Annotated in this window: 48 protein-coding genes and 1 pseudogene (2 of these 49 cut by a window edge); 30 read left to right on the top strand and 19 right to left on the bottom strand. The window is 72.2% G+C overall.

Going from position 1 to position 57671, the window contains the following annotated elements:
• Positions 1–239, bottom strand: partial view of a M1 family metallopeptidase gene (locus ACZ6X9_RS03280; protein ID WP_469776187.1) — the beginning only. It extends 1165 nt beyond the left edge of the window; the window shows 239 of its 1404 coding nt (coding positions 1–239); the start codon lies at positions 237–239; its stop codon lies off the left edge, out of view.
• Between the two features lie 273 nt (positions 240–512).
• On the opposite strand from ACZ6X9_RS03280, the gene ACZ6X9_RS03275 reads away from it, so the two are divergent.
• The 5 genes from ACZ6X9_RS03275 (at position 513) to ACZ6X9_RS03255 (ending at position 7031) form a co-directional block, all read left to right on the top strand.
• The gene (locus tag ACZ6X9_RS03275) at positions 513–1265 is read left to right on the top strand and encodes a GntR family transcriptional regulator (RefSeq protein ID WP_469776186.1); all 753 of its coding nucleotides are present in this window, start codon (positions 513–515) and stop codon (positions 1263–1265) included.
• Between the two features lie 392 nt (positions 1266–1657).
• The gene (locus tag ACZ6X9_RS03270) at positions 1658–3310 is read left to right on the top strand and encodes an APC family permease (RefSeq protein ID WP_469776185.1); all 1653 of its coding nucleotides are present in this window, start codon (positions 1658–1660) and stop codon (positions 3308–3310) included.
• Positions 3311–3470: 160 nt separating this feature from the next.
• On the top strand, positions 3471–3671 hold the full coding sequence (locus ACZ6X9_RS03265) for an SPOR domain-containing protein (RefSeq protein WP_469776184.1): 201 nt from the start codon (positions 3471–3473) through the stop codon (positions 3669–3671).
• Between the two features lie 232 nt (positions 3672–3903).
• Complete coding sequence (locus tag ACZ6X9_RS03260; protein ID WP_436780411.1) at positions 3904–4317, top strand: ATP-binding protein; 414 nt, start codon at positions 3904–3906, stop codon at positions 4315–4317.
• A gap of 191 nt (positions 4318–4508) precedes the next feature.
• Positions 4509–7031: a SpoIIE family protein phosphatase gene (locus ACZ6X9_RS03255; RefSeq protein ID WP_469776183.1), complete on the top strand. Its 2523-nt coding sequence runs from the start codon at positions 4509–4511 to the stop codon at positions 7029–7031.
• 252 nt (positions 7032–7283) lie between these two features.
• Here the strand turns inward: ACZ6X9_RS03255 and ACZ6X9_RS03250 are convergent, their stop codons facing one another.
• The 5 genes from ACZ6X9_RS03250 to ACZ6X9_RS03230 form a co-directional block, all read right to left on the bottom strand.
• Positions 7284–9254, bottom strand: a complete 1971-nt coding sequence (locus tag ACZ6X9_RS03250; protein ID WP_469776182.1) for a TPM domain-containing protein — start codon at positions 9252–9254, stop codon at positions 7284–7286.
• Positions 9255–9308: 54 nt separating this feature from the next.
• Positions 9309–10088 carry a succinate dehydrogenase/fumarate reductase iron-sulfur subunit gene (locus ACZ6X9_RS03245; protein ID WP_469776181.1) on the bottom strand — a complete coding sequence of 260 codons (780 nt, stop codon included), beginning with the start codon at positions 10086–10088 and terminating at the stop codon, positions 9309–9311.
• On the bottom strand, positions 10085–12034 hold the full coding sequence (locus tag ACZ6X9_RS03240; protein ID WP_469776180.1) for a fumarate reductase/succinate dehydrogenase flavoprotein subunit: 1950 nt from the start codon (positions 12032–12034) through the stop codon (positions 10085–10087). Before ACZ6X9_RS03240 ends, ACZ6X9_RS03245 begins: the two co-directional genes overlap by 4 nt.
• Positions 12035–12047: 13 nt before the next feature.
• A complete protein-coding gene (locus tag ACZ6X9_RS03235) occupies positions 12048–12890 on the bottom strand; it encodes a hypothetical protein (RefSeq protein ID WP_469776179.1) in 843 nt (280 codons plus the stop codon).
• A 120-nt stretch (positions 12891–13010) separates the two neighbouring features.
• Positions 13011–13286 carry a hypothetical protein gene (locus tag ACZ6X9_RS03230; RefSeq protein ID WP_469776178.1) on the bottom strand — a complete coding sequence of 92 codons (276 nt, stop codon included), beginning with the start codon at positions 13284–13286 and terminating at the stop codon, positions 13011–13013.
• Between the two features lie 327 nt (positions 13287–13613).
• Here ACZ6X9_RS03230 and ACZ6X9_RS03225 point away from each other — a divergent pair, with 327 nt between their 5' ends.
• The 8 genes from ACZ6X9_RS03225 (at position 13614) to ACZ6X9_RS03190 (ending at position 24875) form a co-directional block, all read left to right on the top strand.
• The gene (locus tag ACZ6X9_RS03225; RefSeq protein ID WP_469776177.1) at positions 13614–15713 is read left to right on the top strand and encodes an ABC transporter family substrate-binding protein; all 2100 of its coding nucleotides are present in this window, start codon (positions 13614–13616) and stop codon (positions 15711–15713) included.
• Between the two features lie 273 nt (positions 15714–15986).
• The gene (gene typA / locus ACZ6X9_RS03220) at positions 15987–17891 is read left to right on the top strand and encodes a translational GTPase TypA (RefSeq protein WP_469776176.1); all 1905 of its coding nucleotides are present in this window, start codon (positions 15987–15989) and stop codon (positions 17889–17891) included.
• Positions 17892–18374: 483 nt separating this feature from the next.
• Complete coding sequence (locus ACZ6X9_RS03215; RefSeq protein WP_469776175.1) at positions 18375–20012, top strand: peptide ABC transporter substrate-binding protein; 1638 nt, start codon at positions 18375–18377, stop codon at positions 20010–20012.
• 126 nt (positions 20013–20138) lie between these two features.
• A complete protein-coding gene (locus ACZ6X9_RS03210; protein ID WP_469776174.1) occupies positions 20139–21065 on the top strand; it encodes an ABC transporter permease in 927 nt (308 codons plus the stop codon).
• The gene (locus ACZ6X9_RS03205) at positions 21058–22035 is read left to right on the top strand and encodes an ABC transporter permease (RefSeq protein ID WP_469776173.1); all 978 of its coding nucleotides are present in this window, start codon (positions 21058–21060) and stop codon (positions 22033–22035) included. Before ACZ6X9_RS03210 ends, ACZ6X9_RS03205 begins: the two co-directional genes overlap by 8 nt.
• A gap of 11 nt (positions 22036–22046) precedes the next feature.
• Positions 22047–23108, top strand: a complete 1062-nt coding sequence (locus tag ACZ6X9_RS03200; RefSeq protein ID WP_469776172.1) for an ABC transporter ATP-binding protein — start codon at positions 22047–22049, stop codon at positions 23106–23108.
• Positions 23101–24273 (top strand): ABC transporter ATP-binding protein, encoded by a 1173-nt coding sequence (locus ACZ6X9_RS03195; RefSeq protein ID WP_469776171.1) that lies wholly within the window; start codon positions 23101–23103, stop codon positions 24271–24273. The genes ACZ6X9_RS03200 and ACZ6X9_RS03195 overlap by 8 nt, the downstream gene beginning before the upstream one ends.
• A gap of 329 nt (positions 24274–24602) precedes the next feature.
• Entirely contained in the window at positions 24603–24875 is a 273-nt protein-coding gene (locus ACZ6X9_RS03190; protein ID WP_436782614.1) for a hypothetical protein, read from the top strand.
• 55 nt (positions 24876–24930) lie between these two features.
• Here the strand turns inward: ACZ6X9_RS03190 and ACZ6X9_RS03185 are convergent, their stop codons facing one another.
• From ACZ6X9_RS03185 to ACZ6X9_RS03170, 4 genes are all read right to left on the bottom strand, one after another.
• A complete protein-coding gene (locus ACZ6X9_RS03185; RefSeq protein ID WP_469776170.1) occupies positions 24931–25716 on the bottom strand; it encodes an AraC family transcriptional regulator in 786 nt (261 codons plus the stop codon).
• A 161-nt stretch (positions 25717–25877) separates the two neighbouring features.
• On the bottom strand, positions 25878–26948 hold the full coding sequence (locus tag ACZ6X9_RS03180) for a cytochrome P450 (RefSeq protein WP_469776169.1): 1071 nt from the start codon (positions 26946–26948) through the stop codon (positions 25878–25880).
• Between the two features lie 396 nt (positions 26949–27344).
• On the bottom strand, positions 27345–28667 hold the full coding sequence (locus ACZ6X9_RS03175; protein ID WP_469776168.1) for a lanthionine synthetase C family protein: 1323 nt from the start codon (positions 28665–28667) through the stop codon (positions 27345–27347).
• Positions 28648–28785 carry a hypothetical protein gene (locus ACZ6X9_RS03170; protein ID WP_469776167.1) on the bottom strand — a complete coding sequence of 46 codons (138 nt, stop codon included), beginning with the start codon at positions 28783–28785 and terminating at the stop codon, positions 28648–28650. Before ACZ6X9_RS03170 ends, ACZ6X9_RS03175 begins: the two co-directional genes overlap by 20 nt.
• Positions 28786–29163: 378 nt before the next feature.
• Here ACZ6X9_RS03170 and ACZ6X9_RS03165 point away from each other — a divergent pair, with 378 nt between their 5' ends.
• The 7 genes from ACZ6X9_RS03165 (at position 29164) to ACZ6X9_RS03135 (ending at position 36724) form a co-directional block, all read left to right on the top strand.
• The gene (locus ACZ6X9_RS03165) at positions 29164–30792 is read left to right on the top strand and encodes a peptide ABC transporter substrate-binding protein (protein ID WP_469776166.1); all 1629 of its coding nucleotides are present in this window, start codon (positions 29164–29166) and stop codon (positions 30790–30792) included.
• A gap of 93 nt (positions 30793–30885) precedes the next feature.
• Positions 30886–31809 carry an ABC transporter permease gene (locus ACZ6X9_RS03160; RefSeq protein ID WP_469776165.1) on the top strand — a complete coding sequence of 308 codons (924 nt, stop codon included), beginning with the start codon at positions 30886–30888 and terminating at the stop codon, positions 31807–31809.
• Positions 31802–32812: an ABC transporter permease gene (locus ACZ6X9_RS03155; protein WP_469776164.1), complete on the top strand. Its 1011-nt coding sequence runs from the start codon at positions 31802–31804 to the stop codon at positions 32810–32812. Before ACZ6X9_RS03160 ends, ACZ6X9_RS03155 begins: the two co-directional genes overlap by 8 nt.
• A gap of 10 nt (positions 32813–32822) precedes the next feature.
• The gene (locus ACZ6X9_RS03150) at positions 32823–33833 is read left to right on the top strand and encodes an ABC transporter ATP-binding protein (RefSeq protein ID WP_469776163.1); all 1011 of its coding nucleotides are present in this window, start codon (positions 32823–32825) and stop codon (positions 33831–33833) included.
• Complete coding sequence (locus tag ACZ6X9_RS03145; RefSeq protein WP_469776162.1) at positions 33823–34872, top strand: ABC transporter ATP-binding protein; 1050 nt, start codon at positions 33823–33825, stop codon at positions 34870–34872. Before ACZ6X9_RS03150 ends, ACZ6X9_RS03145 begins: the two co-directional genes overlap by 11 nt.
• 146 nt (positions 34873–35018) lie before the next feature.
• On the top strand, positions 35019–35576 hold the full coding sequence (locus ACZ6X9_RS03140; protein ID WP_469776161.1) for an RNA polymerase sigma factor: 558 nt from the start codon (positions 35019–35021) through the stop codon (positions 35574–35576).
• Positions 35573–36724, top strand: coding sequence for a hypothetical protein (locus ACZ6X9_RS03135; RefSeq protein ID WP_469776160.1), 1152 nt, complete (start codon positions 35573–35575; stop codon positions 36722–36724). The genes ACZ6X9_RS03140 and ACZ6X9_RS03135 overlap by 4 nt, the downstream gene beginning before the upstream one ends.
• Before the next feature lie 11 nt (positions 36725–36735).
• Here the strand turns inward: ACZ6X9_RS03135 and ACZ6X9_RS03130 are convergent, their stop codons facing one another.
• From ACZ6X9_RS03130 to ACZ6X9_RS03105, 6 genes are all read right to left on the bottom strand, one after another.
• Complete coding sequence (locus ACZ6X9_RS03130; RefSeq protein ID WP_469776159.1) at positions 36736–37794, bottom strand: ABC transporter ATP-binding protein; 1059 nt, start codon at positions 37792–37794, stop codon at positions 36736–36738.
• Positions 37791–38873: an ABC transporter ATP-binding protein gene (locus tag ACZ6X9_RS03125; RefSeq protein ID WP_469776158.1), complete on the bottom strand. Its 1083-nt coding sequence runs from the start codon at positions 38871–38873 to the stop codon at positions 37791–37793. The genes ACZ6X9_RS03130 and ACZ6X9_RS03125 overlap by 4 nt, the downstream gene beginning before the upstream one ends.
• 113 nt (positions 38874–38986) lie before the next feature.
• Positions 38987–39964, bottom strand: coding sequence for an ABC transporter permease (locus ACZ6X9_RS03120; RefSeq protein ID WP_469776157.1), 978 nt, complete (start codon positions 39962–39964; stop codon positions 38987–38989).
• Positions 39965–40069: 105 nt separating this feature from the next.
• A complete protein-coding gene (locus ACZ6X9_RS03115; RefSeq protein ID WP_469776156.1) occupies positions 40070–41860 on the bottom strand; it encodes an ABC transporter substrate-binding protein in 1791 nt (596 codons plus the stop codon).
• A 92-nt stretch (positions 41861–41952) separates the two neighbouring features.
• Positions 41953–42936 carry an ABC transporter permease gene (locus ACZ6X9_RS03110; RefSeq protein WP_469776155.1) on the bottom strand — a complete coding sequence of 328 codons (984 nt, stop codon included), beginning with the start codon at positions 42934–42936 and terminating at the stop codon, positions 41953–41955.
• A gap of 332 nt (positions 42937–43268) precedes the next feature.
• Positions 43269–45389, bottom strand: coding sequence for a S9 family peptidase (locus ACZ6X9_RS03105; RefSeq protein WP_469776154.1), 2121 nt, complete (start codon positions 45387–45389; stop codon positions 43269–43271).
• Between the two features lie 238 nt (positions 45390–45627).
• Between ACZ6X9_RS03105 and ACZ6X9_RS03100 the strand changes: the two genes are divergently transcribed.
• The 7 genes and pseudogenes from ACZ6X9_RS03100 (at position 45628) to ACZ6X9_RS03070 (ending at position 53456) form a co-directional block, all read left to right on the top strand.
• Positions 45628–45822: a hypothetical protein gene (locus ACZ6X9_RS03100; RefSeq protein WP_004954526.1), complete on the top strand. Its 195-nt coding sequence runs from the start codon at positions 45628–45630 to the stop codon at positions 45820–45822.
• 106 nt (positions 45823–45928) lie between these two features.
• Complete coding sequence (gene mshB / locus ACZ6X9_RS03095; RefSeq protein WP_469776153.1) at positions 45929–46864, top strand: N-acetyl-1-D-myo-inositol-2-amino-2-deoxy-alpha-D-glucopyranoside deacetylase; 936 nt, start codon at positions 45929–45931, stop codon at positions 46862–46864.
• Complete coding sequence (locus ACZ6X9_RS03090) at positions 46858–47241, top strand: DUF6113 family protein (protein WP_469776152.1); 384 nt, start codon at positions 46858–46860, stop codon at positions 47239–47241. The genes mshB and ACZ6X9_RS03090 overlap by 7 nt, the downstream gene beginning before the upstream one ends.
• 228 nt (positions 47242–47469) lie before the next feature.
• Positions 47470–47697: pseudogene (locus ACZ6X9_RS03085) on the top strand (hypothetical protein); the annotation flags it as partial.
• 2831 nt (positions 47698–50528) lie between these two features.
• Complete coding sequence (locus ACZ6X9_RS03080) at positions 50529–51488, top strand: ABC transporter ATP-binding protein (protein ID WP_469776151.1); 960 nt, start codon at positions 50529–50531, stop codon at positions 51486–51488.
• Positions 51485–52225: an ABC transporter permease gene (locus ACZ6X9_RS03075; RefSeq protein ID WP_469776150.1), complete on the top strand. Its 741-nt coding sequence runs from the start codon at positions 51485–51487 to the stop codon at positions 52223–52225. The genes ACZ6X9_RS03080 and ACZ6X9_RS03075 overlap by 4 nt, the downstream gene beginning before the upstream one ends.
• A gap of 43 nt (positions 52226–52268) precedes the next feature.
• Positions 52269–53456, top strand: a complete 1188-nt coding sequence (locus ACZ6X9_RS03070) for a sensor histidine kinase (RefSeq protein WP_469776149.1) — start codon at positions 52269–52271, stop codon at positions 53454–53456.
• A gap of 48 nt (positions 53457–53504) precedes the next feature.
• On the opposite strand, the gene ACZ6X9_RS03065 is transcribed toward ACZ6X9_RS03070, so the two are convergent.
• Positions 53505–54101 carry a hypothetical protein gene (locus tag ACZ6X9_RS03065; RefSeq protein ID WP_469776148.1) on the bottom strand — a complete coding sequence of 199 codons (597 nt, stop codon included), beginning with the start codon at positions 54099–54101 and terminating at the stop codon, positions 53505–53507.
• 241 nt (positions 54102–54342) lie between these two features.
• Here ACZ6X9_RS03065 and ACZ6X9_RS03060 point away from each other — a divergent pair, with 241 nt between their 5' ends.
• Complete coding sequence (locus ACZ6X9_RS03060) at positions 54343–54984, top strand: response regulator (protein WP_469776147.1); 642 nt, start codon at positions 54343–54345, stop codon at positions 54982–54984.
• An 18-nt stretch (positions 54985–55002) separates the two neighbouring features.
• Here the strand turns inward: ACZ6X9_RS03060 and ACZ6X9_RS03055 are convergent, their stop codons facing one another.
• Together ACZ6X9_RS03055 and ACZ6X9_RS03050 are read right to left on the bottom strand one after the other, a co-directional pair.
• Complete coding sequence (locus ACZ6X9_RS03055; RefSeq protein WP_469776146.1) at positions 55003–55836, bottom strand: transglutaminase-like and tetratricopeptide repeat-containing protein; 834 nt, start codon at positions 55834–55836, stop codon at positions 55003–55005.
• 123 nt (positions 55837–55959) lie between these two features.
• Positions 55960–56943 carry a GNAT family N-acetyltransferase gene (locus ACZ6X9_RS03050; protein WP_469776145.1) on the bottom strand — a complete coding sequence of 328 codons (984 nt, stop codon included), beginning with the start codon at positions 56941–56943 and terminating at the stop codon, positions 55960–55962.
• Between the two features lie 114 nt (positions 56944–57057).
• Here ACZ6X9_RS03050 and fdxA point away from each other — a divergent pair, with 114 nt between their 5' ends.
• Complete coding sequence (gene fdxA, locus ACZ6X9_RS03045; protein WP_436779551.1) at positions 57058–57378, top strand: ferredoxin; 321 nt, start codon at positions 57058–57060, stop codon at positions 57376–57378.
• 110 nt (positions 57379–57488) lie between these two features.
• Positions 57489–57671, top strand: the beginning of a protein-coding gene (gene dapC, locus ACZ6X9_RS03040) for a succinyldiaminopimelate transaminase (RefSeq protein ID WP_469776144.1). 939 nt of this gene lie beyond the right edge of the window; the window shows 183 of its 1122 coding nt (coding positions 1–183); the start codon lies at positions 57489–57491; its stop codon lies beyond the right edge, outside the window.

The following is a 57671-nucleotide window of genomic DNA, read 5'->3' as shown; positions in this document are numbered from 1 at the left end:
CTGATCTCCGCGGTGGCGGTGATGCTGCCGTCCTTCGGCTCGTACGTCAGGGACAGGTCGTAGTGCTCCACCTCGTAGCCCCCGTTGCCCATCGTGGGGAACAGGGGGTCGCCGACGCCCTTGGCGCCGGCGGTCGCGGGGTCGGCGGGGCGGACGGCCGTGCCGGCGGGCGCGCAGCCCGTGCCGGATGTCAGCAGCAGGGCGCACAGCAGGACGGCGGGCGGAGGGCGGCGACGCACGGGGGCTCCTTAGGATCACCGGTTTCCCTGGATCTCCCGAAGCTCCCGAAGTCCACCGGATGTCCCGGTCCTCCCGGAGATCACTGAGATCCCTGCGATCGTCCGCATCGTCGCAGATGTGCCGCCGGAGAATGCGTATTGCACGTGCGCCAGGGCGGCGCTCACACCCTTCTGAGCTGCAATTCACCACATCTAGTGATTCCTTGGCCCTCAGTTGCGGATCGCAACCGTCAGTTGCCAAGCTGTTGCGGACCGTCAACCTTGGGAGTGGACGTGGCATTCGGTGACCAGCCCGCATATCTCCGCGTCGCCGGCGATCTCCGTCAGAAGATCGTCGCAGGCGAGCTGCCGCCGCACACCCGCCTCCCCTCGCAGGCCCGCATCCGCGAGCAGTACGGCGTCTCGGACACGGTCGCCCTGGAGGCGCGCAAGGTGCTGATGGCCGAGGGGCTGGTGGAGGGCCGCTCCGGGTCGGGCACCTATGTACGGGAGCGGCCCGAGCGGCGCGCCGTGGTGCGTACGGGGTACCGGGCGGTGGGGGAGTCCTCGTCGTTCCGCCAGGAGCAGGCCGATCCCCGGGTCAAGGGCACCTGGGAGGCCCGCAGCGAGCAACTGCCCGCGTCGGCCGGGGTCGCCGAGCGGTTGCGGATCGCGCCGGGTGACCGGGTGATGCGCACCGACTATCTGTTCCGCTGCGCCGGCGAGCCGACGATGCTCTCCACCTCCTGGGAGCCCCTCGCCGTCACCGGCCGGACGCCGGTGATGCTCCCCGAGGAGGGGCCGCTGGCGGGTCGCGGGGTGGTCGAGCGGATGGCCGCCATCGATCTCGTCGTGGACAACGTCACCGAGGAGATCAGCGCCCGGCCGGGCCTGGCGCAGGAGACGCTGGCGCTGGGCGGGGTGCCGGGCCACTGTGTGCTGGTGGTCTCGCGGACGTATTTCGCGGGCGGCCGCGCGGTGGAGACGGCGGACGTGGTGATGCTGGCCGAGCGGCACCGGGTCGCGTACCACCTCCCCGTGAAGTGACCCGTCCCGGACGGGGTGGCGGCCCGTCCCCCGCGGGGCGGTAATCCGTCTCACAGGGAGCGGTGGGAACCGACCGCTCCGCGTTTGGCGTACCAGTTCACGGTGAAGGCGACATGTCGTCTTCGTGAACGTTGCCGATGTCCGGCGCGTCTGTCGCGCCGGTCAGGAGCGTGGCCGGAAAGGGCTCCTTACCGGCGCTCCTTACCCGAGGGTAGGAAGTGCGCGGTATGCACCGCTATGCCCGCATATAAAGACCCGGTTCCCGATGTTGCAAACCTCACATAGCCCCAGCTCAGGGCCTTTTGGCAGAACCAACTCGGCCAAATCGCTCGTACGATGGCGCGGTTTGTGTCCTGCTGTGGGGGAGTAAGAAAGAAAAGGAGAGCCGGGGCTTGAGTACCGAACAGGGTTCCCACTCCAATTACCGCCGGACCCTCGGTCCGGTGGCCCTGACGGCCGTCGGCCTCGGGTCGATCATCGGCTCCGGCTGGCTCTTCGGTGCCCAGCGGGCCGCCGGTATCGCCGGCCCGGCCGCGATCCTCGCCTGGGTCATCGGCGCCGTCGTGGCGCTGACCATCGCCCTGACCTACAGCGAGCTGGGTGCGATGTTCCCCAAGGCCGGCGGCATGGTCCGCTACGGCCAGTACTCGCACGGCTCGCTGGCCGGCTACCTCGCCGCCTGGGCCAACTGGATCGCGATCGTCTCCGTCATTCCCGGCGAGGCGACCGCCTCCGTCCAGTACATGAGCTCCTGGAAGTGGAGCTGGGCCAAGGAGCTGTACGACGGCAAGGAGCTCACCGGCAGCGGTGTGGCCCTCGCCAGCGTCCTGCTGGTCTTCTACTTCTTCCTCAACTGGTTCGCGATCACCCTGTTCGCGAAGACCAACAACGCGATCACCGTCTTCAAGGTCGTCGTCCCGGTCCTGACCGCCGGCGCCCTGATGTGGTCGCACTTCGACACCCACAACATCAAGGTGGCGGGCGGCTTCACGCCCAACGGCTGGAGCGCGGTCTTCACCGCCGTGGCCACCTCCGGCATCGTCTGGGCCTACAACGGCTTCCAGTCCCCGCTGAACATGGCAGGCGAGGCCCGCAACCCGGGCAAGTCGCTGCCGAAGGCCGTCATCGGCTCCATCCTGATCGCGCTGGTCATCTACATCGCGCTGCAGGTCGCCTTCCTGATGGCCGTCCCCTCCGGCGACCTCGCCGACGGCTGGAGCGCCCTCACCTACAAGTCCCCGCTGGCCGACCTGGCCATCGCCTGGGGCCTGAACTGGCTGGCGATCGTCCTCTACGCGGACGCCTTCATCTCCCCGTCCGGCACCGGCATGATCTACGCCGCCACCACCTCGCGCATGATCCACGGTGTGCAGGAGAACGGCCACCTGCCGGGCATCTTCGGCAAGGTCGACCCGAAGACCGGCGTGCCGCGTCCGGCCCTGCTGCTCAACCTGGTCATCGCCTTCCTCTTCCTCGCCGTCTTCCGCGGCTGGGGTTCGCTGGCCGAGATCGTCTCCATCGCGACCGTCATCTCCTACATCACCGGCCCCGTCGCCGTGATGTCGCTGCGCCGCATCGCCCCGGGCATCACGCGTCCGGTGAAGCTGCGCGCCATGCCCGTCATCGCGCCCGTCGCGATGGTCTTCGGCTCGCTCGTCCTCTACTGGGGCAAGTGGCCGCTCACCGGCAAGGTCATTCTGATCATGGCGGTCGGTCTGCCGATCTGGGCCTGGTACGAGCTGCGCAAGCCGTGGGCCGAGCTCAAGCCGCACCTGAAGGCCGGCGCCTGGATGGTGACGTACCTGCTGGTCATGGCCTTCGTCTCGTGGGCCGGCGGCACGGACTACGGCGGCAAGGGCTACCTCAACCAGGGCTGGGACCTGCTGGTCGTCGCGCTGATCGCCCTGGCCTTCTACGTGTGGGGCGTGCGGAGCGCCTGGCGCAACCCCACGCTGGTCGCCGCCGAGAAGGAGATCGCCGAGATGGAGGACCTGGACGCGGCGTTCGAGTCCGAGGACGCGGTCGAGGAGAAGGCCAAGGCGTAGCCGCCGCGCCCCGGTCATGGCGCCCCGGCCACGTACGCGTGGCCGAATGCGCACCTCTTCGTGAAAACACGTATCCGCTGCGTAAAGGTCGGGCGTACGCTCGGGCATATGCGGACTGCGGTTTCTTCCCGAAGGGTGCGACGGCGGAGGGGCAGGGGCGATGAGTGAGAGCGAACCGGTCCTGCCCTGGCTGGTGATCCGCCAGGACGACAACGGCAATCGCTACCGCGTCGGGCGGTACGCCACCAGGACCGAGGCCGAGCGGGTCGCCGACCGCCTGGACGAGAATCTGGACGCGATCCCCGGCAAGCGGGGCCGCCGCCAGCTCTACATAGTCGAACGCGTACGGGTGGCCCCTTGACCGGGGGGCCACCCGCGGCCGTACCGGGGCCCGGGCGCGCCGGCGCGTTCCGGTGCGCCGCCCGCCGGCGGCCCGCCCCGGCGATGCGCCGCCCTCCCGCCGACGCGCCGCTCCCCCGATCCGCCGTAGCCCGACTGCGGGCGGGAGCGATACACCGGCCCCCATACCGGGTATGTGCTGATTATTAGCCCCAAGCCGGGCATTCCGGCTGGGCCGCGTCAGCGTCTGGGAAGTGGTCGGCGTGAGCGACAGCGCACTGGCATCGACGCCGGGATTCGCCGAATGGAGCTTCCCCGCCGAGGCCGGCGCGGTGCGCACCGCCCGTACGCTCGTCCGCGACACCCTGCTCTCCTGGGGCCTGGCGGACGTCAGTGACGTCACCGTCCTGCTCGTGAGCGAGCTCGTCACCAACTCCCTGCGGCACGCCACCGGCCCGATCGGCGTCCGGATGTACTCCCGCGCCGGCCGCGTGCTCCAGGTCGAGGTCTCCGATCCGCTGCCCGATCCGCCACGCGAACGCGTGGCCGAAGCCGACGACGAAGGCGGCCGCGGACTGCAACTCGTCGCACTGGCGTCCCGTCGTTGGGGTACCCGCCGGGGTGACAACGGCAAGACCGTGTGGTTCGAACTGAGCTTGCCAGGTTAGGAACCCGGGGAAGACCCATTGCGGGTCGAGACCGTGCTGTGATCGTGAAGTCCGTGTTCCGAGGGCCGCTCGTGCTGGATACTCGGCCTTCTGATGCCGGTGCGAGCACATGAGCCGGAGGGGACGGGCACGTGAGCGAAAAGCCAGCGGGCGCTGAGGCGGGCAGCCCAGAGGGTAAGGACACCACCTCGATGTGGCAGAACAGCCCGCCCGGATCCCTCTACGACTACATTCGCGTGGCGTCGTTCTCGCTGGGACCCGACGGCCGGATCGAGCAGTGGAGCGAGCGGGCCACCGAGCTCTTCGGAATAACTCCGGGTCAGGCGGTCGGCCGCGATCCCCAGGACGTGTTCTCCGCCGCGCAGCAGGGGGTCCTCTTTTCGGGGGACCTGCCTCCCGGCGACGGCTTCGACGGCCGGGCCCGGACCGGCCTGGTCCCGTACCAGCGCGACGGGCGGCAGCAGGGCCTCGCCGAGGTCTACGTGATGCCCAGCCGGAACGAGCGCGGCGAACGCGCCGCCCTCTGCGTGGCCGTCGACGTCCGGGCGCTCCAGGGAATAGAGACCGACATCGCGGCGTCCGAAGCCGTTTTCGGCCAATCTCCCCTGGGGTTCTTCTTCTTCGGGACGGACCTGCGGCTGCTTCGCGTCAACGAGAGCTTCGCCCAGGCGCTCGGCCGTCCCGTGGCCTGGCACCGGGGGCGCAGGCCGCACGAGTTCCTGCCCCGCACCGAGGCCGAACGGCTGACGCTCGCCCTCCGCCAGGTCCTGGACACGGGCCGGCCGGTGGCCGATCTCCAACTGGTCGGGCCGGTTCCCGGCAAGACCGAGCGACGCCGCTGGTCGGTCTCGCTCTACCGGCTGCACGGCGGCAGCGGACGGCCCATCGGCGTGGCCGCCATCGCCACCGACGTCACCGGCCGCCGCCGGGCCGAACGGGAGGCCGCGGGCGTCCGGCGCAACCTGGCGCTGCTCAACGAGGCGAGCGCCCGCATCGGCACCTCACTCGACCTGGAGACCACCGCCCGCGAACTGCTGGACGTCGCCGTGCCGCAGTTCTGCGACCTCGCCTCCGTCGACCTCTACCAGGGGCTGCTGGCCGGCGACGAGGCGCCGCCCGGCCTGGCCGACGGCAGTGCCGAGCTGCGCCGCGTCGCCTTCGCCAGCGCCGTCTCGGGCGCGCCGGTGACCTCCGACGAGGCCGACGAGAAGGCGATCCAGGTCGGCGAGGTGCACCGGTACCCGTTCCACTCGCCGTGCGCCGGCGCCCTGCGCACCGCCCAGGTGCAGGCCGTCCCGGGCGGCGGCCGCGAGGGCGGGGACGTACCCGAGCCGGGGATGTCGGCGCAGTGCACGCTGGCCGTGCCGATGGTCGCCCGGGACACGGTGATGGGCCTGGTCCAGTTCACCCGCACCAAGGGCAGCGAGCCCTTCGGCGAGCGGGAGACGGCCGTCGCCGTGGAGCTGGCCTCGCGGGCGGCGGTCTGCATCGACAACGCCCGCCTGTACCGCCGCGAGCACGAGCGGGCCCTGATCCTCCAGCGCAGCCTGCTGCCCCCGGTCGATCCGGAGGCCGCCGGCCTGGAGATCGCCTGTCGCTACCTGCCCGGCAACGCGGCGACCGAGGTGGGCGGCGACTGGTTCGACGTCATCGAACTGCCCGGCCACCGGACGGCCCTGGTCGTCGGCGACGTCATGGGCCGCGGGCTGCGGGCCGCCGTCGCCATGGGCGAACTCCGTACGGCCGTACGGACCCTCGCCATGCTGGACATGGAGCCCGCCGAGGTGCTGTCCGCCCTCGACGAGATCGCCCACGGCCTCGGCCGGCCCGGAGGCAAGCAGTCCGCTTCCCGCGGGGTACGGGGGAGCGTGCGGCCCGCCGACCTGTCCGAGGTCTACCTGGCGACGTGCGTCTACGCGGTGTACGACCCGGTCACCCGGCGCTGCACGGTCGCCAACGCCGGGCACCTGCCGCCCGTCCTGGTCGAGGAGGGCAAGCCGGCGCGGCTGCTGGAGGTGCAGCCGGGGATGCCGCTCGGGGTCGGCGGCGAACTGTTCGAGGAGACCGTCCTCGAACTGCCCGACGGGGCGTTGCTCGCCTTGTACACCGACGGTCTGGTCGAGTCCCGCGACCATCCGCTGGACGAGGGGCTCCAGGCGTTCCAGGACGCCCTGACGGATCCGGCCCGGCCGCTGGAGGACGTCTGCGATCACGTGCTCTCCGCTCTGGACACCCATCACGGCGAGGACGACATCGCCCTGCTGATGGCCCGGCTGCGGGGGCTGCCGCCCGGGCACGTCGGCGACTGGACGCTGCCCCCCGAGCCGCGATCCGTCGCCCGGGCACGGGAGCTGGCCCGGGAGATGCTGCCGCAGTGGGGGCTGGAGAGTCTGGTCGACACCACGGAGCTGCTGGTGAGCGAGCTGGTCACCAATGCGCTGCGGTACGGGGAGGGCGATATCCGGCTGCGGCTGCTGCTGGACCGGACGCTGGTGTGCGAGGTGTGGGACGCGGGGTCGGTGCAGCCTCGGCGGCGGCGGGCCCGGGATACGGATGAAGGTGGGCGGGGCCTGCAGCTTGTGGGGTTGCTGAGTGCGGCGTGGGGGAGTCGGCGGATTCCTCCGCAAGGGAAGACGGTGTGGTTTGAGCTGGCGTTGCCGGATGGGGAGGCGGGGGCGCCCGATGCTGTCGAGGCTCTGATGAGCCTCTATTGAGGCTCGGGGTGGGTTGCCCCAGTCCCTCCCCCAGAGGGGGCACCCCCATTCGCCGTTTCCTGGGGCTGCGCCCCAGACCCCGCTTGTCGCGGCTTCGCCGCTCGTCCTCAAACGCCGGACGGGCTGGATAGTGCTGCCCTGGGCGCGCACTTCAGCCTGTCCGGCGTTTGAGGACGACCGCGCGGAGCGCGGTTTCGGGGGGCGGGGGCCGGTCCCCGTAAGAAACGGTGAAAGGGCGGGTCCGGGGCACCCTCACCGCTCCGGCGCCGCCAGGCGCCCCCTCGTCGCGCCGCCGCCGAACGTCGCCGGGAGCAGGCCCGCGAGCACGATGCCGCCGAGCAGCGCGCCCCCCAGCGCCCGGGCCGGCCGTGTCGTGTCGGGTGCGGAGTGGGCGATGCCGTAGACGCCTACGTCCCGCTCGGCGGCCGTGCGGGCCTGGAGGGCGAGGGCCTCGGCGCGGGGGGCTTCGGAAGGGTCCCGGCGGGCCAGGGCCAGGTACCGCTCCGCCTCGGCGAGCCGCGTGCGGGCGCGGGCGCCGACCGCGCCCCGGTGCGTGGCGATGAAGTCGCGGGCGCAGGCGACCCGGGCGCGGGCGGCGAGCAGGGCGCGGCCGGTGCGGGCGCGGGTGCGGGCGGCGCGGCCGGGGTCGTCGGCGGGGAGGAGGTCGTCGAAGGCGGCGGCGGCCTCGTCGATGCGGCGGAGGACGGCGCGCGGGTCGGTCCGTTCGCAGGCGGCCTCGCGGCGGACGGCGGTGAGCAGGTCGGAGGCGGCGCCCTCCGTGCGGCCCGCAGCGGCGGCCTCCGCGTCCGCCAGGGCGGCGGCCAGCCGCCGGGTGGCGCCGTCGAGTTCGTGGGCGTGGCGCAGGGCGGCGGCGGCCAGGGTGCGGGCCTGGGAGAGGGCCGCTTCGGCGGCGCGTACCGAGACGGCGGCCCGGTCGCGGTCGTCCTCGGCGAGGCCGGTGTGGGCGTCCTCCAGGGCGGCGACGGCGAAGGCGAGCCGGTCGCGGGCCTCGGCCGGGTACCGCCAGGCGGGGGCCAGCGCGTCCTCGGTGCACCGGCGGCGGAGGGCGAACAGGGCGTTCTCGGCCGCGTCGACGCGCGGCTCGAGCTCCCTGGCGACGGCCTCGGCGCGGCCGAGGACGGCCGCCGCGTTGGCCCGCAGCCCGCGCAGCCGGTCGAAGGCCGCCGCCTCGGCGTCCAGCCGCCGGTTGGCGCTGGTGCAGCGGGAACAGATCTCGTCGAGGGCGTGCCGGCGGAAGTCGTCGTCCACCGGCGCCTCGTCGAGCCGCTGCCGCAGCCGGAACGCCGCCGTGAGTTCGCCCCGCGCGTAGCCGACGGCCTCGGCGAACGGCAGCGTCGCCGCCTCGCCGAGCTGGGCGAGGGCGAAGGACAGCTCCTCGGCGCTGGTGCGGACCGCGTCGTCGGTCGCGACGAGGTTGAGTGACGCCTCCGTCTCCAGGTCGGGCAGCGGGGTCAGCGGCTGGGCCATCCGGGCGAGGCCCGGCTCGGTGGAGGCGGAGACGGTGACGGGCGCGCGGAACGGGACGACCGTGACGTGCCGCCGGGCCCGGCGGCGCCGGTGCCGGCGCAGCAGCAGCCAGGCCAGGCAGAGCAGCGCCCCGGCGGTGACCGGCAGCCGGAACCGCCGGTCGCCGGGGAGCAGCCCGCTGCTCCCCGGGTCGCTCGGGCCGGGGACGATGACGGGCGGCCGGACGGCCTGGCCGGCCAGGACGGACCGGTAGCCGTCGGCGGCCCCGATCGCCGCCCCGGCCCAGTCGTGTTCCTTCAGGGCGGGGGCGATGGCGACGGTGGCGACCTGCCGGAGCTGGTCGGCGCGGAAGCCGGAGTCCTGGGCGGCGGAGACGGCGAACTGCCGGGGCGAGGTGGCGACGGCGAGCAGGACGTCCTGGGGGCCCAGGCCGTTGCGGTCGGCGGTGGCGTCGGCCCACTCGCGGCCGGTGCGGCCGGAGAAGTCGTGCACGTAGGTGACGTAGAGCTGGACGTGGCGGCCCGCCAGCCGGGCGAGGGCCGCCTCGACCTGGGGCCGGCGGCGGCCGAGCGCCCCGACCGTGTCGGTGACGCGGCCGGTGGCGTCCAGGTCGAGGGGGGTTTCGGCACGGGCGACGGACGGCGCCGGGAGGAAGAGGACGCACAGCGCGAACAAGGCGCCGACGATGGCCGGGCCCGGCGCCCCGGGCCCGTACCGCCTCAAAAGCCGCGTCACACTTCGGAGGGTATGACCGGTTTGCCGGAGCCGCTACCGGGAGGGTGTGTGGTATTACGTTCCGTGCCCGGCGCCCCGGCGCCGGATCTTGCTGCCCAGCCAGACCAGTGGGTCGTAGGAGCGGTCGACCACCCGTTCCTTCAGCGGGATCAGCGCGTTGTCGGTGATTTTGATGTGTTCCGGGCAGACCTCCGTGCAGCACTTGGTGATGTTGCAGTAGCCGAGCCCGTGGTCCTCACGGGCCGCCGCCTTGCGGTCGACGCCGGCCTCGGCGGCGGCGTCCAGCGGGTGCATGTCCAGCTCGGCGACGCGCATCAGGAAGCGCGGCCCGGCGAAGGCCGGCTTGTTCTCCTCGTGGTCACGCACCACATGGCAGGTGTTCTGGCACAGGAAGCACTCGATGCACTTGCGGAACTCCTGGAGCCGGTCCACGTCCTGCTGCCGCATCCGGTACTCGCCCGGCTTGAGGTCCGGCGGCGGGGCGAACGAGGCCACGTCCCGCGCCTTGGCGTAGTTGTACGACACGTCCGTCACCAGGTCGCGGACGACCGGGAAGGCCCGCATCGGCGTGACGGTGACGGTCTCCTCCGGGTCGAAGACCGACATCCGCGTCATGCACATCAGCCGCGGCCGTCCGTTGATCTCCGCGCTGCACGAACCGCACTTGCCCGCCTTGCAGTTCCAGCGGACGGCGAGGTCCGGCGCGGCCGTCGCCTGCAGCCGGTGGATGATGTCGAGGACGACCTCACCCTCGTTGACGGCGACCTCGTAGTCCGTGAGGCCGCCGCCGCCGGCGTCACCCCGCCACACCTTGAAGCGGGCCTGATAACTCATCGGGTGAGCTCCTCGTCCGTCAGGTACTTCTTCAGCTCGTCCTTCTCGAACAGCTCCAGCAGGTCGGGACGGATCGCGGGCGGCTCCTGCCGCTCCAGCCGGATGCGGCCCAGCGCCGGGTCCTCGGCGGCCGGCTCGGTGCTGTCGTCGGCCAGTCGGCAGACCAGCCGCGCCTTCCGCCAGCGCCGGTCCATGCCCGGGTGGTCGTCCCGGGTGTGCCCGCCCCGGCTCTCCGTGCGCTCCAGCGCCGCCCGCGCCACGCACTCGCTGACCAGCAGCATGTTCCGCAGGTCCAGCGCCAGGTGCCAGCCCGGGTTGAACTGCCGGTGCCCCTCGACCCCGGCCCGCCGGGCCCGGGCCCGCAGCCCGGACAGCCTGCGCAGCGCCTCCTCCATCTCGGGCGCCTTCCGGATGATCCCCACCAGGTCGTTCATCGACTGCTGGAGCTCCTGGTGCAGGGTGTACGGGTTCTCGGCGGTCCCGCCGGTGGCCTCCTCGGCGCCGAACGGCCGCAGGGCTTCCGCCTCCGCCGAGGCCACGTCCGTGTCGGACACCGCGGGCCGCCCGGCCGCGCCCGTCTCCGCCGCGTACCGGGCCGCGTACAGGCCCGCGCGCCGCCCGAACACCAGCAGGTCGGAGAGGGAGTTGCCGCCGAGCCGGTTGGAGCCGTGCAGCCCGCCCGCCACCTCGCCGGCCGCGAAAAGACCCGGCACCCCGACCGCCGCCGCGGTGTCCGGGTCGACCTCGACGCCGCCCATCACGTAGTGGCAGGTGGGGCCGACCTCCATGGGCTCCGCGGTGATGTCCACGTCCGCCAGCTCCTTGAACTGGTGGTGCATGGAGGGCAGTTTGCGGCGGATCACCTCGGCCGGCATCCGCGTCGAGACGTCCAGGAACACCCCGCCGTGCGGCGAGCCGCGGCCCGCCTTCACCTCGGAGTTGATCGCCCGCGCCACCTCGTCGCGCGGCAGCAGCTCCGGCGGCCGGCGGTGGTGCTCGGGGTCGGTGTACCAGCCGTCGGCCTCGTCCTCCGTCTCCGCGTACTTCTCCTTGAAGACGTCCGGGACGTAGTCGAACATGAACCGCTTGCCGTCGCTGTTGCGCAGCACCCCGCCGTCGCCGCGCACCGACTCGGTGACGAGGATGCCCTTCACGGACGGCGGCCAGACCATGCCGGTCGGATGGAACTGGACGAACTCCATGTTCACCAGCCGGGCCCCGGCCAGCAGCGCCAGGGCGTGCCCGTCGCCGGTGTACTCCCAGGAGTTGGAGGTCACCTTGAAGGACTTGCCGATGCCGCCGGTGGCCAGTACCACGGCCGGCGCCTCCAGGACGAGGAACCGCCCGGACTCGCGCTCGTAGCCGAAGACGCCGGAGACCCGGGAGGCGCCGGTGACGGCGTCGCGGTCGCGGAGCACCCGGGTGACCGTGCACTCCTGGAACACCTTCAGCCGGGCCTCGTGGTCCCCGTGCCGCCGGAAGTCCTCCTGCTGGAGGGCGACGACCTTCTGCTGGAGCGTGCGGATCAGCTCCAGGCCGGTCCGGTCGCCCACGTGTGCCAGCCGCGGGTACTCGTGCCCGCCGAAGTTCCGCTGCGAGATCCGCCCGTCCGGCGTCCGGTCGAAGACCGCCCCCCAGGTCTCCAGCTCCCACACCCGGTCCGGGGCCTCCTGCGCGAGCAGTTCGGCCATCCGCCAGTCGTTGAGGAACTTGCCCCCGCGCAGCGTGTCGCGGAAGTGCACCTGCCAGTTGTCGTTCGCGTTCACGTTGCCCATGCAGGCGGCGATGCCGCCCTCGGCCATCACCGTGTGCGCCTTGCCGAACAGCGATTTGCAGATCACCGCGCAGCGCAGTCCCTGCTCGCGGGCCTCGATCGCGGCACGCAGCCCGGCGCCCCCCGCGCCCACCACGACCACGTCCCAGGACTGCCGGTCCACCCGAGTCATCAGTAGGTCTCTCCTAGAAGAAGCGCGGATCGTCGAACACGCCGCCGGCGACCAGGTACACGTACAGGTCCGCCAGCGCCACACTCGCCAGGGACGTCCAGGCGAGCAGCATGTGACGGGCGTTCAGTCGGCTGACCACGCCCCACATGCGGTAGCGCACGGGGTGTTTGGAGAAGGTGCGCAGGCGCCCGCCGACGATGTGCCGGCACGAGTGGCAGGAGAGCGTGTACGCCCAGATCAGGCCGATGTTGGCGAGCATGACGAGGGTGCCGAGACCCATGTGGCCCCAGGCGCCGTGCTCGTCACGGAAGGCGAGGACGGCGTCGTAGGTGAGGATGCCCGCGACGATCACCGCGAAGTAGAAGAAGTAGCGGTGGAGGTTCTGCAGGATCAGCGGGAAGCGGCTCTCGCCCGTGTACTTCGCGTGCGGCTCGGCGACCGCGCAGGCCGGGGGAGAGGCCCAGAACCCGCGGTAGTACGCCTTCCGGTAGTAGTAGCAGGTGAGCCGGAAGCCCAGCGGGAAGATCAGGATCAGCAGCGCGGGCGACAGCGCCCACCAGGATCCGAAGACCTCCCAGTCGGCGCCGTCCTTCATGGGGACGCAGCGCTCGGCGAGGCAGGGCGAGTAGAACGGCGAGACGTAGGGCGCGGCGTAGTAACGCTCGTCGGCGAACGCCCGCCAACTGGAGTAGACGACGAACGCCAGCAGCCCGGCCGCCGTGGCCGCGGGCGGCAGCCACCAGCGGTCGCGGCGCAGGTGGCGGGGGGCGATCGAGGCGCGTGAGGAGTGGTGGACGCCGCCGCTCGCCGGGGAGCCGGCGGCGGCGGACGGTCTGGGGTCGGTGCCAGTGGACAAAAGGACTCCGTCGAGGAGCGGGGGTGTGGGGACGACCGGGCCCGGGGCGAGGGGGCCGGAAGGCGACCGGGAGGGGCCGGAGCGGAGCGGGCCCGGGCCGCCCGAGGGACTGTGGGGCCGCTACGGGGCGCGGGAGCCGATGCCCTCCTCGTCGGCGTCCCGCCACAGCGAGGGGTCGTACGGGGTGTCGGGGATCTGCACCATGGCCGGGCGGGGGCGGACCGGGGGCTGGCTCTCGCACAGGAGCGTCAGGCTCTCGCGCAGGTGGCCGGCGTCGGAACGCATCCGCCGCAGCTCCGGACCGTCGCCGCCGAGTCGGCGCTCCAGCCGCGCGAGGGCGCGGTCGAGTTCGCCGAGGCAGCGCTGAACCGCTGTCAGGTCATCGTTCAGGGACACGGATCTGCCCTCACTTCCGCGGATGGGCGGTTGCGGGTGGCGACTGCGATGCGACAGAGAGTGTCGCGCGTCACACCCCTTCAGGGGAAGATAGCGGCCCCGATTGCACCTTCGCGGGAGCGCATTCCTCGCGAGCCCTGCCGCCGCCCAAACGTTCGTCCAGGCGGGTGGCGTGCGCCGGGGAGGCGCCGTGTCGGCACCCGTTCGCACGGGCCGTCGCTTTCAGTGGTCGGCAGTAGATCCGATCAGCGGCTCATCGGACCGACTGAACGACGCACTGAACGACCCGGGCCGGATCCGGACCCCGTACGGCGGAGGTTGTCGCCCATGTTCCCCCTCTCGACGAGCACGCGGCCCCGCACCCGACGCCCCCGCCGCACGCGCCGTTCCGCCGCCCTGCTCGCCGCGGGCGCGCTCCTGCCGCTGCCCGCCCTGGCCGGCTGCGGAGGCTCCGGGGAGAGCGCCGAACCGCCGGCCGGCATCCAGGACGTGGCCGCCGCCCCCCGCGCCAAGATCGCCGACAAAGGCACGCTGACCTGGGCCGTCGACGCGCTGCCCACCACCTACAACACCTTCCAGACCGATGCCGACGCGGTCACCCGGCAGGTGGCGGGCGCGGTGCTGCCCGCCCTCTTCACCCTCGACGGCCGTGGCCGCCCGCAGCGCAACCCCGACTACCTGCTCTCCGCCGAGGTGGTGGCGCGCGAGCCCCGGCAGGTCGTGGTCTACCGGCTGCACCCCGGCGCGGTGTGGAGCGACGGCACGCCGATCACCGCCGCCGACTTCGAGGCCCAGTGGAAGGCGCTGCGCGGCAAGGACAGTGCCTTCTGGTCCGCGGGCAACGCCGGCTACGACCGGATCGACAGGGTGGAACGCGGCGCCGACGACCGCGAAGTGAAGATCACTTTTGCGAAGCCCTACGTGGACTGGCCCTCCCTCTTCACCCCGCTGTACCCCCGGGCGGCGATGGGCAGCGGCAGCGCCTTCAACGACTCGATGCGCAAGGAACTCAAGTTCGCGGCCGGTCCGTTCCGGGTGGGCGAGCGCAACGACGGGCAGGGCACGCTGACCCTCGTCCGCAACCCGCGCTGGTGGGGCGACCGGGCCAAGCTCGACCGGCTGGTGCTCCGCGCGGTGCCGCGCGACGAACGCGCCGACGCGCTGGCCAACGGCGGCATCGACCTGGCCGACGTCACTCCCGCCGCGGCCGAACGGATCACCCGGGCCAACGCGCCGGCGAAGAAGGCCGACGACGCCGCCAAGCCCGCGGCGGCGGCCGGCCTGCGCGACCTGGTCGTCCACCGGGCACTGGAACCGGTCTGGACGCAGCTCGCCCTCAACGGCACCTCCGGGCCGCTGGCCGACGAGCGGGTGCGGCGGGCCGTGGCCCGGGCCGTCGACCGCAAGGAGCTCGCCCGGTACGTGCTCGGCACCGTCGGGCTGCCCGCCGAGCCGCTCGGCAGCCATGTGCTGGTCGCCGGGCAGCTCGGCTACGAGGACAACAGCGACGCCGTAGGCCCCGCTGACCCGGGTGCCGCCCGGGACCTGCTCGCCGACGCGGGCTGGAAGGAGGGCCACGGCCAGGCACCCGGTCGGGGTCCTGCCCGGGCCGACGGGGGCGGGCAGCGGCACGGGCGGGACGACAAGGCCGAGCCGCACGGGATGCCCGGGGCGGAGGACCGGCAGGGGCAGGCCCCGGGGTCCCCGGCCCCCGGGTCGGCGCCGGAACCCGCGGCCGGCGTGCCGGCGGACAAGCCGGAGAACCTGCCGGAACCGGAGGACGCGGGAGACGCGGGGGAGGGGGACGCGCCCGCGGGCGGATCCGGGGCCGGTGGGGACGACAAGAGCGTCCGTTCCGAGGGCGGCAAGGGCGGCGCGGCCAAGACGGCGCCCGTCCGGTTCAAGGACGGCAAGCGGCTGGCCCTGCGGTTCGTGCTCCCCAAGGGCACGGGCGCGGAACCGCTGCGCGAGGTCGGGGAGCGGATCGCCCGGCAGCTCGACGCCGTCGGCATCCACACGGAACTCGTCCGGGTCGACGACGCGGGCTTCTTCCGCGACCACATCGCCTCCGGCGACTTCGACCTCGCCCTCTACTCCTGGCCCGCCAGCGCCTTCCCCGCCACCGACGCCCGGCCGATCTTCGCCAAGCCGCGGCCGGCGGCGGACGGGTCGCTCCAGGTGGAGCAGAACTACACCCGGGTGGGGACCGACCAGATCGACCGGCTCTTCGACCAGGCGTCGACGGAGCTGGACGCGGAGGCCTCGCGGGATCTGGTGCGGCGGGCCGATGCCCGGATCTGGGCGGCGGCGGGGTCGATTCCGCTGTATCAGCGGCCCGAGCTGGTCGCCTCGCGGCGGACTCTGGCGAATGTGGGGGCGTTCGGACTGGCCGGCCCGCGGTATCAGGACATGGGGTTCCTGCGGTGAGGCCGCCCCGGTCCCTCCCCTCCGCCGTTTCCCGGGGCTGTGCCCCGGCCCCCTGATCGCGGCTTAACCGCTCGTCCTCAGACGCCTGACGGGCTGATATCAGCCCGATCGGGGAACGAATCCGCAGGTCAGACAACCCGCACGCCTCCCCGGGCGGCCCCGCCCCGCCGTTCCCCGTACCATGGAGTAAAGGCCGTGGCTCGATCGCCCGGCAGGCCCGCGTACCGGACCGGACGCGCGGGCATCCACGATCCCGGGAGAAGCGCCGCAAGTATGCCCACGCGCCATGACATTCGTAACGTCGCCATCGTCGCCCACGTCGACCACGGCAAGACGACCATCGTCGACGCCATGCTCAAGCAGGCCGGAGCCTTCGCCGCCCACCAGCTCGACTCCGTCGACGACCGCGTCATGGACTCGAACGACCTGGAGCGTGAGAAGGGCATCACGATCCTCGCCAAGAACACGGCGGTGAAGTATCACCCCAAGGACGGCGGGGCCCCGATCACCATCAACATCATCGACACCCCCGGCCACGCCGACTTCGGTGGTGAGGTCGAGCGCGGTCTGTCGATGGTGGACGCCGTCGTGCTCCTGGTGGACGCCTCCGAGGGTCCGCTGCCGCAGACCCGCTTCGTGCTCCGCAAGGCCCTGCAGGCCCGGATGCCGGTCATCCTGTGCATCAACAAGACCGACCGGCCGGACTCCCGCATCGACGAGGTCGTCAACGAGACGTACGACCTCTTCCTGGACCTGGACGCGGACGAGGACCAGATCGAGTTCCCGATCGTCTACGCCTGCGGCCGCGACGGCATCGCCTCGCTGACCAAGCCGGAGGACGGCACCGTCCCCGCGGACAGCACCAGCCTGGAGCCGTTCTTCTCCACCATCCTGGAGCACGTCCCGGCCCCGACGTACGAGGAGGACGCGCCGCTCCAGGCCCACGTCACCAACCTCGACGCCGACAACTTCCTCGGCCGGATCGCGCTGCTCCGCGTGGAGCAGGGCGAGCTGCGCAAGGGCCAGACGGTCGCGTGGATCAAGCGCGACGGCACGGTCTCCAACGTCCGCATCACCGAGCTGATGATGACCGAGGCGCTCACCCGCAAGCCGGCCGAGGTGGCCGGTCCCGGCGACATCTGCGCCGTCGCGGGCATCCCCGACATCATGATCGGCGAGACGCTGGCCGACCCGGAGAACCCGGTCGCCCTGCCGCTGATCACGGTCGATGAGCCGGCGATCTCCATGACCATCGGCACCAACACCTCGCCGCTGGTCGGCCGCGGCGGCACGGGCAAGGGCGCGGACGCCAAGTCCGCCGTCAAGGACCGCAAGGTCACCGCCCGCCAGGTCAAGGACCGTCTCGACCGTGAGCTGGTCGGTAACGTCTCGCTGCGCGTCCTGGACACCGAGCGCCCCGACGCCTGGGAGGTGCAGGGCCGCGGTGAGCTGGCGCTGGCCATCCTGGTGGAGCAGATGCGCCGCGAGGGCTTCGAGATGACGATCGGCAAGCCGCAGGTCGTCACCAAGCAGGTCGACGGCAAGACCTACGAGCCGGTCGAGCGCCTGACGGTCGACGTGCCCGAGGAGCACATGGGCGCGGTCACGCAGCTCATGGGCACCCGCAAGGGCCGGATGGACAACATGTCCAACCACGGCTCCGGCTGGGTCCGCATGGAGTTCGTCGTCCCGTCCCGCGGTCTCATCGGTTTCCGCACGGAGTTCCTGACGAACACCCGCGGTACCGGTATCGCCCACTCCATCCACGAGGGCCACGAGCCGTGGTTCGGCGAGCTGAAGACCCGTAACAACGGCTCCCTGGTCGCCGACCGCGCCGGTGCCGTCACCGCGTTCGCGATGACGAACCTCCAGGAGCGCGGCGTGCTCTTCGTCGACCCGGGCACCGAGGTGTACGAGGGCATGATCGTCGGCGAGAACTCGCGCGCCGACGACATGGACGTCAACATCACCAAGGAGAAGAAGCTCACCAACATGCGCTCCTCCTCCGCCGACTCCTTCGAGGCGATCGTCCCGCCGCGCAAGCTGTCGCTGGAGCAGTCCCTGGAGTTCTGCCGCGACGACGAGTGCGTCGAGGTGACCCCCGAGGCGGTTCGCATCCGCAAGGTCGTCCTGGACCAGAAGGAGCGCGGCCGCACCGCGTCCCGCGCCAAGCGCTGAGTCCCGTGGCCGGCCGGCCGTCAGGTCCGGCCGGCGCGGCGCCCGTTCGCCGGTGAAGTGAGCGGCCCGGTGAAGTGAGTGGCCCGGTGAAGTGAGTGGCCCGGCACCCCTGTCGAGGGGGTGCCGGGCCATTCGGCGTTTTCCGGGCCGCTGCGCGAGTCGTCCGGATAACGGACGTCGCGCTCCCGATGTGGCGTCAACGGCCCGTTTCGTACGTGTCTGTCTGGGCCGTCTTTGTCCGTATTTCGGGCATGTGGCGGTGATCGATGTGACCAAAGCGAGACCCAGTAAGTGTGGTTTAAGGAGCGGCGGTACTCAATAGTGGGGTCCATTAGCTCGGGTCAATGGGTCACGCGCTGTGGGGAGCGCGGGGGCTCACGAGCACACTCGGGGGTTCCGGTTCCTGTTTCCGCTGTCAGGGGTGTCAGCGTCTGGGAACCGGGCTCTCTTTTGGTGACAGTGGACTCCTGAGGAGGGATACCCATGCGTGGTGCCAAGAGTGCCAAGTGGGTCGTGGGTGCGATAGTGGTGGCAATGGCCGCCACGGCGTGCGGATCGTCGAAGGACGATGACAACGGCAGTGGCGGTGGTTCCGGCGTCGGCGCCGGGATGTTCAGCTACCAGGGCAGCGAGCCGCAGAAGCCGCTGACGCCCGCCGGCAACAACGAGGTCGGCGGTGGCCGCATCCTCAAGAACATCTTCCGGGGCCTGACGCAGTACTCGCCCAAGGACGGGTCGCTGAAGATGGCGGTGGCCGAGAAGATCGACACCACGGACTCCCAGCACTTCACTGTCACGCTCAAGAGCGGCTGGACGTTCCACAACGGCGAGCCGGTGACGGCCAAGTCGTTCGTCGACTCCTGGAACTGGAGCGCGAACGTCAAGAACGCCCAGATCAACAGCTCTTGGTTCGCCGAGATCAAGGGCTACGAGGACGTCCACCCGGAGAAGGGCGACCCCAAGTCCGACAAGATGTCGGGTCTGGTGGTGAAGGACGACAAGACCTTCACCGTCGAGCTCAGCCGGCCGGTGGCCCACTGGGAGTACAAGACGGGCTACCCCGCCCTCTCGCCGGTGCCCCAGGCGTTCTTCAAGGACCCGAAGGCCTTCGGCCAGAAGCCGATCGGCAACGGGCCCTACATGTTCGACAAGTGGGACCACAACTCCCAGATCGTGCTGAAGAAGTACGACAAGTACACGGGTGAGGACAAGCCGAAGAACAACGGCGTCGTCTTCAAGGTCTACCTGAAGGCCGACGGCGCCTACGCCGACCTCCAGTCCGGCGGCCTCGACGTCATCGACCAGATCCCGCCGGCCAGCCTCTCCAAGTACAAGTCGGACCTCGGCGACCGCGCCGTGGACCAGCCGATGGCCACGCTGCAGATGGTCGGCTTCCCGATGTACAACAAGGAGTGGCAGGCCCCGGAGAAGGCCAAGGTCCGCCAGGGCCTCTCCATGGCCATCGACCGCGCCGCCATCGGCAAGACGGTCCTCCAGGGCTCCCGTGAGCCCGCCAACGGCTTCCTCAACCCGGGCATCCTCGGCTACGACAAGGGCCAGGACCCCGAGGTGCTGCACTTCGACCCGGAGAAGGCCAAGAAGCTGATCCAGGAGGGCGGTGGCGTCCCGGGCGGCAAGCTCACCCTCATCTACAACGCCGACCTCGGTCACAAGGCGTGGGTGGACGCGGTCTGCAACTCCATCACCAAGAACGCCGGCGTGCCCTGCCAGGGCGACCCCAAGCCGGACATGAAGACCTCCCGTGACCTGATCACCGGCAAGAAGCTCCCGGCCACCGAGATGTTCCGCACCGGCTGGCAGGCGGACTACCCGCACATCGCGAGCTACCTGTCGGACGTCTACCGCACCGGTGCCGCCTCCAACGACTCCGGTTACTCCAACCCGGAGTTCGACAAGCTGACCGCCGAGGCGGACAAGGCCAAGACGCCGGAGGAGTCGGCCAAGCTCTACAAGAAGGCCGAGGACATCCTCCTCCAGGACATGCCGCAGATCCCGCTGTGGAACTACAAGGAGAACGGCGGCTACTCCAAGAACGTCAGCAACGTCGTGTACGACTGGATCGGCGACCCGGTCTGGACCGATGTCGAGGTCAAGAAGTAAGTCACACACCGGCGTTCCGTCCCGCGGCCAGTGAAGCCCGCGGGCGGTTGAACCGGTCGCACGTCGAGCGGCCGGAGGTCCCCGGGGGGCCTCCGGCCGCCGTCGCAGCGATCGTTGGGAGGCACGATGGGGCGTTATATTCTGCGACGCCTGCTCCAGATGATCCCGGTGTTCATCGGCACCACACTGATCATCTTCCTTGCCGTGTACGCCCTCCCGGGCGACCCGGTCAAGGCACTCTTCGGCGACAAGGCCGCGGACCCGGCCACCGTGATCCGGCTCAAGCACCAGTACGGACTCGACAAGCCCCTGCTGGAGCAGTACTGGACCTACCTGACCAACCTGTTCCAGGGCGACCTCGGCACCAGCTTCAGCCAGCGCGAGGTCTCGGACATGCTGGGCGACACCATCCCGGTCACCGTCAAGCTCGCGCTGGTGGCGTTCGGCATCGAGGCCGTCATCGGCATCGGTCTGGGCCTGGCCACCGGTCTCAAGCGGGGCAAGCTCGTGGACCAGGCGGTCCTGCTGCTCACCCTGCTGGTGATCTCCATCCCGATCTTCGTGATCGGCTACCTGGCCCAGGTCTACATCGGGACCAAGTGGGGGATCGTCGACCCGGTGGTCACCGACTCGGATGACCTGTCGCAGCTCATCCTCCCCGGCATCGTGCTGGGTTCGGTGTCGCTGGCGTACGTCTCCCGGCTCACCCGGACCAGCGTGGTGGAGAACGTCCGCGCGGACTACATCCGCACCGCCACCGCCAAGGGGCTGCCGCGCCGGCGGGTGATCGGTGTGCACCTGATGCGCAACTCGCTGATCCCGGTGGTCACCTTCCTCGGCACCGACCTCGGTGCGCTGATGGGCGGCGCGATCGTCACGGAGGGCATCTTCAACGTCAAGGGCATCGGCAACATGCTCTACACGGGCATCACCGGCGCCGACGGGCCGCTGGTGGTGGGCTGCGTGACCTTCCTGGTCGTGGTCTACCTGGTGGCGAGCCTCCTGGTCGACCTCCTCTACGCCGTTCTGGACCCGAGGATCCGCTATGCCTGAGCAGAATGACACCTCCCCCGGCCTGGCCTCGGTGATCGCGTCCGCACCGGACCCCGACACCGGGAGCCCCGCGCTCGCCGTCGACGCGCCTCAGCCGAAGCCCGGCAAGGAGCGCTCCAACAGCCTCTGGGCGAACGCCTGGCGGGACCTGCGGCGCCGGCCCGTCTTCATCGTGTCCTCGGTCATCATCTTCCTGCTGCTGCTGATCTCCTTCTTCCCGGGCTGGTTCACCGACGCCGACCCGAACCCCGGAGACCTGTCGCACTTCCTCCAGGGACCGCACTGGGGCCATGTCTTCGAAGAGGACTGGTTCGGTTACGACTCCCAGGGGCACAGCATCTACGCGCGTGTCATCTACGGTGCCCGCGCCTCGATCATCGTCGGCGTCGTGACGACCGTGGTCGTGACCGTGCTCGGCGGCCTAGTGGGCATGTTCGCCGGCTACTACGGGGGCTGGGTGGACGCCCTCCTCTCCCGCTTCACCGACATCTTCTCCGGCGTGCCGATCCTGCTCGGTTCCCTGGTCATCCTCCAGGCGTTCACCGGCCGGACCGCGTGGACCGTCGCCGTCGCCATCGGCGCCCTCGGCTGGACGCAGATCGCCCGTGTGATGCGCGGTGCGGTGATCACCTGCAAGCAGGCGGACTACGTGCAGGCCGCCCGCGCCCTCGGGGCGGGCAACGGCCGGATCCTGTTCCGGCACATCCTGCCCAACTCCATCGCCCCGGTGATCGTCGTGGCCACCATCGCCCTCGGCATGTACATCTCGCTGGAGGCGACCCTGTCCTACCTCGGCATCGGCATCCAGGACGGCATCTCGTGGGGCGGCGACATCTCCGCCGGTTCGGAGCAGATCCGCAACGCCCTCCACGTCCTGCTGTTCCCGGCCGGTTTCCTCAGCGTCACCGTGCTGGCGTTCATCATGCTCGGCGACGCGGTGCGCGACGCCCTCGACCCCAAGCTGCGCTGAGGGAGGCGTACGTGACCACCACCACCGAGAAGACCGCGGACGTCCCCACGTCCCGCGGCGGAGACGACGGCGGCGTTCCGCTGCTCGAAGTCCGTGACCTGCACGTCGAGTTCCACACCCGGGACGGCGTGGCCAAGGCCGTCAACGGCGTCAACTACTCCGTCTCGTCCGGGGAGACGCTGGCCGTGCTGGGCGAGTCGGGCTCCGGCAAGTCCGTGACGGCGCAGGCCATCATGGGCATCCTCGACATGCCGCCGGGGCGCATCCCCAAGGGGGAGATCCTCTACCGCGGCAAGGACATGCTGAAGATGTCCGGCGACGAGCGCCGGAAGATCCGCGGCGCCAAGATCGCCATGATCTTCCAGGACGCCCTGTCGGCGCTCAACCCGGTGCTCAGTGTGGGCTACCAGCTCGGCGAGATGTTCCGGGTCCACCAGGGCATGTCCAAGAAGGACGCCAAGGCCAAGGCCATCGAGCTGATGGACCGTGTGCGGATCCCCGCCGCCAAGGAGCGGGTGGGGGACTATCCCCACCAGTTCTCGGGCGGTATGCGTCAGCGCATCATGATCGCGATGGCGCTTGCGCTGGAGCCGGACCTGATCATCGCGGACGAGCCGACGACGGCCCTGGACGTCACCGTCCAGGCGCAGGTGATGGACCTGCTGGCCGAGCTCCAGCGCGAGTTCAACATGGGCCTCATCCTCATCACGCACGACCTCGGTGTCGTCGCCGACGTCGCCGACAAGATCGCCGTGATGTACGCCGGACGGATCGTCGAGACGGCTCCCGTGCACGAGCTCTACAAGCGCCCGGCCCACCCGTACACCCGGGGCCTGCTGGACTCGATCCCGCGCCTGGACCAGAAGGGCCAGGAGCTCTACGCGATCAAGGGCCTGCCGCCGAACCTGCTGAAGATCCCCACCGGTTGCGCCTTCAACCCGCGCTGCCCGAAGGCGCAGGACATCTGCCGGTCCGAGATCCCGCCGCTGCACGAGGTCACCGAGCCGGACGACGCGGAGCTCGCCGGCCGCGGGAGCGCCTGCCACTTCTGGAAGGAGACGATCCATGGCTGAGACCGGCACGAAGTCCGGCGGGACGTCCGTCGAGAAGGAAGCGGCCGTGGCGAAGACGCCCAACGTCACCGAGGTGCAGGTGACCGACGCGAGCACGACCGCCGAGGTGGAGGCCGTCCTCGACGCCCCCGTCGAGCGCGGTGAGCCGATCCTGCAGGTGCGCAACCTCGTCAAGCACTTCCCGCTGACGCAGGGCGTGCTGTTCAAGAAGCAGGTCGGCGCGGTCAAGGCCGTGGACGGGATCTCCTTCGACCTCTACCAGGGCGAGACCCTGGGCATCGTCGGCGAGTCCGGCTGTGGCAAGTCCACGGTCGCCAAGTTGCTGATGACCCTGGAGACGGCCACCGCCGGCGAGGTCTTCTACAAGGGCCAGGACATCACCAAGCTGTCCGGCCGGGCGCTGAAGGCCGTCCGCCGCAACATCCAGATGGTGTTCCAGGACCCGTACACGTCGCTGAACCCGCGGATGACGGTCGGCGACATCATCGGCGAGCCCTTCGACATCCACCCCGAGGTGGCCCCCAAGGGCGACCGGCGGAAGAAGGTCCAGGAGCTGCTGGACGTCGTCGGCCTCAACCCGGAGTACATCACCCGGTACCCGCACCAGTTCTCGGGCGGCCAGCGGCAGCGCATCGGCATCGCCCGGGGGCTGGCGCTCAACCCGGAGATCATCATCTGCGACGAGCCCGTCTCGGCGCTGGACGTCTCCGTGCAGGCGCAGGTCATCAACCTGATGGAGAAGCTGCAGGACGAGTTCAACCTCTCCTACATCTTCATCGCCCACGACCTGTCCATCGTCCGGCACATCTCCGACCGGGTCGGGGTGATGTACCTGGGGAAGATGGCCGAGATCGGCACCGACAGCGAGATCTACGACCACCCCACGCACCCGTACACCCAGGCGCTGCTGTCGGCCGTGCCGGTGCCGGACCCGGAGGCGCGGGCCGGCCGGGAGCGGATCATCCTGACCGGTGACGTGCCGTCGCCGGCCAACCCGCCGTCCGGCTGCCGGTTCCGCACCCGCTGCTGGAAGGCCCAGGACAAGTGCGCCGAGGAGGTGCCGCTGCTGGCGGTGCCCGAGGTTTTCGTCGGCAGGAAGACCCTGGCCGCGCACGAGTCGGCCTGCCACTTCGCGGAGGAGAAGCAGGTGGTGGGGGCGGCGTAGCCGCTCGTCGCTCGCACCGGGAATTCGCCCCGGCCCCGCCCCGTACACGGGCGAGGCCGGGGCGAATTCCTTGTCATGGCAGCGGTTTCGCATGTCCCTTCGGCGGTGCGCATTTCTTCAAGTCTTCCGCCCGGCCGCTGCTGTAACGTCGCGGTCGTGACGCGGAGGCGAGTCCCTCTCGGGTCCTTCCGGGGTTTTGGGGCCTTTCAGGGCCATCGGGATCCTTGGCAGGACCCTCTGTGAAAGCCTCGCCTCCTTGAGGGATTGCCCTCGATGCTCTTCCACCAGAAGTCAAGGTACCCATTCCAAAAGGAGTCAGTGTGCCGCACTTGGGAAGAACCGTATCGGCCGTAGGAATCACCGCCGCGCTGCTGTTCGGCGGAGGGATGGCCACGACGGCTTCGGCCGCGACCGCCCAGCCGTCGGCGAGCGCGTCCGATTCGGCGGCCTCCGTCCTGCCGGGGGAGTGGCAGTTCGCGGGCAACTACGCCACCTACGAGAAGTGCCGGATATCGGGGAGGTCGTCCGGTTACCAATTCAGGTGCGAAGAGGAGAGGCGTCTGAAGGTCTGGAAGCTCTACATCTGGGCTGACCACGCCTGAGGGGGAAGCGCGCCCGATGCGTCGTGGGGCCGCATGCGGGCGTAGCTCCCGGGGGTCAGTCGCCGAGCCGTCGGCGCAAAGACGCCGGGGCGGCTCCGGCGAGCGCGCGTACCTCGCGTGAGAGGTGCGCGTGGTCGGAGTAACCGCACTGGGCGGCGACAACAGCGAGGCTGTCGCCGCCCGGTGTGCCGTTGGTGATCAGCGTGAGCGCCTTGCGGAACCGTAGGATCCGGGCCGCTGTCTTCGGTGTGCAGCCGACGTGCTCCCGGAACACCTGCTCCAGCCGGCGTCTGCTGACGCCCGTGGACTCGGCGAGGTGGCGGACGGGGACGCCTCCGGCGGATGCCCGGAGGTGGCGCCAGGCCGACACCGCGATCCTCGGGGGCTCGCGGCGTCGGGTGACGTACCCGAGGAGCAGTTCGTCGAGTATGCCGAACCGGGTGGGCCAGTCGTCGGCGGCGGCCAGGCGGTGGGTGATCCGGCGCAGGCGAGCGGGGCCCATGAGCGTGCTCAGCGGGTGTCGGGTGTTGGCGAGCTCGTGCATCGGGACGTCGAGCAGGGCGGCGGCGCCAGGAGGGGTGAGGGAGATGACGACCCCGAAGTGGTGGCCGCCCAGTTCCATGTCGAGGGGGGCGTCGACGAGGCCGCAGACCATGCCGTCCAGGGTGGGGGCCCGGAAGGCGGTGCCGGCGGCGTAGCGGCCGACGGGTGCCAAGTCGATGAGGACGGCGGGCGCGACGGTGGCGACGACCTTACGTCGGACCGGCGCGCCCACTCGTTCGTCGAAACCCAGGTAGCCCAGGACGAAGGCGGAGAGAGCGGGGTGAGGGGCGCTCGTCACGGGTGCGCCGGTTCGGCTTCGCCAGAATCCGTTCACTATCTCCATGCACGCCCGTCCCTTCGCTTCACACGAGTAACCCCTAGGGGAAGGCTAGTTGAGGAGCGTTGGCGGGGGTGGAGTAGTTCCGGAATTCGGCGGTCGCCTCGGTCGGAAGGGGCCGTTCAGGCTCCGAGGGTGATCGGGAGGGAGAGGAAGCCGCGGAGGGTGGGGTGGGGTTCGCGGAGGCCCGGGGTGGTGGGGGCGCAGTCGGGGTACGTGTTCGCGAACTCCGTGAGGAGGGTGCGGGTTTGCAGGAGGGCCAGGGGGGTGCCGAGGCAGGAGTGGGGGCCCACGCCGAAGGCGAAGTGCGGGTTGGGGCGGCGGGACAGGTCCAGGCGGTCCGGGTGGGGGAACACCTCGGGGTCGCGGTGGGCGGAGCCCAGCAGGACCCGGACCCGGTCGCCGGGGGCGAGCCGCCGGCCGCCCAGGACGGCCGGGGCGGTCACCGCGCGGTCCTGGGCCTGGAACGGACTGTCGAAGCGGATGAGTTCGTCGAGGGCGACGGACGTCATGGGGCCCGTGAGGCCGGCGAACCGGCGGAGGGCGCCGGGGTGGCGGATCAGCGCGTTCAGGGCGTTGCCGAGGAGGCGCAGGCCGGAGTTGAGGGCGGCGAACAGCAGGGCGGACAGCGCGGCGATCAGGGCCTCGGGGGCCACCGTGTGGGCGGGCGCGTGCAGCCGCAGGGAGCGCAGGATGCCGCCGGCCCGGTCGGTGGCGTCGTGCGCGTAGCGGTACTCGGCGCGGAGCATCCTGGCCAGCAGGGCCCGCGCCCGTAGTCCGGCGGCGGTCTCGTCGGGGCCCGCGCCGGCCGTCATGCCGCGGATCGCGTCCCGGCAGGCGTCGAGGAAGCCGTCACGGGCGGCCAGGCCGCCGCAGAACAGGGCTCCGCCGGCGTACGCGGTGACGGGGACCGCGATATCGGTGACGAAGTCGGCCGTCCGCCGTCCTTCGAGGCCGGCGAGGAGGCCGCGGGTGAACGCGCGGACGTCGGCGGCGAGCCGGCCGAGGTCCTGCGCCCGGAAGGCCTCCGTGAGCAGTTCGCGGACCGGCTGCCGGTCCTCGGGGGCCAGGGTGCCGGTCTGCTCGGGGCCGAGGGACGCGGGGTGGCGCGCGTCGCGCAGGCGGCCGAGGTCGGCGGTGAACAGCCGGCTGTCCCGGAGGACGCGCAGACAGTCGTCGTAACGGGATATCACCCAGAATCCGGAGCCGGATTCCCCGTACCGGTGGACGGGGTCCGCTTGCCGCAGCTTGGTATAGACCTTATAGGGGTCGGCGATAAAGTCCGGGGAAAGCGGGTCGAAAAGCGCGTCGCCGGAGCCTTGGGGTCCGGTGGAAATCCGGGGTCCCTGGGAATCCCGGGTGCGGACCCGCCCCGGCCCCGGGCGCCGTGGACACGCGTCGCTCATCAGGGGTTCCTCCTCGTCGCCGCGACCGCCGAACTGCCGTGCAACCGACGGGGGTTGATAATTGAATCCGAGACGACGCATCGTACTGAGCGGGGGCGCCCGGCGACAGGGAAAGGGCGGGGAGGATACGGAACGGATGCCTTTCGCTTTTCCGGCGGAACCCGCGCCGGAGTTCCGGCGGGCTCAGTTCACGAGCAGGGCCATGTCCCAGTCCGCGTGGGCGCGGCCGTTGGCATACGCGTCCAGGGCCAGGGCGACACCCGCCGCGCCGTCCAGGAAGCCGGGGAGGTCCGCCCCGCCGGGGACGTTGGTCATGGCGGCACGGAAGCCGAAACGGTACCTCTCGTCGAAGGCGCCCAGGGCGAGGGCCGCCAGGTCGTCGCGGACCGCCGGGAGCCGGGCGTCGTCCATGTGCGCGCCGAGCAGGCCCAGCAGGTGGAGCAGGCCCCCGGCGCCGTGGCAGATCCCGGCGTCCTCCAGACCCCAGTCCGCCACCGGGCGGGACAGCAGGGGCAGGAGGGAACGATGGGCCAGCTCGTGCCAGTCGGGCCGGTCCAGGGCCAGGGCCGCGATCTGGATCGCCCGGGACACTCCCGGGGCGCCGTAGCACCAGGAAGGGCGCTGCCACGGCAGGCGGAGCGCGGCGGGGCCCGCGGTCCAGTCGTCCAGGGTCAGGAACGGCGGCCGGCCCGCCTCGCCGTCGTCGGGCACCGCCCACCGTTCCAGCAGTCCGACCAGGTTCTCGATGGCCTCCCGCTGGCCCTCGACGGTCTCGCCGGCCCGCCAGGCGAGGGCGAGCAGCGCGAGCGGGCCCGCGACGCCGTGTGCGAGACCGAGGTTGAGGTGGCCGTCGGGCAGTTCCGCCTCCTGGCCCTTCCGCGGCGCCGACCGGCTCCACCAGCGCGGGACGCGGTGGCCGCGGACGACGGCCGTGCCGTGCGCCAGGCCGGTGAGGTAGCCGAGAACGGCGTGCGCTTCCGTGCGGGCCGCCTCCCCGCGGGCCAGCAGGAAGCGGCCGACGCCGCTCATGCCGTAGATCGTCTCGAACTCGTGGTTGGTGGCGACCGGCTCGTCCGTGACCGGGGGCAGGGTCTTCCGCACCAGGTCGCGGTGGTAGGCGTCCAGCCGCTCCAGCGCGGAGCGGTAGCCGCCCGTGGCCCGGTGGGCGACCAGCAGGGCGTACGCCGCGCCGCTGGTGCCCGAGAAGACGCCCCGGGGCGCGGGGCCGCCCCCGGCCACGGCCGCCAGGGCCCGCAGCAGGTACGCGTGGGCGCCCGCGACGTACTCGGGCTCCCGCGCGGTGGCGCCGCTGAAGGCCAGGGAGACGGCCGCGTGGCCGCCCGGCGTCCACAGGTTCTCGCCGGCCGGCCCGGCCGACCCGGCGGGGACGCCGGTGTCCGCCGCGACGGCGTCCGGGTCGGCGAGCGTCCCGAGCACCTCGCGTACGACCTCCCGCGCCTCGGCCGCGTGGCGGGGGCCGCGCCCGTCACTCCGCTCCGTGCCCACGGGTCCCACCTCCGGCCGCGCGTCGTCGTCCGAGCTCCTCGCGGGCGATGCCGCGCAGTACGGCGTAGCCGCGTTCCTCGCGGTCCCGGTCGATGCCGAGGAGCCGGTTGTGCTGCATGTGCAACAGGCCGAACAGGGCGTTCCCGTCGTGCGGTACGACCAGGCCCCCGTACGCCGGGCCTCCGGCGGGCGGTCCCCCGGGAACCGCTCGCGGACGGCCCGGAACGCAAGCGGGGGTGGGAATTCCTGTAGGGCCGGGGTGGCGGCGCGGGGGCGGCGCTTCCGTGGCGTCTCGTCTCCGGCCCGCCGCTCCCGCGCGTGCCGCTCCCGCGCGTGCCGCTCCCGCGCGTGCCGCTCCCGCATACGGGCGGATTCTCCGGCGCTCCGTGCACACTCGGCGCTCATGAAAGTGCGCCGAGTGACCGCATCGGTGATATTTGGGCCTACACCCCGGCGTCCCGTCGCCGCCCGACCCGGCACCCGAGGAGGAAGTCCCATGCGAGGAGGCGTACGGAGCCGGGCCGCGGTGGCCCTCTGCGTCGTCGCCCTCGCCGCGTCGGCCGCCGCCGGGTGCGGGGGCGGGGTGGACGGGCGGACGGTGGGGGTGGTGCGGGCGTCGTGGGGAGACCCGCAGAACGCGCTGGAGCCGGCCAACACCAACGAGGTGCAGGGCGGCAAGGTGCTCGACCTGATCTTCCGGGGGCTCAAGCGGTACGACCCGGAGACCGGCGCCGCGACGGACATGCTGGCCGAGAAGATCGAGTCGGACGACGCCCAGAATTTCACCGTCCGCCTGAAGGACGGCTGGACCTTCAGCAACGGGGAGAAAGTCACCGCCGGGTCGTTCGTGGACGCGTGGAATTACGCGGCGCTGGTCGACAACCGGCAGAAGAACGCCGCTTTCTTCGCCTATGTCGACGGCTACGAGAAAGTGCATCCCGCCCGGGGCGAGCCGACCGCGAAAACCCTTTCCGGGCTCGTCGTCAAAGACCCCCGCACCTTCACCGTCAAGCTCCGCACCAAGTTCTCCACCTGGCCCGACACGCTGGGCTACCCGGCGTTCGCCCCGCTGCCCCGGGCCTTCTTCGAGGATCACCAGGGCTGGCTGCGGAAGCCCGTCGGAAACGGCCCGTACGCGGTCGACGCGTACACCCGGGGCTCCGTCATGCGGCTCAGCAAATGGGACGGCTACCCGGGCCCGGACAAGGCGCTCAACACCGGCGTGGAACTCCGCGTCTACACCGACACCAACACCGCGTACACCGACCTCCAGGCCGGCAACATCGACCTCGTCGACGACATTCCGAGCACCCAGTTGAGAAACGTCCGGAAGGACCTCGGGAACCGCTATCTCAACCAGCCGGCCGGCATCCTGCAGACGCTCGTGTTCCCGCTGTACGACGAGCGGTGGTCGAAGGCCGGGATGGAGAAGGTCCGGCGGGGGCTGTCCATGGCGATCGACCGGGAGCAGATCACCCGGCGCATCTACCGCGGCACCCGGACCCCGGCCGGCGACTGGACGTCACCGGTCCTCGGCGACAAGGGCGGCTACAAGGCGGGGCTGTGCGGCGAGGTCTGCACCTACGACCCGGCCCGGGCCAAGCGGTTGATCCGGGAGGGCGGCGGGCTGCCCGGCGGGCGGGTCACCCTCACCTCGAACGTCGACAGCGGGTCCCACCGCGTCTGGATGGACGCCGTGTGCAACAGCGTCAACAACGCCCTCGGCGACGACCGGGCGTGCACCGTCAACCCCGTCGGCACTTTCGCCGACTTCCGCAACAAGATCACCCAACAGCGGATGACCGGCCTGTTCCGCTCCGGCTGGCAGATGGACTACCCGCTCATCCAGAACTTCCTCCAGCCCACCTACTACACCGACGCCTCGTCCAACTACGGCAAGTTCAGCGACGCGCGCTTCGACCGGCTGGTCGACGAGGCCAACGCCGAGTCGGACACCGGGAAGGCGGTCGCGAAGTTCCAGGACGCCGAGCGGGTCCTCGCCGAACTGATGCCGGCCATCCCGCTCTGGTACCAGAACGGGAACGCCGGCTACACCGCCGACCTCTCCGACGTGACGCTCAACCAGTTCAGCGTGCCCGTCTACGAGCGGATCAAGGTCAAGTGACCCGCGCCGGCCACGTCACCCGGGCCGCCGCGGCCGCCCGCACCGCCGCCTGACCGACGAACAGAGGACGAACCGAGGACGAGGAGGGGTCCCATGGGACGGTACGTGATCCGCCGGCTGCTCCAGATGGTCCCGGTGTTCATCGGCAGCACGTTCCTCATCTTCTTCATGGTCTACGCCCTCGGCGACCCCGTCGCCGCCCTCTTCGGCGACAAGGCCCCCGACCCGGCCGTCGCCGCCCGCATCCGTGCCGAGCTCTACCTCGACCAGCCGCTGTGGAAGCAGTACCTGCACTACATGGGCCAGATCCTCACCGGGGACTTCGGCACCGCCTTCACCGGACAGCCCGTCCTCGACCTGATGGGCGACGCCTTCCCGGTCACCCTGCGGCTGACGATCGTCGCCGTGGCCTTCGAGGTGGTCGTCGGCATCGCCCTCGGCGTGCTCAGCGGACTGCGGCGCGGCCGGCCGGCCGACACCTCCGTGCTGATGGTCACCCTGATCGTCGTCTCGGTCCCCACCTTCGTCAGCGGCTACCTCCTCCAGTACCTCTTCGGCGTCAAGTGGGCGGTCGTCTCCCCGTCCGTCTCACCCGAGGCGACCTTCGCCGAACTGCTGCTGCCCGGCGCCGTGCTGGGCCTCGTCTCGCTCGCCTACGTCACCCGGCTGACCCGCACCTCGCTCGCCGAGAACGCCCGCGCCGACTACATCCGCACCGCCGTCGCCAAGGGCCTCCCGCGCCACCGCATCGTCCTCCGGCACCTGCTGCGCAACTCGCTGATCCCCGTGGTCACCTTCATCGGCGCGGACGTCGGCGCGCTGATGGGTGGTGCCATCGTCACCGAGCGGATCTTCAACATCCACGGCGTCGGCTACCAGCTCTACCAGGGCATCCTCCGGCAGAACTCGCCCACGGTGGTCGGCTTCGTGACCGTCCTCGTCCTCGTCTTCCTCCTCGCCAACCTGATCGTCGACCTCCTCTACGCCGTGCTCGACCCGAGGATCCGCCATGTCTGAGCCCCCGTACCCGCAGCTCCCGGAGGAACCGGCCGCCACCCGCCCCGTCAGCCCCGGCGACGGCGGCGCCGCGCGGCTGGCCTCCCACGAGGCGGAGACCCTGGAGCGCCTCCCGGCCCAGCCCGCGGAACCGGGAACCGGCACCGGCACCCACGCCAAGGCCCGCAGCCTGTGGTCCGACGCCTGGCACGACCTGAGCCGCAACCCGGTCTTCCTGCTCTCCGCGCTGGTCATCGCCTTCCTGCTGCTGATCGCCGTCTGGCCGGGGCTGGTGGCGGGCGGCAACCCGCTCCAGTGCGACCTCGCCAAGTCCCAGGAGGGCTCCCAGCCCGGCCACCCGTTCGGTTTCGACGCCCAGGGCTGCGACGTCTTCACCCGCACCATCCACGGCGCCCGCGCCTCCATCACCGTCGGCGTCTGCGCCACCGCCGGGTCCGCGCTGCTCGGCAGCGTCCTCGGCGGCCTCGCCGGGTACTACGGGGGCTGGTGGGACGCGCTGCTCTCACGGCTCGCCGACGTCTTCTTCGGCATCCCCATCATCCTCGGCGGCCTCGTCTTCCTCTCCGTCGTCACCGGCGGCTCCGTCTGGCCGGTGGTCGGCTTCATCGTCCTGCTGGGCTGGCCGCAGATCTCCCGCATCGCCCGCGGCGCGGTCGTCGCCGCCAAGCAGCACGACTACGTGCAGGCCGCCCGCGCGCTCGGCGCCGGCGACCGGCGGCTGCTGCTGCGGCACATCGCGCCCAACGCGGTGGCGCCCGTCATCGTCGTCGCCACCATCGCGCTCGGCACCTACATCGCCCTGGAGGCCACGCTGTCGTTCATCGGCGTCGGCCTCAAACCGCCCACCGTCTCCTGGGGGATCGACATCTCCAACGCCTCCAACCAGATCCGCAACGCCCCCCACATGCTGCTCTGGCCGGCCGGGTTCCTCAGCGTGACGGTGCTCGCGTTCATCATGCTCGGCGACGCGGTGCGCGACGCCCTCGACCCCAGACTGCGCTGAGGAGACGGCCGTGACCACCGCCCCGACCACCGTCCCGACCGAGGCCCTGCTCGACGTCCGGGACCTGCACGTCGAGTTCCGCACCCGGGACGGCGTGGCCAAGGCCGTCAACGGCGTGAGTTGCACCGTGGAGGCGGGGGAGACGCTGGCCGTGCTCGGCGAGTCCGGTTCGGGCAAGTCGGTGACCGCGCAGGCCGTGATGGGCATCCTGGACTCGCCGCCCGGCCGCGTCACCGGCGGCCAGGTCCTCTTCCGCGGCCAGGACCTGCTCACCATGGGCGCCGAGCACCGCCGCCGGCTGCGCGGCGACCGGCTGGCCATGATCTTCCAGGACGCCCTGTCGGCGCTGAACCCGGTGCTCACCGTCGGCGCCCAGCTCGCCGAGATGTACGAGGTCCACCAGGGCATGACCCGCAGGGACGCGCGGGCCCGCGCGGTCGAGCTGATGGACCGGGTGCGGATCCCCGCCGCCAAGGAGCGGGTGGGGGACTATCCGCACCAGTTCTCGGGCGGTATGCGTCAGCGCATCATGATCGCGATGGCGCTGGCGCTGGAGCCGGACCTGATCATCGCGGACGAGCCGACGACGGCCCTGGACGTGACCGTGCAGGCGCAGGTGATGGACCTGCTGGCCGAGCTCCAACGGGAGTTCACCATGGGGCTCGTCCTCATCACCCACGACCTCGGTGTCGTCGCCGACGTCGCCGACAAGATCGCCGTGATGTACGCCGGACGCATCGTCGAGAACGCCCCCGTCCGCGACCTGTACGCCGCGCCCGCCCACCCGTACACCCAGGGTCTGCTGGAGTCCGTGCCGCGCCTGGACCGCAAGGGCAAGGAGCTGCACGCGATCAAGGGACTGCCGCCCAGCCTGGTGGACATCCCACCCGGCTGCCCCTTCAACCCCCGCTGTCCCAGGGCCCGGGACGTCTGCCGCACCGACCGGCCGCCCCTCTTCCCGGTCGCGCCCGGCCGCAGCAGTGCCTGCCACTTCTGGAAGGAGACCCTCGATGCGAGCTGACGGCGGGGCCGTCCTGGAGGTGCGCGACCTGGTCAAGCACTACCCGCTGACCCAGGGCGTCCTCGTCCGCCGGCAGGTCGGCGCCGTCCGCGCCGTCGACGGGGTCTCCTTCGACCTGCGCCGCGGCGAGACCCTGGGCGTCGTCGGCGAGTCCGGCTGCGGCAAGTCCACCCTGGCCCGGCTGCTCGTCAACCTCGAACGGCCCACCGCCGGGCGGATCCTGTACAAGGGCGAGGACATCACCCGGCTGTCGGGGCGGGCGCTGAAGGCCGTCCGCCGCAACATCCAGATGGTGTTCCAGGACCCGTACACCTCGCTCAACCCCCGAATGACCGTCGGGGACATCATCGGCGAGCCCTTCGACATCCACCCCGAGGTGGCCCCCAAGGGCGACCGGCGCCGGCGGGTACGGGAGCTGCTGGAGGTCGTCGGGCTCAGCCCCGAGCACGTCAACCGCTACCCGCACCAGTTCTCGGGCGGCCAGCGGCAGCGCATCGGCATCGCCCGCGGGCTCGCCCTGCGCCCCGAGATCATCGTCGCCGACGAGCCGGTGTCGGCGCTGGACGTCTCCGTGCAGGCCCAGGTCGTCAACCTGCTGGAGCGGCTCCAGGACGAGTTCGAGCTGTCGTACGTCTTCATCGCCCACGACCTGTCCGTCGTCCGGCACATCTCGGACCGGGTGGCCGTGATGTACCTGGGCCGGCTGGTGGAGGCGGGCACCGACGTCCAGATCTACGAGCACCCCACGCACCCGTACACCCAGGCGCTGCTCTCCGCCGTGCCGGTCCCCGACCCGTCCGTCCGCACCCGCCGCGACCGCATCCTGCTGGTGGGCGACGTGCCGTCGCCGGCGAACCCGCCGTCCGGCTGCCGGTTCCGCACCCGCTGCTGGAAGGCGCGGCGCCGGTGCGCCGAGGAGGTGCCGCCGCTGGAGGTCCCGGAGGCGTTCCGGGAGAGCGGCGGCCCGGCGGCACACGTGTCCGCCTGCCACTACGCGGGGGAGCGGCGGGTGGTGCCGGCGGCGGGGCCGGAGGAGTGAGGCCCCGCCGCCGGGCTCGGCGAGAGGCCGGGGATCCCGCCGCCGGGAAGTGAGCCTTACGCGGCGTGCCCCGCGAACGCTTTCCCCGCCGGCCGGCAAGTACGGTCCGAGGGCCGCTGCGCACGCGGCCGGGGGAAAGGTGGCCGGTGGAAACCGACGACGAGTTGCTGGTCCGCTCGGCACGCGAGGCGCGGGCCTTCGAGCCGTTGGTCGGGCGGCACGCGACCGCGCTGCACGGGTACTTCGCCCGGCGGGCACCCGGGGCGGCCGACGACCTGCTGGCGGAGGCGTGGCTCCGGGCGTTCACCGCGCGCGGCACGTACGACCCGGCGCGCGGGACGGCGCGCGCGTGGCTGTTCGGGATCGCCCGGAACGTCCTCGCGGCGCACTGGCGCGGAGAGGAACGGCAACGGCGGGCCGTACGGGAGGACGAACCGAGCAGCGACCCCTGGCACGCCGTCGACCGGCGGCTCGACGCGGCGGCGGTGGCACCGCTGATCCGCACCACCCTGGCGGCCATGCCGCACGTGGAACGGGAGTTGCTGCTCCTCGTGGCCTGGGAGCAACTGAGCCCGGCCGAGGCCGCCGCCGCGGTCGGCGTGCCTCCCGGCACGGCCCGCTCCCGGCTGCACCGCGCCCGCGGCCGGCTGCGCGCGGCCCTCGCCCCCTCCGGCACGCTGCCCCTGACAGGAGACCTCGCATGAGCGGGAACCAGCGGGACGACCGCACCGCCCCGGACGACCGCACCGCCCCTCACGACCGCACTGCCCCTCGCGACCGTACCGCCCCCGACGTCCGCACCGCCTCCGACGACGACGCCGGACAGGGCGTCCTCGCCTTCCCCGGTGCCGCCGGGCTGACCGCCGCCGGCCGTGTCGCCCCGCCCTCCCCTGACGCCGTCGCGGCGGCGCTCGACGCCGTCCGGGCCGCCGCCCGCGCCGAGGAGGGCCGGCCGCCGGAGCCCGCCACGGCGCCGGGGGACGGCACCCGGGCGCCGGAGGCGCGGGGCGGCGTGCCGCTCCGGTCCCGGTGGCGCCGCCGGGCCCCGGTCCTGGTCTCCGCCGCCGCGGTGGTGGCCGTCGCCGTGGGCGCGGCCGTCTGGTCCGGGCCGGGCGACGGCGGGGGGCGGGACCGGGCGACGGCGACGGCGGCCCGGCCGACGGAGGGGCCCGCGCCGTTCTGGGAGGTGCGGACCGCCGAGTCGGGCAGGGGGCCGGGGGGCGCCCGGGGGACGTCCACGTCGACCGTCTGGCTGGGCCGGAAGGAGGTCCGGGAGCGGGCCGGCGACGGACCCGTGTACGAGAGCACGCGGATGAGGGGTGACGAGACCCTGGCCTTCGAGGTGAACAGCCGGGAGGTCAAGTGGGACGACCTCGGGAAGCTGCCCACGGACCGGGCGGCGCTGCGCCGGAAGCTCACCGCCAAGGTGCCCGGCATGGGCGACCCCACCCCCGAGGGCCTCTTCAACGGCATCGAGGAGCTGCTCGCCCGGTCGCCCGCCTCACCGGAGCTGCGGGCCGCGCTGTACGACCTGCTGCCCGGCATCCCCGGGGTGCGGCCGGCGGGCACCGTCCGCGACGACAGGGGCAGGACCGGCGTGGCGTTCGACCACACCGGCGACGACCGGCGGTCCCGCATGGTGATCGACCCGCGGACGCACCGGGTGCTGGAGTCACTGAGCTTCCTGGTGGGCGACGCGCCCGCGCGCGACCCGTTCCTCGGCGGCCTCAAGGACGGAGCCCTGCTCAACCGCACCACCTACCTGATCTCCCGGCCCGCCTGGGACGTGCCCCCGGCCCGGCCGCGCCCCGCGGCGTCGTTCCCCCTCCCGCCGATGCCCACGGCGGGGTGAGGCGCCCCCGCTCACGGCGCGGCCGCCGGCTCCGGGAAGTGGCAGGCCGACAGGTGTCCCTCCCCGCTTCCCTCCGCCCGTACCAGCGGCGGCTCCTCCGTCGCGCACCGGTCCGCCGCCTTCCAGCAGCGGGTGCGGAAGCGGCAGCCCGACGGCGGGGAGACCGGGGAGGGCACGTCGCCGGTGAGGCGGATGCGTTCGCGCGGGGCCTCCGCGGCCGGCTCGCCCTCGGCGCCGGGGGCAGACATTTCGCCCGGGGGTGGGATCTCGCCGGGGACCGGGACCTCGGGGACGGCGGAGAGCAGGGCGTGGGTGTACGGGTGCCGGGGGTGCCCGTAGATGGCGTCCCGCGGGCCCACCTCCACGATCCGTCCCAGGTACATCACCGCCACCCGCTGCGAGAAGTGCCGGACGACGGCGAGGTCGTGGGCGATGAACAGGAAGGCGATGCCCAGCTCCCGCCGCAGCGTCTTCAGCAGGTTGACCACCTGGGCCTGGATGGACACGTCCAGGGCGGAGACCGGCTCGTCCGCGATGATGACCTTCGGGTCGAGGGCCAGCGCGCGGGCGATGCCGACGCGCTGCCGCTGGCCGCCGCTGAACTCGTGCGGGAAGCGGTTGTAGTGCTCGGGGTTGAGGCCCACGGTGTCCAGCAGTTCGCGCACCCGGGCCTCCCGGCCGCCGGGCGGCCGGATGCCGTTGACCTCCATCGGGCCGGCGATGATCCGGCCGACCGTCTGCCGGGGATTGAGCGACGAGTACGGGTCCTGGAAGATCATCTGGATCTGGGAGCGGACGGGCGCGAGCCGTCGGCGGCTCGCGTGGGTGATGTCCTCGCCCTGATAGGTGATCCGGCCGGCGGTCGGCTCCAGCAGCCGGGTGAGCAGCCGGCCGGTGGTGGACTTGCCGCAGCCGGACTCGCCGACCAGCCCGAAGCCCTCCCCGGCCCGGACCGCCAGGTCGACGCCGTCCACGGCCCGTACCGCGCCCACCCGGCGGCGGACGGGGAAGCCGCCCAGGACGGGGAAGTGCTTGGTCAGCCCCTCGGCGACCAGGATGTCGTCCGTCATGCCTCGCTCCTCGGGCCGGCCGGCGCCGGGGGCCGTTCGATGAACAGGGGGTGCCGCCGGCCGGGCGGCAGATGGCAGGCCGCGCCGCGGCCGGCGGGCAGCTCCGGGCGTTCGCCGGAGCAGCGGTCGCCCGGCACCTCCCCGGTCCAGGCGCAGCGCGGGTGGAACGGGCAGCCGGGCGGCGGCGCCAGCAGGCTGGGCGGTGCGCCCGGGACGGGGACCAGCGGCGCGTCCGGGTCGGAGGACAGCCGGGGCATCGAGCCCAGCAGCCCCCAGGTGTAGGGGTGGCGCGGGTCGCGCAGCATCTCGCGCACCGTGCCGCGTTCCACGGCCCGCCCGGCGTACATCACCAGCAGGTCGTCCGCCGTACGGGCGACCACGCCCAGGTCGTGGGTGATCAGGACGATCGCCGAACCGGTCTCCCGCTGAAGCTCCTTGAGCAGGTCCAGGATCTGCGCCTGGACGGTGACGTCCAGGGCGGTGGTGGGTTCGTCGGCGATCAGCAGTTCGGGGTCGCAGACCAACGCCATGGCGATCATGGCGCGTTGGCGCATGCCGCCGGAGAACTGGTGCGGGTAGTCGTCGACGCGCTGCTCCGGGTGCGGGATGCCGACCCGGCCCAGCATCTCGACCGCGCGGAGCCGGGCCGCCCGCCGGGAGGCGCCGGTGTGCTTGCGGTACGGCTCGGCGATCTGCCGGCCGACCGTGTAGTACGGGGAGAGGGCGGTCAGCGAGTCCTGGAAGACCATCGCCGCCTTGGCGCCGCGCAGCCGCTCCAGCGTGGCCTCCGACGCTCCGGTCACCTCCTGCCCGTCCAGCAGCACCCGGCCGGTGATCTCGGTGGTGCGCGGGTCGTGCAGGCCGAGGACGGTGAGCGCGGTGACGGACTTGCCGGAGCCGGACTCGCCGACGATGCCGAGGGTGCGCCCGCGCTCCAGGCCGAGGGAAAGGCCGTCGACGGCCTTGACGACGCCGTCCTCGGTCCGGAAGCGGACGCGCAGGTCGTCGATGGAGAGGAAGGGAGGGGGCGGGGGTGGTGGCTGCGCTTCCGCGGGGCCGGGCGGCGGGGTGTCGTTCATCGGGGGAACTCCTTGCGTGTCCGGGGGAGCGGCGACCGGGTCCGGGGGCGCCTCGGCCGGGTCCCGGGCGCCCCGGCCGGGTCCGGGCGGGGCCCGGCCGGGTTCCGGGGACCTCAGCCGAGCCGCACGCGCGGGTCGATCACCGCGTACGCCGCGTCCACGACGATGTTGGCGACGACGATCGCCGTACAGGCGACGAGCATCACGGCCATCAGCGTGGGCAGGTCCGTCTCGCTCACCGAGGAGACGGCGAGCCGGCCGAGCCCGTGCAGGCTGAAGGTGAACTCGGTGACGATCGCCCCGCCGAACAGCGAGCCCAGGTCGATGCCGAAGAGGGTGACGATCGGCGTCATCGCCCCCCGCCAGGCGTAACGGAAGAAGACCGTGCGACGGCCGAGGCCTTTGGCGCGGGCGGTACGGACGTGGTCCTCGGTGAGCTGCTCGATCATCTGGGAGCGCGTCATCCGGCTGTAGTTGGCGATGAAGATGATCGACAGCACCAGCCACGGAATGACCATCCCGGTGAACCACTTCACCGGATCCTCGGTGATCGGGTAGTACGCCGGATTGTCGAACCAGTGCAGTCCGCTGACGAACACGGCGAGCGCGACCACGCCCACGAAGTAGATCTGGAGCGAGTTGCCGATCAGCGACAGCGAGCTGAAGAACTTGTCGATCCAGGTGCCACGGAACGCGGCGGCGATCATCCCGATGCCGACGCCCACGACGAGGAAGACGACGGCACCGCCCAGGGCGATCGACAGGGTGGTCGGGAAGCGGTCCACGATGGTGTCCCAGACCGGCTGCTGGTTGGAGAACGAGTAGCCGAGACAGGGCGCCGGGCAGTGGCCCACCGAGAAGTCACGGCCGGTGAAGATGCCGGTCATGTAGTGCCAGTACTGGACGGGGACCGGCTCGTCCAGACCCAGGTTCTCGCGGATGACGGCCAGCGCGTCGGGCGTGCAGTTCTTCCCGCACGACATCAGGGCGGGCTCGGAGGGCAGCGCGAAGAACAGGAAGAAGGTGATCGCGCTGATCAGCAGGACGATGACGATCGCGCCGAGGAACCGGCGGACGAGGAATCTCAGCATGGCTGCGCGCTCTTCACGGGTCGGTGTCCGGCTTCCCGGTACGGAATGGGGGTGACCCTCGCGGGGCGGGGGCCGCCCGTGACCCGTAAGGGTCACCCCCTGAGGTCACTTCACGAACACACCGGTCGGGTCGATCGTCCCGTACACCGGGTGGTACTTGATCCCGCCCAGCCCCGAACCCCACAGCGAGAACTGCCGGTTGTAGAAGGTGGGCACGCCCGGCACGTCGTCGGTGAGGATCCGGTCGGCCAGCTTCTGCCACTCGGAGCTCGCCTGCTTCACATCCGTGATCCGCGTGATGCGGTCGATCTCCGCGTTGACCTTGGGATCGTCGAGGTGGCCGTAGTTCTGTGAGCCGTCGGCGATCTGCCGGCCGTCGAACAGCGGCGGCACGACGGTGGAGGAGACGGGCCAGTCGGCGCCCCAGGAAGTGCGGTAGATGTCGAACTTGTTGCCCACTTCGGAGATGGAGGTCCGCCAGGTGTTGGCGTCGACCTCCTTTTTCTGCACCTTGAAACCCGCGCGCTCCAGGGCCTGGGTGATGACGACGGAGACCTTCTGCTGTACGTCGGTGTTGGCGTACGCGTAGACGATCTCCTGCCCCTCCTTCCCCGCCTCCTTCAGCAGGGCCCGGGCCTTCTCCGGGTCGCCCGCGGGTTTGTCCTTCTTCCCGTAGGGGTCGGTCGGCCGGTAGCCGTCCATGGCGGGGGAGAGGTAGTTGGTCGCCACGACGCCCGCCGTCGCCCCGCCGTTCTGCTGGAGGATCTGCCCGTTGGGCATGGCGTAGGCGAGCGCCTTGCGGACCCTGACGTCCTTGAGGCGGGTGGTGTTGAACGAGACGTAGTCCACGTACGGCTGGATCTCCAGCAGCCGGCGCGCCTTGGTGTCCTTCTGGCCGAGGACCTTCTCGGTCATCTCGGGGGCCACGGCGTTGCTGAAGGAGAACGCGTTCTTGTCCCCGCCCTGGTCGGTGAGGAGCCGCCGGGTGGAGTCGGCGAACTGGTGGCCGAAGCTGATCTCGAACCGGTCGGCGTACTGGTGCCGGATCGGGTCGGTCTTCGGGTCCCAGTGCTCGTTTCGCACCAGGGTCAGCGACTTGCCGACCTTGTAACTGCCCACCTTGTATGGCCCTGAGGAGAAGGGCGCGTTGTCGTACTTGCGCTGCCCGTCCTTCTCGGCCTTCACCGCGCCGATGTTGGGCATGGCCGTCGCGTACGGGGCGTCCGCGTGCGGCGCCTGGAAGTGGAAGACGATCGTCTTGTCATCGGGGGTGTCCAGGACGGACGACGGCAGGTGCTTGCCCTGGTACGGGCCGTCGGGCAGCGCCTTGCGGAAGGCGTTGCCGTCGCCGCTGAGCCACTGCGGGATGTAGAGCGGCCCGTCGGTCTCGAAGGGGGCGTAGAGCCGTTCGATGCCCCACCGGACGTCCTTGGACGTGATCGGGGAGCCGTCCTCGAACTTCAGCCCCTCCTTGAGCGTGAACTTCCAGGTCTTCCCGCCGTCCGACGGGGTCCCGGAGTCCGTCGCGAGGTCGCCGACGACCTTCACCCGCCCCTTGTCGTCGACCTTGTACGAGGTGAGGGAACGGTTGTAGAGCATCTGGTTGGTCAAAACGTCGGCGAAGTAGATCTGGCCCGGGTCGAGATGGTTGAAGGCGTCCCGTTGGAGGACGGTGACGGTGCCGCCCTTCTTCGCGCCCGGGGCCTCGGGAGCGGGGCCGGCCGCGTCGGCCGCGCTGCCGATGGAGTAGTTCGCGGAGACGGTCTTGTCCTCGCCGGGGCCCTCGCTCTTCCCGTCGCCCCCACCGCCTCCGCCGCCACTGCTGCACGCGGAGACCACCAAAGCCCCGGCGGCCAGGGCCACGGCGTACGGGACCCTGCGGTCGTGTCTCCTCATGGGGTGCACCTGCCTGTCCGTGTGGTGACGTTGCCGTGCCGTGCTGTGTGGTGCTGTGCTGTGCCGTTTCGTGCGGTGCCGTCGGCGCCGGGTCAGCGCTGGGTCCGGGGGTCGAACGCGTCCCGGACGGAATCCCCGAGGAGGTTGAAGGCCACCACGAAGAGGATCATCGCTATCCCGGGGAAGAAGATGTAGGTGATGTCGCTCTCGTAGTACTTGGCGCCGTTGGCGAACATCCGCCCCCAGTCGGGGGTGGGCTCCACGATGCCGACACCGATGAAGGAGAGGCCCGCTTCCGCGGTGACCAGGGCGGGGAGCATCAGGGTGGACTGGACCAGGATCGGTGTCCAGAGGTTGGGCAGCAGCTCCCGGCTGATGATCCGCCACGGCGACGCGCCCGTGACCCGGGCCGCCTCCACGAACTCCCGCTCCCGCAGGCTCAGTACCTGCCCGCGCAGCAGTCGGGCCAACCCCATCCAGCCCAGCGCCCACAGCACCACGATCAGGGTCACCACCCTGAGGTACGTCGGGGTCTCCTTCTCCGGGCTCACGAACAGCGAGTAGACGACCGGGGTGAACGCGACGAACGACAACTGCTGCGGAAAAGCGAGCAGGAGATCGATGAACCGCCCCAGGAAGTAGTCCGTCCGCCCGCCCGCGTACCCGGCCGTCACCCCGATCAGCACCCCCGTCACCACGCACAGCACGGTGGCCGCCGCGGCGATCAGCAGCGAGGTACGGATGCCGTAGACGAGCTGCGTCAGCACGTCCCGGCCCAGCGTCGGCTCGATACCGAACCAGAACCGGCCGGAAATCCCCCCGTTGGGGGCGATCGGGTAGCCGTACTCGTTCAGCAGCCCGGTCTCGTCCAGCCCGTACGTCGTCGTCGGACTCTTCCCGTACAGCTTCGAGATCAGCGGGGCCGCGGCCGCCACGGCGAAGAAGAACAGCACCACGCAGGCGGAGACGACGCCCGCGCGGTCGCGCCGGAAGCGCAGCCACATGAGGCGGCCGGGCGAGCGGCCTGCGAGTTCCGGGACGGGAAGCGCCGGGGCGATCGGGGAAGGACTCGTCATCGCGCGGCCCCCCGCTGAGTCGTGAGTGGACCCGACGCGTGATCGGCCTCACACGTCGGTTGGACGGGACTGTGGCAACGGGGTTACCGCGCAGTCAAGAGGGCTGCGGTGGGTGGGCGGGTTCTTGAGCGAAGGTTGTGCGGATTGAGGTGGTGGTGTGCTTGACAGGTGCCCCTGCGGGGGGCTGTGCCCCGGTCCCTCCCTTTCACCGTTTCCTGGGGACGGGCTGGAATAGCCCGTCCGGCGATTGAGGACGAGCGGCGGAGCCGCGAAAAGGGGGGTCTGGGGGCACAGCCCCCAGGACACGGTGAAAGGGCGGGACCGGGGCACCCTCACCCACCCAACGACCGCCGCAGGAAGTCCACCTGCAACAGCAACAGGTTCTCGGCCACCTGCTCCTGCGGAGTCATGTGCGTCACCCCGGACAACGGCAGCACCTCATGCGGCCGCCCCTCCGCCAGCAACGCCGAAGACAGCCGCAACGTGTGCGCCGCCACCACGTTGTCGTCGGCCAGCCCGTGGATGAGCATCAGCGGCCGCCGCTCCGGAGCGGCCCCCGACAGCCCCCGTTCGGTCACGAGCGAGTTCCGCTCGTACACCTCGGGCCGCTCGGCGGGCAGGCCGAGGTACCGCTCGGTGTAGTGCGTGTCGTACAGCCGCCAGTCGGTGACCGGCGCTCCCGCGATGCCCGCGTGGAAGACGTCGGGGCGGCGGAGGACGGCGAGGGCGGCGAGGTAGCCGCCGTAGGACCAGCCGCGGATGGCGACGCGTCCGAGGTCGAGGGGGAAGCGGCCGGCGAGGCCGTGGAGGGCGGCGACCTGGTCGTCCAGGGTGACGCCGGCGAGGTCGTCGCGGACCGCCTTCTCCCAGGCGGGGGAGGTGTGCGGGGTGCCCCGCCCGTCGGCGACGACCACCGCGAAGCCCTGGTCGGCGAACCACTGGGAGGTGAGGTGGGCGTTGTGCGCGGCGACGACGCGCGGCCCGTGGGGGCCGCCGTAGGGGTCCATCAGGACGGGCAGCGGCCCGTCGCCTTCCCGGTAGCCGGTGGGCAGCAGCACGGCACACGGGATCCCGCGATCCCCCGCCCGGGTGAACCGGGGGCGCGCGGAGAGCACGGGGGTCTCGGCGAGCGACGCCACGGTGGCCACCGGCTTGCCGTCCCGCAGCACGACGGCCTCGCTCCCCGGCCGGTCCGGCACGGCCGAGACCAGCACCGTGACCGCCCCGGAGCGCACCGCGGAGTGCCGCCCGTGCCGGTCGGAGAGCCGCTCCGCGCCTTCCTCGCCGATCCGCCAGACGTGCGCCGAGCCCGGCTCCGGATCGTCCGCGGCGGCCCCGGGACCCGCGCTGACCAGCACCGATTCATCGGTGATGTCGAGCACCGCGCGGACGAACAACTCGGGTCCGGTGAGCGCCCGTTCCCCCACGACCAGGGCGCGCGCCCCGTCGACGTCGGCGATCCGCACCAGTCGGCCGTCCGGGGTCCAGGCGGGCACGCCGGGGAAAAGATCCAGCCATTTCGCCGGGTCCTCCTCGGTGAGGAGCGCGCGGGTGGCGCCGGTGGCGGTGTTCACCTCCAGGACGGTCTGGGTGCGCTGGTCGCGAGTCTGGACCAGCAGCAGCGGCGGGCCGCCGGCGGACCAGTGCACCCGGGCCAGGTACGGGAAGCGCGTCCGGTCCCACGTCACGTCCTTACGGGAGCCGTCCAGGCCGAGCAGGGCCAGCGAGACGTCCGCGTTCGGGGTGCCGGCGGCGGGGTAGGCGACCTCGGCCGGGGCCTCGGCGGGCCGGGCGGGGTCGGCGATCCACCAGCGGCGCATGGGTGTGTCGTCCACCCGGGCCGCCAGCAGGGCATCACCGTCCGGCGACCACCAGAAGCCGCGCGAGCGGTCCATCTCCTCCGCCGCGACGAACTCCGCCAGCCCCCAGGTGACGTTCTCCGACTCCGGCTCGGCCAGCGGCCGGTCGCCGCCGCCGTCGGCCTCCACCACCCGCAGCGCCCCGCCCGCGACGTACGCCACGTGCCGGCCGTCGGGCGACGGCCGCGGGTCCGCGACCGGTCCCGGAACGGGGAGCTCGACGGCGCTGCCGCCCTGGAGCTCGGCGACGAACAGCCGCCCGGACAGGGCGAAGGCCGCCAACTCGGCGGCGCCGTCCACCGCGTAGCCCACGATGCCCGCCGAGCCCTCGCGCGCCCGCTCGCGCCGCGCGCGCTCCTCGGGCGACAACTCCTCCTCCGCGCCGCCCAGCAGCACCGCCGGGTCGCCCGCCGGGTACTCCCGGCCGTCGTCGAGGTCGAGCACCCACAGCACATGGGAGCGGTCGGTGCCGGAGCGGGAGCGGAGGAAGGCGACGCGTGAGCCGTCCGGCGCCACGGTGAACGCCCGTGGCGCACCCAGGGTGTAGTGCTGCGTCCGGGCGTACTGGCGGGGGAACGAGAGCTGTCCGGTCATGCGGCCGAGCCTAGGGCCGGCCGGTGCCGCGCGGCGAGAAGTCACCGTGCGCCCCGGGCGCGCTCCTGTGCACCGAGTCACGGGAGCTGTGCGGAAAGTTATGATCCCTCACGCAGAGGGTGACGTCCCCGTACCGCGTCCCCGCATCCCGCCGCGTGCTCCCACGGGCCCGTGCGCGCCGTTTCGACCTGCCGTCCGTCTGCCGTCCTTTCGACCGCGTATCTGGAGGTGAACCGCTGTGGCGCTCTCGATTTCGGCGGTGGTGCTGCTGGCGATCATCGTGATCCTGCTCTGCCGGAAGTCGGGGCTGAAGGCGGGTCACGCCGCGATCTGCGTGCTGCTGGGGTTCTACCTAGCGAGCTCGACCGTCGCCCCCACCCTCCACCAGTTGACGAAGAGCGTCACGGCGATGATCGGGGGCATCAAGTTCTGACCGTGCCTCCGGGGCCCCCGTGCCTCCGGGCCCGCGGAGGCCGGTGTACCCGGGCGGCCCCGCGGTCGGCTGCCGCGCGGCGCCGTCCGGCTCGTAGGCTGTTCCCATGACCGACCTTCCCGGCCGCCGGCTGCTCCTGGTGCACGCGCACCCGGACGACGAATCGATCAACAACGGCGCGACCATGGCCAAGTACGCGGCCGAGGGTGCCCACGTCACCCTGGTGACCTGCACGCTCGGCGAGGAGGGCGAGGTGATCCCGCCGGGCCTCGCCCACCTCGCGGCCGACCGGGAGGACGCCCTCGGCGCCCACCGCGCCGGCGAACTGGCCGCCGCGATGAAGGAGCTGGGCGTCACCGACCACCGCTTCCTGGGCGGCCGGGGGCGCTACCGGGACTCCGGGATGATGGGCGCGCCGCAGAACGACCGGCCGGGCAGCTTCTGGAGAGCGGACGTCGACGAGGCCGCCGCGTCCCTCGTTGAGGTGATTCGCGAGGTGCGCCCGCAGGTGCTGGTCACCTACGACCCGCACGGCGGTTACGGCCACCCCGACCACATCCAGGCGCACCGGGTGGCCATGCGCGCGGTGGACCTGGCGGCGGAGCCCGCGTTCCGCCGGGACCTCGGGGAGCCGCACGGGGTCGCGAAGGTCTACTGGAACTGCGTACCGCGTTCGGTCGTCGAGGCGGGCTTCGCACGGCTGCGCGAGGCCGCGGCGGACGGTGTCTCTCCGTTCCCCGGCGTCGCCGCGCTCGACGACGTGCCGGGCGTGGTCCCGGACGACGAGGTGACGGCCGCCCCGCACACCGCCCCCTATGTCTCCGCGAAGGCGGCGGCCATGCGGGCGCACGCCACCCAGATCGTGGTGGACGGCCCCTTCTTCGCCCTCTCCAACGAGCTGGGGCAGCCGCTGCTCGCCGACGAGTGCTACCGGCTCGTCCGCGGCGAGGCGGCCGCCGCCCGGGAGGACGACCTGTTCGCGGGGCTCGCCGGGGACGCCGACGGGGCGGGACGCTCCGAAGGGGCGGGTGCGTCGTGCTGACCGGAACCCTGACGGCCGGGAAGGTCGCCTCCCACCTGGGCCTCCTCGTCCTCGGCTTCCTGGTGGGCATCGCGGGCGCGCTGGTGCAAGGCGCCTGGTTCCCCGGCGGGTTGCTGCTGGCCCTGCTGGCCGTCGGCGGCCTCTGCCACGGCGGACGGGTGCTGACGGGCGGCCGGACGGGTGCCGCCGTGGGCGGCGTCGGCTGGCTGCTCGCGGTGCTGCTGCTCGCCCTCAACCGGCCCGAGGGGGACTTCCTTTTCGAGGCCGGTCTCGGGTCGAACCTCTTCATGCTGGGCGGGATGATCGTCGTTGTGATCTGCGCCACCATGGTGCGGAATCCGCAACCGAAGGGGCGCGACAGCCGACTTGGCCCGTGAGGCGACTGTTTTGTCCGGCGTTTCGCCTGACTTTTCCTTGATGTCGCCCGCCCCCGTGCGGGCCGCGACGGTGCGTATCGCCTGTGGGCGACCGGGGTATCCGGCGGTCGTCAAGTGCGCGCCCGCGGTGCCCAGTATGGTGGTGGCGCCGCCGAGCCCCCCTGACCTTGGGCATGGGCGACCCGGGAGAGGTCGGAGGGCGGCGGAGAATAACCGGGAGAACCTGCTTTGAGCCGAGAATCTGACAGTCCGTCCTCCGGGCCCCAGGGCCGCGGTGGCGCCGCGTACCCGTCGGGGACTCAGCCCTACGGGCCCGCGGGCGACAACCGGCCGCACACCGGCCGCAAGCCGGACGCACCGAAGACCGAGACCACGCTGACCACGCGGATCCGTATCAACATCCCGGGTTCGCGTCCCATCCCGCCGGTCGTGATGCGCACACCCGTGGGCGACGAGGCGCAGACCGGCGAGGCCCCCGAGGCGCCCGGGACGCCCGAGGCCGCGGCGCGGCAGCGCGACGCGAACGAGCGTCCGCAGGCCGCCGCGCCCGCCCGGCGGCCCGAGCCGCCCGCCGCCGCCCCGGCCGCCGAGCCGGAGCGCCCGGCCGAGAAGACCAGCGACTGGTTCGCGCCCCGCAAGCCGGCCAGTGGCGCCACGCCCCCCGGCGGCTCGCCCGCGGCCGGCGAGAACGGCCTGCCCCGCCGCACTCCGGCGCCGCGCGGTTCCGTGCCCGGAACGGGCGCCGGCTCCGGCACGGGCGCGGCCCCCGGCATACCGCGCGACCTCGCCGGCGGCGGTGCCGCCCCGCACCCGCCGCTGCCCGGCGACCCGTCGGCGACGGGTGCCGTGCCGCGCCCGGGCGTCCCCGACGCGCAGGGGACGCAGGGCGGCGGTCCGTGGACCGGGGGGCCCGGCACGTCCGGCGACCCGTTCGGCGGCGCCCCGTCTCCGTACCCGCAGGCCCAGCAGAGCCCGCAGTCGCACCGGACGCAGCAGATGCCGGTGGGTGGCGAGGTGCCGTGGCCGGGTGACCCCGCGACGACCGGCTCCGGGCCCGTGCCCGGCGACCCGTTCGCGAACCCGGCGCAGGGGCAGGGGGCCCGCCCCGGCATGGACGGCGGCCAGGCACCCGGCCAGGCACCCGGCCAGGGTGGCGCGCCGTGGCCGGGCGGTCCGGAGACCACCGGGTCCATGCCGGTACCCGGTGACCCCTCGGTCACCGGCGCCACGCCGCTTCCCGGCGACCCCTTCCGCACCGCCCCGGCCACCGGGGGAGCGCCCTGGACCGCCGACGCGCTGACGGGCAACGCCCCGTCTCACCCCGGCAACGCCCCGTCCCACCCCGGCAACGCCCAGGCGCCCGCCGGCGCGCCGTGGAACGGGAACGCGCCGGGGAACGCCCCGGGCGCCCCGGAGACCACCCAGCAGTTCCCCGCGCCGCCGTTCCCCGGCCAGGGCCAGGGGCAGAACCCGGGCCCGGGCGGGCAGCAGGGCCAGGGCCCCCGCCTGCCGTTCCCCGTCGGCAACCGGACGGACACCCCGCCGGACGGCTTCCCCGCCGTGCCGCCGCCCGTGGGCCAGTCCCCGGTCGTGCCGCCGCCCGGCCCCGGGGCCGGACAGAAGCAGGGCCAGAACCAGAGCCAGAAGCAGAACCAGAAGCAGGGCAAAAAGAAGAAGGGCGCCGCCAAGGGCGCTCCGCAGGCCGCGCCGCAGGCGGGTCAGCAGGCAGGTCGGCAGCAGCGGCCCGGCCCGAAGGTGCCGCCGCCCGGCCCCACGGGCTCCGTCCCGCCGCCGCCCGGCGCCGCGCGCCCGAACCCGGCCGCGGAGACGCTGGTCAGCGGCATGCCGCCGGTGACCGCACCCGGTGGGCCGAAGGCCCCGGGCGGCCCGAAGGCGCCGCTCGACGGCGGCTCCCCCCGCGTCGCCGTGCCCAAGCCGCCCGTCGACAGCGGTGCACCGCGCATCGCCGTGCCCAAGCCCAAGGCGGGCGCGGCGGCCGGGCAGGGCGGTCCGTCGGTGCCCAAGCCCGGCGGTCCGTCGGTCCCCAAGCCGCCGGGCACGGTCCAGGGTGCCGCGCCGAGCGCGCCCAAGCCCCCGGCCAAGGCCGCCGCGAAGAGCGCGCCCAAGAAGAAGGGGCGCAACAAGCTCGTCCTGCTGGCCGGCGCGGTGATCGCCTTGGGCGGTGTCGCCTACGGCGCCGGTCTGGTGATGAACCACTCCGACGTCCCGCAGGGCACCACCGTGCTCGGTGTCGACATCGGCGGCAGCTCCAAGGAGCAGGCCGTGCAGAAGCTCGACGCCAAGGTCGCCGACCGGGCGAACGCGCCGCTGAAGGTGACCATCGGCGGCAAGAAGGCGGACCTGAAGCCGTCCGTGGCCGGGCTGTCCATCGACACCCAGGAGACCGTCCGCTCGGTCTCCGGCCGGGACTACAACCCCGTCACCGTCGTGGGCTCCCTCGTCGGCAGCGGCCGGAAGGTCCAGCCGACGGTGACGGTCGACGAGGAGAAGGTCGCCGCCGCGCTCAAGTCCCTCGCGGGCGAGTCCGGCGGTGCCAAGGACGGAACGATCCGCTTCGTTCCCGGCAAGGCGGTCCCGGTGTACGGCAAGTCGTACCAGGGCGTCGACGTCGACAAGGGCGTCGAGGCCGTGGCCGACGCCTACCGGGAGCGTGCCGAGACGGGCAAGGACGTCGCCGTGACGCTGCCGACCGTCAACCGGCAGCCGAAGGTGTCCAACGCCGAGGTGGACCGGATGATGGAGGAGTTCGCCAAGCCGGCGATGTCCGACCGGGTCACGATCCAGACGGACCCGCTGCACCGCGTCCAGTTCGGCCCGGCCATCTCCCTGCCGAAGATCCTCACGGTGAAGGAGGTCGGCGGCAAGCTCGTGGAGAGCTACAACCTCGAAGCGATCAAGGCGCTCTACGGCAAGAGCTTCGACGGCGTCCTGATCACGCGGGGGAACGGCAGCAAGACGCCCGTCACCCCGCAGGACGTCGCCGGCGCGCTCGGCAAGGCGCTGCGCGGCACGACGCCGGCCGAGCGGCTGGTCGTCATCAAGACGAACGTCGGCTGACCGCCGGCACGTCGTACGGAGGTCCCCGTCCCGGTCGCCGGTGCGGGGACCTGCCGCATCGGGTGCCGGTGCGGGGGCCCGCCGCATGCGAGGCTCGTGCGGGAACCTTCCGTATCCGGGCCCGGCGCAGCCGGTACATGACATCTGTCATGCCGAGCACACGACGGCCGACACTGCCCCGCGCGCCGCCGCCCGGCGAGGATGGTGCCATGACCATCACCGCAGGGACGTTCACGGGGGACAGCCGGCGCGCGGGAGCCGCTCCCGCCGTCAGCTTCGCGAACGTCAACAAGAGCTACGGCACCGTGCGCGCCGTGGCCGATCTCGATCTCCGGTTGTACCCGGGTGAGACCGTCGCCCTCCTCGGCCCCAACGGCGCCGGCAAGTCCACCACCCTCGACCTCCTCCTCGGCCTGAGCCGCCCCGATTCCGGCACCGTCGAGCTCTTCGGCACCACCCCGCAGCGCGCGCTCGAACAGGGCATGGTCGGCGCGATGCTGCAGAGCGGCGGTCTGATGGAGGAGGTCAAGGTCCGCGAACTGGTGCGGCTCGCCTGCGACCTGCACCCGCGGGCGTACCCGGTCGACCGGGTCATGGAGCAGGCGGGCATCACCGAGATCGCGGACCGGCTGGTCAACAAGCTCTCCGGCGGCCAGGAGCAGCGGGTGCGCTTCGCACTCGCGACGGCCGGCGCGAACGACCTGATCGTCCTCGACGAGCCGACGACGGGCATGGACGTCACCTCCCGCCAGACGTTCTGGGGCGCCATGCGCCGCCAGGCGGACGAGGGCCGCGCCGTCCTCTTCGCCACCCACTACCTGGAGGAGGCCGACGCGATCGCCGACCGCGTCATCGTCCTCCACCGCGGCCGGATCCTCGCGGACGGCTCCGCGGCCGAGATCAAGGCCAAGGCCGGCGCCCGCCGGATCGTCTTCGACCTGGACGGCGAGATCCCCGAGGCCGCCCTGCGCGCCCTGCCGAGCCTCGCCGGCCTGGAGGTCTCCGGGCGCACGGTCCGCATCCAGTCGCACGACGCCGACGCCACCGTGCACGCCCTGTACGGGCTGGGGCTGTTCCCGCGCAACCTCGAGGTCGCGGGCCTCGGCCTGGAGCAGGCCTTCATCGCCATCACCGACGCCGCCACCGCCGGGGAGGCGGTCTCCGCATGAACACCCTGGTCAAGCTGGAAATCACGCGCACCCTGCGCAACAAGAAGTTCATGTTCTTCTCGGTGCTCTACCCGGCGGCGCTCTACCTGCTGATCGCGTCCGGATCGAAGAGCGACGAGAAGCTGGGCGACACCGGGCTGACCTTCCCGGTGCTGTACATGGTCTCCATGGCCACCTTCGGCGCCATCACGGCCGTCCTGATCGGCAACGCCGAGCGCATCGCCAAAGAGCGCGAGAAGGGCTGGGTGCGCCAGTTGCGGCTGACCGCGCTGCCGGGCCGCGGCTATGTGACCGCGAAGATCGCCTCGGCCGCCGTGGTCTCCCTGCCGGGCATCCTCGTGGTGTTCGCCATGGCCGCCGCGGTCAAGGGCGTCCGCCTGGAGGCCTGGCAGTGGGTCTCCCTGACCGCCGTCATCTGGGCCGGCAGTTGCGTCTTCGCGGCGCTCGGCGTGGCCATCGGCTACCTGGCCACCGGGGACGCCGTCCGTCCCATCGTGATGATCGTCTACTTCGGTCTGGCCGCACTCGGCGGCCTGTGGATGCCCTCCGCGGCCTTCCCGCACTGGCTCCAGTCGATCGCCGACTACGTCCCCACCCACGCCTACGCCGGCCTCGGCCAGGCCATCGAGCGCGGCGACGCACCCGGCACCCGGGACGTCCTGCTGCTCGTCGGCTACCTGGTGCTCTTCAGCGGCGCCGCGGCCTGGCTGTACCGCAGGGACACCCACAAGGCGTGACCGGGCACCGGCCGGCCGCCGGCCCTGCGGCAGACTCGGGGACATGGACGGGAACGGTGACATGGTGATCGGCAGGGCCCCCGAGACGCGGCGGCAGTTCCTGGTCAAGTCGTGCTGGACCGTCCTGTACCTGACCTACCTCATGTACGCGGTCGCCGACCTCACCGGCGGCCGGCACTCGCCGGCCGGCACCGCGTTCGGCTGGTGCGGGCTCTGCGTCTTCCTCACCGGCTACCTCTACCTGATCTTCGGCCCCCGGCCGGACGACGGCCCCGGCCGGGGACGGCTGGCCATCCTGGCCGGCCTGTACGCGCTGTCCCTGCTCATGGTCATGACGCTCGGCGGGGTCTGGCTCACCCTCCTGGTCTACGTCTCCATCTCCAGCGCCGTGATGCTGCCCGTCCGGTGGGCGCCCCGGGCCATCGCCGCGATCGGCGCCACCGTACTGACCCTGGGGCTGCTCCACGGCGACATGGACAGCGGCCTGTTCCTCGTGCTCACGGCCACCCTGGTCGGCGGGGGCGCGATGGTGGCCGTCACCCAGATGGGCCGCACCATGCGGGAACTCCGCGAGGCGCGGGCCGCGGTCGCCCAGCTCGCGGCCAACGAGGAGCGCCTCCGGCTCGCCCGCGACCTGCACGACCTGCTCGGCCACTCCCTCTCCCTCATCACCCTCAAGAGCGAGCTCGCCGGCCGGATGCTGCCGGACCGCCCCGAGCAGGCGGCCCAGCAGGTCGCCGACATCGAACGGGTCAGCCGGCAGGCCCTCGTCGACGTCCGCGAGGCGGTCACCGGCTTCCGCCGCCCCACCCTGGAGGGCGAACTCGCCGGCGCCCGCACGGCCCTCGCCGCCGCCGGCATCACCGCCGACCTCACCCGGGCCGGCACCGGCCACCCCGACCTCGCCCCCGACGCGGAGGGCGCCCTCGCCTGGGCCCTCCGCGAGGCCGTCACCAACGCCGTCCGGCACAGCGGCGCCCGCCGCTGCGAGGTCACCCTCACCGAGAGCGGCGACGAACTCCACCTCACGGTCACCGACGACGGCCGGGGCCCCCAACGCCCCTACGGCAACGGCCTCACGGGCCTCGCCGAACGCCTGGCCCTGGCCGACGGCCGCCTCACCACCACCCCCACCCCCCACGGCGGCTTCCGCCTCCACGCCACCGTGCCCCTCTCCCGCGCGGAATCGTGCGCTCAGGCATCTCCCGAAGGGCGACAAGGGACCTTCTGAGGCGGCGGTTTGCCGGTCGCTTTCCTCCGCGTGGGGTACAGCGGCGTGTCAGCCGGTCTCGGGCGGCATGGGTTTCTTCACCGACCAGAAATCCGAGGTGTGATCCGGGAACGGGATTTCCCCATCCTGAAGCGGCGGAGCGCCCTGCTCGCCGGCAGGGTCGGGAACCGGGGACTTGTCGAGGCACGGCGTGGTGACGTCGAAGAACGCCTGCCCCTTGGCGCCGACCTGCAGACTCATCCGGTACTCGCCCGGCGTGGTCGCGAACAGGGCGGGAAATTCCTTGCTCGGATCGTTCGCCGTGATCTTGTAACCGCGGCTTTTCCAGTGGCGCTCGACGATGCCGAGGAAACCTCCTCGGCGCTCGGGAGAAATGATGGTCAGTACGGTGCGCTGCCGGGTGACCGCCCCGGTCGTGCCGGATCCGGTGCACAGGGCACTGATGGACGTGCCATGAACCCAGCGAACGGGTGGGGCGACGGATTTCGTGGTGTCGTCCAGAATGCGGTCCGCGCGTTCCGCCCCCTGCCGCATGGTCCCCGGGCGGTGCTCCTTCGCTCCGGAGTTTCCCCACGTCCCGGGTCCTCCGCACCCGGTGACGGCGAGCAGGCAGGCCACCGTCCAAGCGGTCTTGCGGGATGTCATGGCCTGCTCCGCTCCGCGATCTCCCCGGGGGCCGGGAGCGATCGGATCGACGTCGTCGGGTCCGAAGCCGGTGTGTTCGGAGGTCCCCATCCAACCGGCCGGTGGCCGGGGAGCGCCTGAGCGCCGGTACTCAGGGACGGTGAGTAGGTGACGCGAGCTCCGGCACCCGTGCCGTCACCCCCGGCTTCCCCGCCACCCCCGACGAGCGGAATGCCCCCGTCCGGCCCCCTACTCTGGCCGCATGACCGAAACCTCCGCCGAGCCGTCCGCCGCCGCCCGTGTCAGGGTGCTTCTCGCCGAGGATCAGTCGATGGTCCGGGAGGCGCTCGCGGCGTTGCTGGATCTGGAGGGGGACATCGAGGTGGTCGCGCAGGTGGCGCGGGGGGACGAGGTGGTGGAGGCGGCGCGGCGGGTGCGGCCGGATGTGGCGTTGCTGGACATCGAGATGCCCGGGCTGACCGGGCTGGAGGCGGCGGCCCTGCTGGGGCGGGAGGCGCCGGAGGTGCGGGTGGTGATCCTCACGACGTTCGGGCGGCCGGGGTATCTGCGCCGGGCGATGGAGGCGGGGGCGTCGGCGTTCCTGGTCAAGGACGCCCCGGCGGCACAACTGGCGGACGCCGTGCGCCGGGTGCTGCGCGGCGAGCGGGTCATCGACCCGGCCCTCGCGGCGGCGGCCCTCGCCGAGGGGGCGGATCCGCTGACGGAGCGCGAGCGGTCGGTGCTGCGCGCGTCGGCCGACGGGTCGAGCAACGCGGAGCTGGCGAGGACCCTCCACCTGTCGCACGGGACCGTGCGTAACTACCTGTCGACGGCGATCCGGAAGACCGGGGCGCGCAACCGGGCCGACGCGGTGCGCATCGCGCGCGAGAAGGGGTGGCTCTGAGCGTCCGGCGGCGAGCCGTCAGTTGAGCAGTGCCCGCGCCGCCAGCGCCTGCCGGCGGACCGCCTCCGCGGTCTCCGGTTCCACCGGAGCGATCACCTCGGCGTACTCCTCCAGTTCCCGTGCCCCGCGCGCGAACTCGCCGCGTTCGACGAGCAGTTCGGCGTGCTCGTGACGGAGCCGCGCCGGGTGGCTGGGGAGCAGCAGGGAGAGTTCCACGGCCCAGAGCCGGACGCCGCCGCGTTCCGGGCGGGCCGCCGCCCAGGCGCGGATGTTGTTGAGGATCCGGAGGACGATCTCCAGGGGTTCGGCGGGCGAGAACGCGGCGGGCGGCACCGGGGTGCCCGTCGCGCCGGCGACGAGCAGGCCGGCCTCCTCCTCGGACAGCGTCCGGCCGCCCTCGAAGGGGTCGGCCAGCACATGCCGCCCGTCCGGGGTGCCGAAGCCGACGACGAAGTGGCCGGGCAGCGCCACTCCGTACACCGGCGCTCCGGCCCGCCGGGCCACCTCAAGCCACACCACGGACAGCAGGATCGGCAGCCCCCGGCGCCGCTTCAGCACCGCGGGGAGGAGGGAGGACTCCAGCCGGCGGTAGTCGGCGGGGGTGCCGTGGAAGCCGCAGCGGTCGCCGAGCAGCTCCGCGAGGGCCGCCGCCCAGCGGGCCGGCTCGGCGTGCCGGCCGAGGGCGGGAAGCATCCCGGCGAGCCGGTCCAGCTCCATCTGGGCCGCGTCGAGCTCGCGTTCCCCGAACCCGGGGTCCGCCTCGGCGGCGATCAGCAGGCACAGCAGCGCCAGGTCGGGCCGCTCCTCGCGGGCCTCCTCGGCGAACCGCCGCCGGCCGGTGGTCTCGGTCATTCCGGCCTTCCGTCCGCCGTGTGCTCCGGCCGCGCGGTCAGCGCGCGCCGTCGGTGCTCCTCCATGGTCGTCCCTTCAGGGCGGTGTCCGCGCGGCCTCCGGGGTCCGGCGGTCCGCCGCCGCTCAGTGCTCCGGCTCGCGACGGTAGTGGTAGGCGTGGTGCGTCGTGAAGCCGAGCCGGTCGTACAGTGCCAGGGCGCCCGCGTTGCCGGTCTCCACCTGGAGGTACGCCGCGGAGGCGCCCTCGTCCAGCGCCTGCCGCGCGAGCCTGGCCATGACCAGCGTCGCCAGCCCGCGCCGCCGGTGCTCGGGTGCGACCTCCAGCGCGGCGAACCCGGCCCAGCGGCCGTCGACCACGCAGCGTCCCATCGCGGCGCCGGGGACGGCGGCGAACCACACGGAGGGCCCGCCGGTCAGGACCGCGCGGGCCGCGGCGGGGTCCTCGACGCGGCCGTACGCGCGCAGCCACGCCTCGTCCGGTTCGCGGCTCAGCAGGACCGCGTCCGTGTCCTCGGCCGTGTCCGCGAGCGGCGCCAGGGCGGCCGTCCGCAGTACCGCGTACCGCTCGCCGGTCCAGCCCCGCGCGGCCAGCTCCGCGTCGAGCCGCTCGTCCTCCGCCGGGTCGCCGGTGGTGACCTGGACGCGCGCCGGGAGCCCCCGCTCGTGGTACCAGGAGGTGACACGGTCCAGCGCCTCCGGCAGCGGCAGTCCGGAACGTCCCAGGGGAAGTGCCGAGTTGGCGCGGGCCGTGAAGCCGCCGGCCGCGCGCAGCGTCCAGTCGCCCAGCCGCCCGGTCTCGGTGGCCGGCCAGCCGCGCGCCGCGGTCTCCTGGAGCTCGCGCGTGGTCGCCGCCGGTCCGCGCCGCCGCGCGGGAGCGGCCGGTACGACCTTGCCCGCGACGAGCGCGTCCTCGGCCACCTCGACCGTCCGCCCGTCGCGCCGTGTGATCCGCAACACACCCCCGGTCCAGGAGTCGAGCACCCCCACGGCGTCGGCGAACCGTTCCGGGGAACGGGTACGGTCGTTCAACGCCCGCACCGACACCCTTTTCCCTACATCGTCGGAACTGATCCGGATTTCCAGCCGCCCGCCCGTGGTGAATTCCACAGCTCTCCCAGCCCCTCCTGTTCGTGATGTGCCCCGGAACGGAGATACTAGGTGTGGGCATCGACGACGCCGCGCTCCCGCGCGAGATGACCCCTACCGAGGAGGAACGACAGCGTGACCTACGTCATCGCGCAGCCTTGTGTCGACGTGAAGGACAAGGCGTGCATCGAGGAGTGCCCCGTCGACTGCATCTACGAGGGCTCCCGGTCCTTGTACATCCACCCGGACGAATGTGTCGACTGTGGCGCCTGTGAGCCGGTCTGCCCCGTGGAGGCGATCTTCTACGAGGACGACACCCCGGACGAGTGGAAGGACTACTACAAGGCGAACGTCGAGTTCTTCGACGAGCTCGGCTCGCCCGGTGGTGCCTCCAAGATGGGGCTGATCGAGCGGGACCACCCGTTCATCGCCGCGCTGCCGCCGCAGAACCAGTGAGCTGCCCCTAGGCACCGCACCCGGCCCCGTACAGCCCACCGCCGTACGGGGCCGCGGCATTCCCCGCCCACCCCACGGACCACCCCAGCCAAGAGAGCGAGCAGCCCAGCGTGACCGCAGTCTCCTCCCGCCTCCCCGTCTTCCCCTGGGACCGCCTGGAGCCCTACAAGGCCACGGCCGCCGCACACCCGGACGGCATCGTGGACCTGTCCGTGGGCACGCCGGTGGACCCGGTGCCGGCGGTGGTCCGCCGGGCCCTCGCCGAGGCGGCGGACAGCCCCGGCTATCCGACG

This window comes from Streptomyces sp. NPDC052910 (assembly GCF_055585605.1).
This window is presented reverse-complemented; position numbering and strand designations above follow the sequence as displayed.

Coding starts and splice junctions, on each gene's coding strand:
- ACZ6X9_RS03265 (WP_469776184.1), top strand. CDS start 3,471: ATGAGTGAGAGCGAACCGGTCCTGCCCTGGCTGGTGATCCGCCAGGAC.
- ACZ6X9_RS03255 (WP_469776183.1), top strand. CDS start 4,509: ATGTGGCAGAACAGCCCGCCCGGATCCCTCTACGACTACATTCGCGTG.
- ACZ6X9_RS03245 (WP_469776181.1), bottom strand. CDS start 10,088: ATGAGTTATCAGGCCCGCTTCAAGGTGTGGCGGGGTGACGCCGGCGGC.
- ACZ6X9_RS03240 (WP_469776180.1), bottom strand. CDS start 12,034: ATGACTCGGGTGGACCGGCAGTCCTGGGACGTGGTCGTGGTGGGCGCG.
- ACZ6X9_RS03225 (WP_469776177.1), top strand. CDS start 13,614: ATGTTCCCCCTCTCGACGAGCACGCGGCCCCGCACCCGACGCCCCCGC.
- typA (WP_469776176.1), top strand. CDS start 15,987: ATGCCCACGCGCCATGACATTCGTAACGTCGCCATCGTCGCCCACGTC.
- ACZ6X9_RS03215 (WP_469776175.1), top strand. CDS start 18,375: ATGCGTGGTGCCAAGAGTGCCAAGTGGGTCGTGGGTGCGATAGTGGTG.
- ACZ6X9_RS03210 (WP_469776174.1), top strand. CDS start 20,139: ATGGGGCGTTATATTCTGCGACGCCTGCTCCAGATGATCCCGGTGTTC.
- ACZ6X9_RS03205 (WP_469776173.1), top strand. CDS start 21,058: ATGCCTGAGCAGAATGACACCTCCCCCGGCCTGGCCTCGGTGATCGCG.
- ACZ6X9_RS03195 (WP_469776171.1), top strand. CDS start 23,101: ATGGCTGAGACCGGCACGAAGTCCGGCGGGACGTCCGTCGAGAAGGAA.
- ACZ6X9_RS03170 (WP_469776167.1), bottom strand. CDS start 28,785: ATGCAGCACAACCGGCTCCTCGGCATCGACCGGGACCGCGAGGAACGC.
- ACZ6X9_RS03165 (WP_469776166.1), top strand. CDS start 29,164: ATGCGAGGAGGCGTACGGAGCCGGGCCGCGGTGGCCCTCTGCGTCGTC.
- ACZ6X9_RS03160 (WP_469776165.1), top strand. CDS start 30,886: ATGGGACGGTACGTGATCCGCCGGCTGCTCCAGATGGTCCCGGTGTTC.
- ACZ6X9_RS03155 (WP_469776164.1), top strand. CDS start 31,802: ATGTCTGAGCCCCCGTACCCGCAGCTCCCGGAGGAACCGGCCGCCACC.
- ACZ6X9_RS03145 (WP_469776162.1), top strand. CDS start 33,823: ATGCGAGCTGACGGCGGGGCCGTCCTGGAGGTGCGCGACCTGGTCAAG.
- ACZ6X9_RS03135 (WP_469776160.1), top strand. CDS start 35,573: ATGAGCGGGAACCAGCGGGACGACCGCACCGCCCCGGACGACCGCACC.
- ACZ6X9_RS03130 (WP_469776159.1), bottom strand. CDS start 37,794: ATGACGGACGACATCCTGGTCGCCGAGGGGCTGACCAAGCACTTCCCC.
- ACZ6X9_RS03125 (WP_469776158.1), bottom strand. CDS start 38,873: ATGAACGACACCCCGCCGCCCGGCCCCGCGGAAGCGCAGCCACCACCC.
- ACZ6X9_RS03120 (WP_469776157.1), bottom strand. CDS start 39,964: ATGCTGAGATTCCTCGTCCGCCGGTTCCTCGGCGCGATCGTCATCGTC.
- ACZ6X9_RS03115 (WP_469776156.1), bottom strand. CDS start 41,860: ATGAGGAGACACGACCGCAGGGTCCCGTACGCCGTGGCCCTGGCCGCC.
- ACZ6X9_RS03110 (WP_469776155.1), bottom strand. CDS start 42,936: ATGACGAGTCCTTCCCCGATCGCCCCGGCGCTTCCCGTCCCGGAACTC.
- ACZ6X9_RS03105 (WP_469776154.1), bottom strand. CDS start 45,389: ATGACCGGACAGCTCTCGTTCCCCCGCCAGTACGCCCGGACGCAGCAC.
- mshB (WP_469776153.1), top strand. CDS start 45,929: ATGACCGACCTTCCCGGCCGCCGGCTGCTCCTGGTGCACGCGCACCCG.
- ACZ6X9_RS03080 (WP_469776151.1), top strand. CDS start 50,529: ATGACCATCACCGCAGGGACGTTCACGGGGGACAGCCGGCGCGCGGGA.
- ACZ6X9_RS03075 (WP_469776150.1), top strand. CDS start 51,485: ATGAACACCCTGGTCAAGCTGGAAATCACGCGCACCCTGCGCAACAAG.
- ACZ6X9_RS03070 (WP_469776149.1), top strand. CDS start 52,269: ATGGACGGGAACGGTGACATGGTGATCGGCAGGGCCCCCGAGACGCGG.
- ACZ6X9_RS03065 (WP_469776148.1), bottom strand. CDS start 54,101: ATGACATCCCGCAAGACCGCTTGGACGGTGGCCTGCCTGCTCGCCGTC.
- ACZ6X9_RS03060 (WP_469776147.1), top strand. CDS start 54,343: ATGACCGAAACCTCCGCCGAGCCGTCCGCCGCCGCCCGTGTCAGGGTG.
- ACZ6X9_RS03055 (WP_469776146.1), bottom strand. CDS start 55,836: ATGACCGAGACCACCGGCCGGCGGCGGTTCGCCGAGGAGGCCCGCGAG.